Raw genomic sequence first — 43,315 nt, forward strand, 5'->3', positions numbered from 1 at the left:
GCGAGGGCCGAACGTCAGGGCATAGACCTTTTGGTTACTTTTGGCTGGGCCGGCATTCCGGGCGTTTGCCAAAAGTGACCCGCCGTAAGGGCGGAACCCTAGGCGGCCGTTACCGCAGCAACGGATATTCACCCACTCACCCCCCCACCCCGTCAAGCCAAATCAAACACCTCTACCAAGCGCCCAGCAATCAACCCCAGCGCCTCTTCAGCCTCATCAACAATCGCCCCCATCCGCATAAAGTCATGGGTCATGCCCGAGTACACCTGCAAATCCACAACAACCCCCGCCGCCTGCAAATGCCGGGCATAAGCCACCCCCTCATCGTGCAACGGATCACACTCGGCCAACACCATCAACACCGGCGCGACATCGGCCGGAACTTCGCCGAGCAACGGCGAGAAACGCGGATCAAGACGATCGCTGGCATCACGCTGATAGTGCGCGTAGAACCACTGCAGCGAAGCCTTCTCCAGCAGATAACCTTCGGCAAAACGCTCGATCGAAGGCGTAGTGCGACTGGCATCGGTAACCGGATAAATCAGCACCTGCAAACGCGGCTGCACAGCAGCATCCGTCAGTTGCGCAGCCAGCACCGTGGCCAGGCTGCCACCGACGCTGTCACCGGCAATCGCCAGGCGCGCGGCATTGATGCCCAAGTCAGCAGCACTCGCCACCAGCCAGTCCCAGGCATCGCGGGCGTCGTCGGCCGCTGTCGGGAAACGATGTTCCGGCGCCAGTCGATACGCCACCGACAGCACCACACAATCGGCCAGCGAAGCCAACGCGCGGCACAGCGAATCATGCGAGTCGAGGCTGCCGACCACATAGCCGCCGCCATGGAAATACAACAATGCCGGACGTCCGGCGCCCGCCTGCAACGGATGATTGCTGTAGATCCGTGCGTTCAACAGTGCACCATCACGCACCGGCAATTGCAGCTCATCCACCACGACCAGTTCTTCACCGCCGGCGTCCATCAGCAACGATGACTGATCGAATTGTTCACGGGCCTCGCTCGGGCTCAACTCGTGCATGCCGACGCGTTTGCCACTGGCCCGGCCGTTGCCGACCAATTGCAGAAATGCGGCGATATCAGGATTCAATGACATTCAAATCTCCAAAGCGATCGGGCGCCATCAGCGCCCGATCGGTTTTACTTGGGTTTCACAGCAGGTTTCAGGACATGACTACTGATTCAACGATCTGGCCGAGCATTTCTTCAGCCTCGGACAGGAAAGTTTCATCGCGCGGGATTTGGAAGTGCCCGCAATCCAGCCATTCACCGCCCATGCCCGGCTGGTCGAGTTGCGCCGCCAGCTCCAGTGCCTCGGCTTCGCGCCCCAAGGTCCACCAGCACGTCGGGTTGACGGTCAGCGGCGCACAGCGCTCAAGCTTGAGCGACAACTGCTTGAGCCGGCGCGCCACGCTGAACACCTGCGCCAGTTCTTCGGCACCCAGCGCCACATAAGTCGACGCCCCGCGCTCGGCGCTCATGGCACGCTGGAACAGCGCGCGCAGGTTGTGCGGCGTTTCCTCACCGTCGATAGACAAGTCCGAAGCGGCGTCCGGCAGCGTCACCTGCAGGAAATCGCGCAGGTCGGCTTGCCAGTCATCGACAGCCCCGGCGTCGACCGCCGCCGACGGCACGAAGCTGTCGACCAGCCCGACAAACTTGACCTGTTGCCCGGCCTGCTCCAGTTGCGCGGCGATCAACATCGCCAGCGTTCCGCCCAGCGACCAGCCCAGCAGGTGATACGGCCCCTGCGGCTGTTTCTGACGAATCTGCGCCAGGTAATCACTGGCCATCTCCTGCAGCGAGGTGTCGTTGAACGCCGGATCCAGCAGCATCCGCGACTGAATCGCCAACACCTGGCGTTGACCGCTCAGGCGCCGCGCCAGCGGCTCGTAGTCGAACACCGTGCCGAAACCGGCGTGCAGGCAGAACAGCGGCGCCACGCCCTTGACCTCGGCGTTCATCGCCAGCAACCCGGAGGCTTTTTCCGCCGTGCCCTGAACACTCGCTACCAGTTCGCCGATGCTCGGTTTCTGCATCAGATCGCGCAGTTTCAGGCTCAGGCCCTGAGCCTTGAGCACACGGCTGCGGGCCACCACTTGCAGGCTGAGGATCGAGTCGCCACCCAGTTCGAAGAAGTTATCGGTGAGCCCGACCCGTTCGATTTTCAGCACCTCCTGCCAGATCTTCGCCAGGGCTTTTTCCAGCTCGGTGCGCGGCTCGACGTAGGCCAGGCGCTGTTCGGCGTCCGGATTCGGCAGGGCCTTGCGGTCGAGTTTGCCGTTCGGCGTCAGCGGCATGCGCTCAAGCACCATCAGGTGTGCCGGCACCATGTAATCCGGCAGGCTGGCCTTGAGTTGCTCGCGCAGACGCTCGCCCAAACCGTCGGCCGGCGTCTCGGCAGCGGCCAGTACGTAGCCGAGCAGTTGCTTGCCGCTGACACCCTCGCGGGCCACTACGGCAGCGTCACGCACGCCCGGCTGCTGCTTGAGGCGCGCTTCGATTTCACCCAGCTCGATGCGGAAACCACGGATTTTCACCTGATGGTCGATCCGCCCGAGATAGTCGACAGTGCCGTCGGCACGCTGGCGCACCAGGTCGCCAGTGCGGTAGAGGCGACTGCCATCGGCACTGAACGGGTTGGCAACGAAACGTTCGGCGGTGCCACCGGCACGCCCCAGATAACCGCGCGCCAACGCACCACCCAAGTACAGCTCACCAGCGATGCCGGCCGGCAGCGGGTTGAGGTCGCTGTCGAGCACATAACCGCTACGCTCGCCGACCACGCTGCCGATCGGCGCATAGGCCGCGCCGCATTGATCGTCGACCGCGGCCTTCCAGATCAACGGCGTGACCACCGTTTCGGTCGGGCCATAGCCGTTGATGATGTACTGCGGTTGCAGTGCGCGTTTGGCCAGTTCGAAACTCGCCACCGGCACCGCATCCCCGCCGAAGCAGTAGATTCGTACCGGCGGCGGATTGCCGTGCTGCTCAGCGTGTTCAGCCAGTTGTTGCAGATACACCGGCGGGAACGCGGCCACAGTCACGCCATGCTGATGCAGCGCGTCGTAGGTCTGTTCGGCCGTCCACAGGCTGTCATCGCGAATCAGCAAACGCGCGCCGTGCGTCAGGGTGGTCAGCCAGCGCTCATGCGCGCCGTCGAACGCGAACGACATGAAGTGCAGCTCGCAATCGGTCTCACTCATTTCATAACGCTGACCGATCGCCTGGCAGTGCATCGCCAGCGGCCCGTGCGCCACGCCGACACCTTTCGGCTGACCGGTGGAGCCGGAGGTGTAGATCACGTAGGCCAGGTTGCCCGGCTGCACCGCCACCTGCGGTGCCGACTGCGGCTGAGTGCGCAGGTCCAGTTGATCGAGTTCCAGCACATGCAGGTTGGCCTGGGTCGGCAGCACCTGACGCAGACTCGAATCGCTGAGCAGCAAGGCGATGCCCGAATCGTGCATCAGATAACTCAAGCGCTCGCGCGGATAGGTCGCGTCCAGCGGCACATAGGCGCCACCAGCCTTGAGCACCGCCAACAGCGCGACGATCATGTTTTCGCTGCGTGGCAGCGCCACACCGACCCGCACTTCCGGACCGACACCTTCGGCGATCAGCGCATGCGCCAGACGATTGGCCCGCGCTTCGATCTGGCCATAACTGAAGGCTTGCTCATTGAAGATCACTGCGGTTTGTTCGGCACGCTGCGCGGCCCACCCGGCAATGCGCTGGTGCACCAGCGTAGTCTGCGCTTGCGCGACAACGTCCGGTGCGGGCGCGACTTGCCCGGTCGGCAGACCGATGCGTCCCAGCGCCTGCCCGGCGTCCTGAACCAGGGCCGTGAGCAGGCCTTCCATGTTGCTGCGGATGCCTTCCACGGTCGCCAGATCAAAATGTTCGCGCAGGAACATGTACTCGATCACCAGCCCCTCTTCGAGCGTGACCATCAAGTCCATCGGAAAGTTGGTCAGGCCGGCGTTGCTGATCTCGCCAAACTTCAGCGAATCATCGCGCCACTCGCGCAGCGCCTGATCGATCGGGTGGTTTTCGAACACGATGATGCTGTCGAACAGCGACTGCCCGGCACGCCCGCCCCAACGCTGGACGTCGGTCAGCGGGGTGTATTCGCGCTCGCGCAGTTCCAGGTTGAAATCCTGCAACTCGCGCAACCAGGCGCCCACGGCCTGCTCGGCCGGCACGTCCTTGATCACCGGCAAGGTGTTGATGAACAGACCGAGGATCGATTCCGAGGCCGGCAGACTCGCCGGACGCCCCGCCACCGTGGCGCCGAACGCCACGCAACGCTGGCCGCTGTACCGGCTGAGCAGCACCAGCCATGCGCCCTGCACCAAGGTGTTGAGGGTGATCTGCTGCGACTGGGCAAAGGCTTTCAACTGCTCGGTGCGGGTTGCGCCCAAACGGCTGTACAGCGCCTGGTGACCGCGACCGCTGCCGGTGCGCGTCACCGCGTCCGCCAGATAGGTCGGCTCGTCGAGCCGGCTCAGGTGCTGACGCCAAAAACCTTCGCTGGCATTCGCGTCCTGCTGCTGCAGCCAGTTGATGTAACCACGGTACGGCACCGCTTCGGCCAGTGGTCGTCCGGAATACTGGCTCAGCACTTCACCGATCAACTGCGAACTGCTCCAGCCGTCGATCAGAATGTGATGGTAAGTCCAGATCAGCTGATAGCTGTGCTCGCTGACTTGCACCAGCGTCAGTCGTTGCAGCGGTGGCTGGTCAAGGTCAAAGCCCTTGGCCCGCTCGGCATCCGCCAGGCCTTGCAAGGCTTCGGCCGAATGATCCTGCTCACGCCAGTCGAGCAGACTGAACGGCAACTGCGGATCGGCGAGCACGAATTGCAGCGGCTCGGCCATGTCCTGCCAGAGGAAACCGGTGCGCAGAATGTCGTGGCGACGGCTGACGGTTTCCCACGCGGCTTGCAGGCGCAGTGGCTCAAGGCCCTGCACCGGAACGCTCAACTGGTTGACGTACAGGTCCGATTCCGGCGAATTCAGGCCGAGGAACAGCATGCCCTGCTGCATCGGCGACAAGCGATAGAGCCCGTCGAGTTGCCCCGCCGGCATTGGCAGTTGCGCCACTTGCGCCTCGCTCAAGCCGTGCAGCGGCAGGTCGATCAGCGCCGGCTCAGGCGCCACACGCCCTTCGGCAGCCTGCACGCACAGGGCCAGTTGCTGAATGGTCGGTTGCTGGAACAGGTCTTTCGGGCTCAGCTCCAGTCCTTGCTGACGGGCGCGACTGACCACCTGAATCGAGATGATCGAATCGCCGCCCAAGGCAAAGAAACTGTCGTTAGTGCTGACCTGCTCAAGGCCCAGCACCTCTTTCCAGATCTCCACCAACGCCTGCTCGGTGGCATTCGCCGGTTCGACATGCAACTGCGCGGCGCTGAGCTCCAGTGCTGGCAGGCGCTTGCGATCGATCTTGCCGTTGGGAGTCAGCGGCAGCTGCGCCAGCCACAGGCGATGGCTCGGCACCATGTAATCCGGCAGGGTTGCGCTCAGCCAGTTGCCGAGGGTTTGCTGCAGTGCAGCCTGTTGCTCGGCGCTGGCGTCGATGATCGCCGGATCACTCGGCACCAGATAGGCAATCAGTTGCTGACTGCCAGAGACTTCGCTGGCCACGACCACCGCTTCACGCACGGCGGCATGCGCCAGCAGACGCGTCTCGATTTCGCCCAGCTCGATACGCAAGCCGCGAATTTTCACCTGATGGTCGATCCGGCCCATGTACTCCAGCTCGCCCTCCTCGCGCTGACGAATCAGGTCGCCGGTGCGGTACATGCGCTCGCCGTTGCCGACAAAAGGATTCGGCACGAAGCGCTCGGCGGTCATCGCCGCACGCCCCAGATAACCGCGCGTGATGCCGGCGCCGGACAGGTACAGCTCGGCCGAAACGCCTTGCGGCACCGCGTGCAGATCGGCATCCAGCAGATGGCTGGCGCTGTGCTCGAGCGCGCGCCCGATCCGTGCCTGACCGCCAGCACTGCGGCGGGTCCAGGTCGAGTAGGTGGTGTCTTCCGACGGGCCATACAGGTCGTAAACATGCTCGACCGTCGACTGCTGATACAGCGCCTCAACCAGCGCTTGTTTCAGCGGTTCACCCGCCAGATTGATGATGCGCACGCTTGGCGGAATCTGCCCGGCACGTTGCAGCGCGGCGATCGCCGATGGCACGGTGTTGATCAGGCGCACCTGATCACGGGCCGGCAGTTGCGCCAGCTCCAAGGCATTACGCGCGATGATCAGCGAACCACCGTTGGCCAGCGTGACAAACAGCTCCCACACCGACAGGTCGAAGCACACCGAGGTCGAGGCCAGTACGCCTTGAATGTCGTCGCGGCTGTAGACCTTGGCCGACCAGTCGATCAGCGCCATGACGTTGCGATGGGCAATCGCCACGCCTTTCGGTTTGCCGGTGGAACCGGAGGTGTAAATCACGTAGGCGAGGTTGTCCGGTTGCACCGCAGTCTGTGGCGCAACAGTCGAATAACCGCTCAACGAAACCTGATCCATCAGCAGCACTTGCGTATCGCCCGGCACGCTCAGGGTCAAGGCAACCGCCTGTTCGGTCAGCAACACCCGCGCCCGGCTGTCCTCCAGCATGTAGGCAACGCGATCCGCCGGGTAATCCGGGTCCAGCGGCACATAGGCGCCACCGGCCTTGAGCACCGCCAGCAAGGCAATCAGCAACTGCTCGGAACGCGGCATGGCCACGCCCACGCGCACTTCCGGGCCGACACCCAGCTCAAGCAGCTTGTGCGCCAGACGATTGGCCTGCGCGTCCAGTTCGGCGTAGGTCAACTTCGTATTGGCGAAGGTCACCGCCAAGGCATCCGGGTTAGCTGCCACTTGGCGGGCGATGGATTGATGGATGCACAGATCGGTGGAGAAGTCGGTATTCACCTGCGGGCTGTGCTCGATCAGGTTCAGTTCACTGAGCGAACGTTCCCCCGACTCGCTCATTTGCCCGAGCAAGCGCTGCAGATACCCGGCCAGTTGCATCACGCTGTGCGCGGCAAAGCTTTCGCACTGGTAGCTGAAGTGCATCGACAACTCGTCGCTCAGGTGCACCAACAGCGTCAGCGGGTAGTTGGTCTGTTCATGATTGTGGATTTCACCGAAGCGCAGTTCTTGCGGTGCGCCCTGCGCCAGCGCCTCGGACACCGGGTAGTTCTCGAACACCAGAATGTTGTCGAACAGTGCCTCACCGTTGCGCTCGGCCCAGCGCTGAATGTCGAACAGCGGGGTGTGCTCATGCTCTCGCAAGGCCAGGTTCTGCGCCTGCACGCTCTGCAACCATTCGCCAACGCTCGATGGCGACTGCGGACTAGCGATGACCGGCAAGGTGTTGATGAACAGACCGATCTGCTGCTCGACGCCTTTGAGCTCGGCCGGACGCCCCGCCACCGTGGCGCCGAACGCCACACACGGCTGGCCGGTCAGGCGCTGCAACAGCAGCAGCCATGCCGCCTGAATCAGCGTGTTGAGGGTGACTTTCTGCTGGCGCGCAAACTCGCCCAGACGCCGCGTCTGCTCAGCATCGAGTACGCAGAAATGTTCACCGTGGCCGTCGCGCGGTGCATCGCCGCGCTGCGCCTGCAACGCTTGCGCCAGCAAGGTCGGCGCTTGCAGGTCAGCCAGTTGTGCGGTCCAGTAACGCTCGCTGGCCTGCACGTCCTGGCGCTGCAGCCATTCGATGTAATCGCGATAACGTCCGGCCAGTGGCGGCTGGGCAACCCCGCTGTAGCGCTGCAGGACTTCGCCAAGCAACTGCGAGTTGCTCCAGCCGTCCATCAGGATGTGGTGGTTGGTGTAGATCAAGTGGCAGCGCTGCTCGTCCAGACGCACCACGACCATGCGCAATAGCGGCCCCTGGCTCAGGTCGAAACCTTGCGCCTGTTCGGCAGCCGCCAGTGCATTCAGATCGCTGTGGCAATCGTCACGATCACGCCAGTCGAGGACGCGGAACGGCATGTCCAGTTGCTTGTGCACCACCTGCACTGGACGCGCCAGTTCACCCTGCCAGACAAAGCTGCTGCGCAGGATGTCGTGGTTGTCCACCGCCGCTTGCCAGGCCTGCTGGAAGCGTTGCGGATCGAGGCCTTCGACATCGAGCCGGACCTGGTTGATGTAATCGCCGGTGGCCTGCTCGTAGAGGCTGTGGAACAACATGCCCTGCTGCATCGCCGACAGCGGATACACATCGGCGACCTGGCGTGGCGCCAGCGGAAACTGATCGAGCTGCGCCTGCGTCAGGCCGGCCAACGGGAAGTCCGACGGGGTCAGGTCTTCGATGCCCGGGGTCAGGCAATGGCCGATCAACGCTGCGAGTTCTGCAGCGTAATCTTCGGCCAGGGCTTCGATCACCGCGCCGTCGAAACGCTCGCGGCTGAACGTCCAGCCCACCCGCAGCTCGCCGCCATACACTTGACCGTTGAGAGTCAGCCAGTTGCCCAGCGGCGCCTCCGGGCTCTGATCGAGGCCGGCGTTATCCGGCGACGGCACGAACAGCGCAGCCTCGTCGCCAGCGAAACTACCGTCGAACTGCCCAAGGTAGTTGAAGGTGATGCGCGGGCTCGGCAAGGCCTGCAAGCTCTGCTGCGCGCGGGCATCACCGAGGTAACGCAAAGCGCCGAAACCGATGCCCTTGTTGGGGATCGAGCGCAGTTGTTCCTTGATCTGCTTGATCGACTCGCCAAGCGTCTCTACCGGCGTCAGGCGCACCGGGAACAGGCTGGTGAACCAGCCCACCGTGCGGGTCAGATCGACACCGTCGAACAGTTCTTCGCGACCATGGCCTTCGAGCTGGATCAGCGTCGACGCCTGCCCGCTCCAGCGACCGATGACCCGCGCCAGTGCCGTCAGCAACAGATCGTTCACCTGGGTGCGGTACGCCGCCGGGGCCTCTTGCAGCAGTTGGCGGGTCAGCTCGGTGCCGAGCCGGGTTTGTACGGTCTGGGCCAGACGATTGTCCTGACTGGCGTCAACGCGTTTGCACGGCAGATCGGTACTTACATCGCTCAGGCAGGCCTGCCAATAATCCAGTTCGGCCTGCAACGCCGGGCTGTTAGCGTAACGCTGCAAATGCTCGCTCCAGTCCTTGAAGGCGCTGGTCCGGGACGGCAGGCTCAACGGCTGATCATTCAGCAATTGCTGATAAGCGTTCTGCAGGTCTTCCAGCAGAATCCGCCACGACACGCCGTCCACCGCCAGGTGATGAATCACCAACTGCAAACGCTGCGTGCCATCGGCCAGATTTGCCAGCACCGCACGCAGCAACGGCCCGTGTTGCAGATCGAGGCTGCGCTGGGCGCGGTTACCCAAGGCTTCAAGGGCGGCGGCATCCGCGACCTGTTCCTGCCAAAGCAGGTTCTGCGGCAGCGCTTCGACCGCGCGATGCTCGGCCTGCCACACGCCATCGCGCTGGGTGAAGCTCAGGCGCAAGGCATCGTGATGAGCGACCAGTGCGCGCAACACCTGCTCGACCTTTTCAGCGTCCAGCGCCTGCCGCGGTTGCAGCAGTACCGACTGGTTCCAGTGATGACGCTGCGGAATCTCGTCGGCGAAGAACTGCTGCTGGATCGGCAGCAGCAACGCCGCACCGCTCGCAGCTTGCTGATCAATCGTCGATTCGTCGCCGCCCCACTGCGCGACCAGCGCCAGACGCTGCACGGTCTGGTGCTGGAACAAGTCTTTGGGATTGAGGCGGATGCCGGCCTGACGGGCGCGACTGACCACCTGAATCGAGATGATCGAGTCACCGCCCAATTCGAAGAAGTTGTCGTGGATGCCGACCTGCGGCAGCTTCAGCACGTCTTGCCAGATCGCGGCCAGCCCCTGCTCCATCGCGCTTTGCGGCGCCTGATAGGTCTGCTGCGCCTGGCTGGCGTCCGGTGACGGCAAGGCATTGCGATTGAGTTTGCCGTTGGCGGTCAACGGCAATTGCGCCAGCAGCAACAGGTGCGCCGGGACCATGTGATCCGGCAGACTGGCCTTGAGTTCGGCGCGCACGCTGTCGCGCCACAGCGCCTGTTCGGCCGGGCTTGCGTCGAGCAGCGCGGCGTCGCCTGGCACCAGATACGCCACCAGTTGCTGACCGCTGAGGCCCGGCTGCGCCAGCACCACGGCCTGGCGCACGGCAGCCTGTTCCAGCAGTTGCGCTTCGATCTCGCCGAGTTCGATACGGAAACCGCGAATTTTCACCTGATGGTCGATCCGGCCGATGTATTCGATCACGCCGTCGGCGCGATAGCGCGCCAGGTCACCGGTACGGTACAGACGCCCGCCATCAGCGGCGAACGGGTCGGGAATGAAGCGCAGGCTGGTCAGATCCGCACGGTTCAGGTAACCGCGAGCCAGGCCGGCACGACCGACGTACAGCTCACCGATGCAGCCTTTGGCGACCGGATTCAGATCACCGTCGAGCAAGTACCAGGACAGATCGGGAATCGGTTCGCCGATCGGACTGCTGGCGTCACGCTGCAAGTCGGCCAGCGAAATCGGCCGGTAGGTCACGTGCACGGTGGTTTCGGTGATGCCGTACATGTTGATCAGCTGCGGTGCCTGATCGCCGAAACGCTCGAACCACGGACGCAGGCTCTTGACCTCCAGCGCCTCGCCGCCGAACACCACGTAACGCAGCGCCAGTGCTTGCGTCGCGTGTTCGGGGGCACAGGCCACTTGCATCAATTGCTTGAACGCCGACGGCGTCTGGTTCAGAACGGTGACGCCTTCACGGCAGAGCAAGGCGAAGAAATCTTCCGGCGAACGGCTGACCTCGTAAGGCACCACCAGCAGTTTGCCGCCGTACAGCAGCGCCCCGAAAATCTCCCACACCGAGAAATCGAACGCGTAGGAATGGAACAGGCTCCAGACATCCGCGGCGCCGAAATCGAACCACGCATCGGTGGCCTCAAACAGGCGCAGCACGTTGCGATGGGCCAGCAACGTGCCCTTCGGCTGCCCGGTAGAACCGGAGGTGTAGATCACGTAAGCCAGGTTGTCCGGGCTCATGCGCACCTGCGGATTACTGTCGCTGTAGCCTTCCAGACCGTCACGTTCCTGATCAAGCATCAGGCTGCGCAACGAATCCGGCACCGGCAAACGCCCCAGCAGATGACTCTGGGTCAGCAGCAAGGCGATGCCGCTGTCGCCGATCATGTAGCTCAGGCGTTCTTCCGGGTACGTCGGGTCCAGCGGCACATAGGCGCCGCCGGCCTTGAGAATCGCCAGTAGGCCGACCAGCATGTCGAGGCTGCGCTCCACCGCCAGACCGACGCGCACGTCCGGGCCGACACCGCTGGCAATCAGCTTGTGGGCCAACTGGTTGGCGCGGCTGTTGAGTTCGCCGTAGCTCAGGGACTGCCCGGCACAGCTCACGGCAATCGCTTGCGGGGCGCGGGCGGCTTGTTGTTCGATCAATTGATGCAAGCACTGCTCGCTCGGGAAATCGCGGATGGCCGGGTTCCACTGCTGCAAGGTCGCCGCGCGTTCGGCGGCGTCATGCAGCGGCAGTTCGGCGATGCGCTGAGCGCTGTCGGCGACGATGCCTTGCAGCAGATGGGTCCAGTGTTGCGCCAGGCGTTCGATGGTTTCGACATCGAACAGGTCGGTGGCATAGGTCAGCTCGGCCCAGACGTTATCGCTCGATTCAAAAGTGTTCAGGGTCAGATCGAACTGCGCTGTATTGGACGCCCAAGGCAAGCCTTCAATCGCCAGTTTTGGCAGACGCGTGGCGCCCTGCGCCTGACGCACCTGGCTCTGGTGGTTGTGCATCACCTGGAACAGCGGGCTGTGGCTGAGGCTGCGCTCCGGTTGCAGCGCGTCGACCAGTTGCTCGAACGGCAGATCCTGATGCGCCTGCGCACCCAGCACCGTATTTTTCACTTGCTGCAGCAGGCTGCGGAACGTCTGCTGACTGTCGAACTCGGCCTTGAGTACCTGGGTGTTGACGAAGAAACCGATCAGGCCTTCGGTCTCGACCCGGTTGCGGTTGGCCACCGGCACCCCGACGCGGATATCGACCTGACCGCTGTAGCGATGCATCAGGGTCTGGAACGACGCCAGCAACAGCGCAAACAGCGTGACATTCTCACGCTGCGCCAGTTGCTTGAGCGCGGTGGCCAGTTCGAGGCTCAGCGGGATATCGCGACGGGCGCCACGATAGCTCTGCTCGGCTGGACGTGGACGGTCAGTCGGCAACTCCAGCAGCGGTTGATCACCATCGCCGAGTTGTGCGGCCCAGTAGCTCAATTGACGCTCGCGTTCACCGGCGTCCATCCACTGTTTCTGCCACACGGCGTAGTCGGCGTATTGCACCGGCAGCGCCGGCAATTGCACGTTCTGGCCCTGGCTGTAGGCGGCATACAACGCCACCAGCTCATCGACCATGACATTCATCGACCAGCCATCGGCGACGATGTGATGCAGGGTGATGACCAGCGCGTGGTCATCGGCGGCCAGACGCAGCAGTTTGACCCGCAGCAACGGGCCTTGCTGCAGATTGAACAGGTGCAGGGTTTCGGCGGCGACCAGCGCTTGCAGCGCCGCCTCGTCGAGATCCGCCGCCACGTCCTGCACCTGCAGATCGAGCGTGCCGTGAGCCTGGATCACTTGCAGGGTCTGCCCCTGCTGCTCGACGAAGCAGGTGCGCAGCGATTCGTGGCGCTCGATCAGCGCGTCGAAGCTGCGCTGCAACGCCGGCAGATCCAGCTCACCGCGCAGACGCAACGCCGCCGGCACGTGATAAGCGGTGCTGGTCGGTTCCAGCTGCCAGAGGAACCATTGACGTTCCTGGGCATAGGACAGCGCTAGCGGTTGCTGGCGTGGCAAGGCAACAATCGGCGGCTCCCGATGCGCCTGATCGACGCCCAGCGCGGCGACAAAGTCTTCCAGCGTGCTGTGTTCGAACAACGTGCGCAGCGGCACGCGAACGTTCAGAGCCTGACGTACCCGCGAGACCACTTGCGTGACCAGCAACGAGTGGCCGCCCAGTTCGAAGAAGTTATCGCTCAGGCCTAAGCGATCAAGCTTGAGCACCGCTTGCCAGATCTCGGCGACGCTGTGTTGAGTGGCGGTTTGCGGGGCGATGTAAGTCGATTGCAGTTGGCTGGCGTCGGGCGCCGGCAAGGCTTTGCGGTCGACTTTGCCGTTCGGCGTCAGCGGCAGTTGCGCGAGGAACAACAGGTGCGCCGGCACCATGTATTCCGGCAGCTCGGCCTTGAGGCTGGCTTTCAATGCGGCGCGCAGTTCGCCTTCATCAAAAGCGTCGGCGGTCGGCACCACATAGCTGACCAGTTGCGGTCCGGTCGGGCCGTCCTGAGCGACTACCACGGTTTCGCGCACGCTATCGAGGGCGAGCAAACGCGCTTCGATCTCACCGAGTTCAATCCGGAAACCACGGATTTTCACCTGATGGTCGATCCGCCCGATGTACTCGATCACGCCTTCGGCGCGGTAACGGGTCAGGTCGCCGGTGCGGTACAGACGCGCGCCGGTTTTCGAAAAGGGATCGGGGACAAAACGTTCGGCGGTCAGGCTCGGGCGCTGGAAGTAACCACGAGCGAGGCCGTCGCCGCCGATCAGCAGCTCACCCGGGGCGCCGAGCGGATTGAGCTCAAGGTCGCTACCGAGGATGTACAACGCGGTGTTGTCGATCGGCGTGCCGAGGAATGGACGGCTGCTGTCCGCACTCAAGGCGTGCTGCGCCGACCAGATAGTGGTTTCGGTCGGGCCGTAGAGGTTCCACACGCTCGGCGTCAGTGCGAGCATGCGTTGCGCCAGTTCCTGCGACAGCGCTTCACCGCCACAGAGGAACGTGCGGCCTGCCAGGATCGGCGCCTGTTCATTGTCCAGCAGCATGCGCCAGGTCGAGGGCGTGGCTTGCAGCGCCGTCACGCCATGACGCTCGATCAGTTCGAGCACCGCTTGCGGGTCTTGATGCACATCCTTGCCGGTCAGCACCACACAGGCACCGGCCAGCAATGGGCCGTAGATTTCCAAGCCGAAAATATCAAACGAAAAGGTGGTCAGCGACAGCATCCGATCCGTGGCCACGATGCCCGGCTGCTTGATCATGCTCGCGACAAAATTGCTCAGCGCCGCGTGGCGCACCATCACGCCTTTGGGTTTGCCGGTGGAACCGGAGGTGTAGATCGTGTAGGCCAGATGCTCGCCATTGACTGCCACTTCCGGCGCGGTCTGTGGATAAGCCGCCAGCCAGTCGTTTGGCTGATCCAGCAACAGGCTTTGCACGCCCGGCGGGATCGGCAGTTGCGTCTGCAAATGGCTTTGGGTCAGCAGCAATTGCAGGCCGCTGTCCTCGATCATGTAGGCCAGGCGATCCTGCGGGTACGCCGGGTCCAGCGGCACATAAGCACCGCCGGCCTTGAGGATCGCCAGCAGGCCGACGATCATTTCCACACTGCGTTCGACGGCGATGCCAACCAGCTGATCCGGGCCGACACCGGCCTCGATCAGCTTGTGCGCCAGTTGACTGGAGCGGGCATCCAGCTCGCCATAGCTCAGCACGTCTTCGCCGATAATCAGGGCCGTGGCCTGCGGTGTTTGCTGCACACGCCGGGAGAAATCCTCCTGCACGCATTCGGCTTGCGCAGTGCGGTCGGCGCTGCGCAACCAGTCCTGCAACAGCACGCCGTGTTCGGCGCTTTCCAGCAACGGCAATTCGCCGACGCGCTGGCTCGGCGCGGCGACGATACCGCGCAGCAGGTTCTGCCAGTGACGCGCCAGACGCTCGACGGTTTCAGCTTTGAACAGATCAGTGGCGTAGGTCAGCTCGGCGTCAAAGCCGTCGCTGGACTCGTAGGTATTCAGCGTCAGATCGAACTGCGCGGTGCGCCCTTCCCACTGCACATCCTCGACACTCAGCTGCGGCAACTGCGCCGCGCTGCGGCCCTGATCACGGCTGGTCTGGTGGTTGAACATCACCTGGAACACCGGGCTGTGGCTCAGGCTGCGCTCCGGTTGCAGGGCTTCGATCAGTTGCTCGAACGGCAGGTCCTGATGCGCCTGCGCATCCATCGCCGCCTGCTTGACCTGAGCCAGCAACTGGTTGAACGGCAGTTGCCCGCTGACCTCGGCATTCAGCACCTGCGTGTTGACGAAGAAGCCGATCAGGCCTTCAGTCTCGACCCGATTACGGTTGGCGGTCGGCACTCCGACGCGAATCTGCGCCTGACCGCTGTAGCGATGCAGCAACGCCTGGAACGACGCCAGCAACAGCATGAACAGGCTCGCACCTTCGCGCTGCGCCAGCTGTTTGAGGGCGTCACCGAGGTCAGCCGGCAGGTTCAGCTCCAGCCGCGCACCGCGCAGGCTTTGCACGGCCGGACGCGGGAAATCGATCGGCAGCTCCAGCACCGGCTGCTCGCCGCCCAGGGTCTTGACCCAGTAGGCTAACTGGCGCTCACGCTCGCCCGCTTCCAGCCAGTGGCGCTGCCAGATCGCGTAGTCGGCGTATTGCACTTCCAGTTCCGGCAGGCTCAGCGGCTGCCCGGCGGTGTCGGCGGCGTAATGCTGGATCAGCTCGTTGACCAGGACTTTGATCGACCAGCCATCGGCGATGATGTGGTGCTGGATCAGCACCAGCACATGGTCGTCTTCCGCCACTTCGAGCAGCGCCACCCGCAGCAGCGGGCCCTGCTGCAAATTGAACGGGCGTGCGGTTTCGCTCTCGACGAAGGCCTTGATCGCGGCGTCTTCCCCGGCGGCGTCGAGGCCCTCCGGCAATGGCGTCAGGCTGATGCTCAGCGGCAACTGCGGATGAATCACCTGGCAAAAGCTTTCACCCTGTTCGGCGAAAGTGGTGCGCAAGCTTTCGTGGCGCGCCGCCACCGCGTTGAAGCTGCGCTCCAGCGCCGCCACATCCAGCCGACCCTTGAGGCGCAAGGCGCTAGGGATGTGATACGCGGTGCTGTGCGGGTCCATTTGCCAGAGGAACAGTTGACGTTCCTGAGCGTACGACAGAGGAATCGCCGCAAACCCGGAACGTGTTTCCGGGATCGGCAGGTTGGCCGGAGAGACGCCCTCTTCGAGCATCTTTTCCAGGTACAGCTTACGTTTGTCCAGCGGCAGAGTGATAAAGCGCTTGGCTACCCTCAAAGCAACACTCTTGTCCATCAGACTTCCTCCATATCGTCAAGCAGGGCTTCCAGCTTGCTCAGTTTCTGTTCGTTGATTGCCCCGCCTCCTGTATCGAGTCGAGCGACAAAATCGCTCAGGACGGGGTGCTGGAATAACAGTTGCGGGGTCAGCGTCAGGCCCAGTTCAAGAGCCATGCGCGACACCACGTTGACCGCCAGCAGCGAGTGCCCGCCGAGTTCGAAGAAGTGATCGTTCAAGCCGATGCGTTGCACTTCGAGCACTTGCTGCCAGATCGCCGCGACCTGCTGCTCAAGCTCACTGTGCGGCGCGACATACGCGGCCTGCATCTGGCTGGCATCGACCGCCGGCAGGGCCTTGCGGTCGAGTTTGCCGTTGGGGGTCAGTGGCAACTGCTCAAGGAACAGCAGGTGCGCGGGAATCATGTAGTCAGGTAACGAAGACTTGAGGCCAGTCTTTAGTCCCTCGCGCAGTTGCCGCTGCGCGTCCCCGTCGTGCATCTCCAGTTGCGGAGCGACCACATACGCCACCAGTTGCGCGCCGGTGTCGCTTTCGACGGCCAGCACCGCCGCTTCGCTGACTGCCGGTTGCGCGAGCAATCGCGCCTCGATCTCCCCCAGTTCGATGCGGAATCCACGAATTTTCACCTGATGGTCGATGCGGCCCATGTACTCCAGCTCGCCCTCCTCGCGCTGACGAATCAGGTCGCCGGTGCGGTACATGCGCTCGCCATTGCCGACGAAAGGATTCGGCACAAAGCGCTCGGCGGTCATCGCCGCACGCCCCAGATAACCGCGCGTGATGCCGGCGCCGGACAGGTACAGCTCGGCCGAAACGCCCTGCGGCACTGCGTGCAGATCAGCATCCAGCAGATGGCTGGCGCTGTGCTCGAGCGCGCGACCAATCCGCGCCTGGCCACCAGCACTGCGGCGGGTCCAGGTCGAATAGGTGGTGTCTTCCGATGGGCCATACAGGTCGTAAACGTGCTCGACCGTCGGCTGCTGATACAGCGCCTCCACCAGCGCTTGTTTCAGCGGTTCACCCGCCAGGTTGATGATGCGCACGCTCGGCGGAATCTGCCCGGCACGCTGCAGCGCAGCAATTGCCGACGGCACAGTGTTGATCAGGCGCACCTGATCGCGGGCCGGCAGTTGCGCCAGCTCCAAGGCATTACGCGCGATGATCAGCGAGCCGCCGTTGGCCAACGTGACGAACAGCTCCCACACCGACAGGTCGAAGCACACCGACGTCGAGGCCAGTACGCCTTGAATGTCGTCGCGGCTGTAGACCTTGGCCGACCAGTCGATCAGCGCCATGACGTTGCGATGGGCAATCGCCACGCCTTTCGGTTTGCCGGTGGAACCGGAGGTGTAGATCACGTAGGCGAGGTTGTCCGGCTGCACCGCAGTCTGTGGTGCAACAGCCGAATAACCGCCCAACGAAACCTGATCCATCAGCAGCACTTGCGTATCGCCCGGCACGCTCAGGGTCGAGGCAACCGCCTGTTCGGTCAGCAACACCCGCGCCCGGCTGTCCTCCAGCATGTAAGCCACGCGATCGGCCGGGTAATCCGGGTCCAGCGGCACATAGGCGCCACCAGCCTTGAGCACCGCGAACAAGGCAATCAGCAACTGCTCGGAACGCGGCATGGCCACGCCCACCCGCACTTCCGGACCAACACCCAGCTCAAGCAGCTTGTGCGCCAGACGATTGGCCTGCGCGTCCAGCTCGGCGTAGGTCAATTGCGTATGGGCGAAGGTCACCGCCAAGGCATCCGGAGTCGCCGCCACTTGATAGGCGATGGCTTGATGGATGCACTGCTCGGTAACGAAATCGCTGTTCACCGGCAGGTTATGTTCGATCAGGTTCAGCGCGCTGAGCGTACGTTCGCCGCCATCAGCCATCTGGCTCAGCAGACGCTGCAGATGCGCGCCCAACTGCGCCACGCTGGCCGCCGCGAAGCTGTCGCGTTGATAACTGAAATGCACGGACAGTTGCGCGCCCATGTTCACCAGCAGGGTCAGCGGATAGTTGGTCTGCTCCTGATTGGCCACCGCGCCGAAGCGCAGACCTTGCGGCGCACCGCGTTCCAGTGCTTCGCCGATCGGGTAGTTCTCGAACACCATCAGGCTGTCGAACAGTGCGTCACCGCCCTGCCCGGCCCAGCGCTGAATATCCGCCAACGGCGTGTGTTCGAACTCGCGTGAGGCGAGGTTCTGCGCCTGCACCGCTTGCAGCCAGGCGATCACGCTCTGCTGCGCGGGCGGTGCGGCGATCACCGGCAGCGTGTTGATGAACAGGCCGATCTGCGCTTCGGCACCCGGTAGCTCCGCCGGACGCCCGGCGACGGTGGCGCCGAACGCCACGCAGTCCTTGCCGGTGTAGCGCTGCAACAGCAGCAGCCACGCGGCTTGCACCACGGTGTTGACGGTGACTTTCGCGGCCCGGGCAAACTCGCCCAGGCGCTGGCTCAGCTCAGCGTCCAGCACCTGGTAATGATCGCCATAACCCACGCTCGGCAAACCGGCGTGCGGCCGCGCGATGGCATTGGCCAGGCGCGTCGGTTCCTGCAGATTGCCCAGCGTCGCCAGCCAGTAGGCTTGCGCCGCCGCGCCATCCTGACATTGCAGCCAAGCGATGTAATCGCGGTAGCGACCCGCGCCACGGGCGACCGTTTCGCCGCTGTAGTGCTGCAACACTTCGCCGAGCAACTGCGCGCTGCTCCAGCCGTCCATCAGGATGTGATGGTTGGTGTAGATCAGGTGATAACGCTCGGCTGCAGTGCGCACCAGCACCAGGCGCATCAGCGGTGCACAGCTCAGGTCCAGACCCAGTGCGCGCTCCTCATCGGCGAGGGTTTGCAGCGCTGCCTCCAGATCAGTCCTGCCGTGCCAGTCGAGCACGCTGAACGGCACCTCGACCTGACGTTGCACCACTTGCACCGGTTGCGGCAGATCGCCTTGCCAGAAGAAGCCGCTGCGCAGGATGTCGTGGGCATCTACCGCCGCCTGCCACGCCGCGCGGAAGCGTTGCGGATCGACGCCGTCGACGTCCAGGCGCATCTGGTTGATGTAGTCGCCGTTGCCGTGTTCGAGCAAGGTGTGGAACAGCATGCCCTGCTGCATCGGCGACAGCGGATAAATGTCGTCGATGCCTTGCGGCTCCAGCACCAGCGCATCCAGTTGCGCTTGCGACAGTTGCGCCAGCGGGAAGTCCGACGGCGTCACGCCACGGTTGGCACTGTCGCAGCAGTGGCCGATCAGCGTGGTCAGTTCCTGCACATAGTCGTCGGCCAGACGCTGGATGGTGGCGGTGTCGAACATCGCGCCGCTGTAGGTCCAGCTCAGGTCCAGCTCACCGCCGAACACCTTGCTGTTGAGCGCCAGCGGATTGCCCAGCGGCCCTTGCAGATTGACCTCTGCGCCGCCGGACTCGCTGGTCGGCACGAACAGGGCATCGCTGGCAGCGTCGAAGCTGCCGTCGAACTGGCCGAGGTAGTTGAAGGTCAGGCGCGGCGCCGGCAAGGCTTGCAGGGTGGCACGCACCGGCTCGTCACCAAGGTGCGCGAGTGCGCCGAAGCCGATGCCCTTGTGGGGGATCGCCCGCAGCTGTTCCTTGATCTGCTTGAGCGACGCGCCGAGTTCCGCAGCCGGTGCCAGGCGTGCCGGGAATACGCTGGTGAACCAGCCCACGGTGCGGGTCAGATCGATGTGTTCGAACAGGTCTTCGCGACCATGGCCCTCAAGCAATACCAACGCATTGTCGTCACCGGTCCAGCGCACCAGCACCCGCGCCAGCGCGGTCAGCAACAGGTCGTTGACCTGGGTGCGATAGGCCGCCGGAGCTTCCTGCAGCAGCTGGCGGGTCAGGGTCTGATCGAGTTTGCTGCGCAGGGTCAGTGCCTGATCGTGTTGCTGACCACCCTGCGGCCGGTCGTAAGGCAAGGCCGCCGAAGCGCCCTGCAATTGCTGCTGCCAGAAGCCCAGCTCGGCCTGCAACGCAGGGGTTTGGGCGTAGTCCTGCAACGCTGCCGCCCAAGCTTTGACTGCGCTGGTTTTCGCCGGCAATTGCACAGGCTTACCTGCGAGGAGCTGGCGATAAGCGTTTTGCAGGTCTTCAAACAGAATCCGCCACGACACGCCATCGACCACCAGGTGATGGACGATCAGCAGCAGGCGCTGACTGCCATCAGCCAGGTTCGCCAGCACCGCGCGGATCAGCGAACCGCCGCTCAGTTGCAGACTGCGCTGGGCCTTGTCGCCCAGTGCCTCAAGGGCGGCGAGATCAGCGACCTCGACTTGCCAGAGAATGGTTTCCCCCGCTTGCGTGGCGACGTCGCGGTAGTGCGCCGACCAACCCGCGGCCTGCTCGACAAAGTCCAGACGCAAACTGTCGTGCTGAACGATCAACGCATCCAGCGCTTGCTCCAGTGCCTGAGCATCCAACGCCTGCGTCGGCTTGAGCATCACCGACTGGTTCCAGTGGTGACGGTCGGGAATCGCCTCGGCAAAGAATGCCTGATGAATCGGCAACAGCGCGGTTTCACCGGTTTGCGCATGCTGATCGATAGGCTGCACCGCCTCGCCGGTCTGCGCGACTGTAGCGAGGGCCTGAATGGTCTGGTGCTGGAACAGGTCTTTGGGGCTGAAGCGAATCCCGGCCTGCCGCGCCCGGCTGACCACTTGAATCGAGATGATCGAATCGCCGCCCAGTTCGAAGAAGTTGTCGCTGACACCGACTTGCTCAAGCTTGAGCACGTCTTGCCAGATCGCCGCCAGTTGTTGCTCCAGCGCCGTCTGTGGGGCGACATAGGTCTGTTGCAGTTGGCTGACGTCCGGTTTTGGCAGGTTCTTGCGATCGAGCTTGCCATTCGGCGTCAGCGGCATGCGCTCAAGACGCAGGACATACGCCGGCACCATGTGCGCCGGCAGGCTGGCCTTGAGCTGCGCGCGCAGGTCGTCGGTGAACTCGGCACTCGCTGAATCGCCGACCACGTAAGCCACCAGACGCTTGCCACTGCCGGCACTGCCTTCCTGCGCCACGACCACCGCTTCACGCACGCCGTCGAGAGCTTGCAGCGCCGCTTCGACTTCGCCCAGTTCGATACGGAACCCACGAATCTTCACCTGATTGTCGATGCGATCCAGATAGTCGAACGTGCCGTCGACGCGCTGGCGCACCAGGTCACCGGTGCGATACAGCAAGCCGCCATTTGCGCTGAACGGGTCGGCGACAAAACGCTCAGCAGTCAGCCCCGGACGGTTCAGATAACCCCGCGCCAACCCGGTACCACCGAGGTACAGCTCACCGGCCATGCCTTGTGGCAGCAGGTTCAGATCGGCGTCGAGCACGTAGGCGCTGCGGTCGCCGATCCGGCTGCCGATCGGCGCGTAAGCGGCACCGCATGGCTCTTCACGGGCAGCCTTCCAGATCAATGGCGTGACCACGGTTTCGGTCGGGCCGTAGCCGTTGATGATGTAGTCCGGATCGAGCGCGCGTTTGACCCGTTCGAAACTGGCGCTCGGCACCGCATCGCCGCCGAAGCAATAGATCCGCACCTTCGGCGCGTTGCCGACACGCTCGGCGTGTTCGGCCAGTTGTTGTAGGTACACCGGCGGGAACGCGACCACGCTCACGCGGTGTTCGATCATCGCGTTGTAGGTCTGCTCCGGCGTCCACAGCGTGTCGTCGCGAATCAGCAGCGAAGCCCCGTGGGTCAGGCTGGTCAGCCAGCGTTCGTGGGCGCCGTCGAAGGCGAACGACATGAAGTGGAATTCGCAGTCGCTGTCGCGCATTTCGTAGCGCTGACCGATGGCCTGGCAATGCATCGCCAGTGGGCCGTGGGCAACGCTGACGCCTTTCGGATTGCCGGTGGAACCGGAGGTGTAGATCACGTACGCGAGGTTATGCGGATCGACTGGCACCTGTGGCGCCGTGATCGGCAACTGGCGCAGGTCGAGACGATCCAGTTCCAGCAATGGCACCGACTCGTCGACCGGCAATTGCGCTGATACCGACGAATCGCTGATCAGCAGCGCCAGCCCTGAATCCTCGATCAGATAGGCCAGGCGTTCACGCGGGTAACTGGTGTCCAGCGGCACATAGGCACCGCCGGCCTTGAGCACCGCCAGCAGCGCGACGATCACCGCCTCGCTGCGCGGCAGGGCCACGCCGACCCGAGTCTCGGCGCCGACACCACGGGCGATCAGCGCGTGAGCCAGTTGATTGGCACGCTGCTCGATCTCGCCATAACTGAAATGCTGACCGTTGAAGATCACCGCGGTGCGCTGCGGACGCTCGGCCGCCAGCGCAGCAATGCGCTGATGCACCGCGATGTCCAGCGGGTATGGCTGCGGCTGGTTTTCGGCTTGCTGGCGGGCATGCTCGTCAGCACTGGCCAGAGCGATTTCGCCGAGGTTGCGCTCGGCCGACACGGCAAACTGCTCAAGCAATTGCAGCAGATGGGCACTGATGCCTTCGATAACCTCACTGGCAAACTGGCTGCGGTCGAAGCTGTAGTGCAGCGCCAGTTGCTGACCGAGGGTGACCGCCACGCTCAGGGCGTAGTGGGTCTGCTCAAGGTTGCCGACATCACCGAATGTCAGGCCTTGCCCGGCCTGGCTCAGCGCCTGGGCGACCGGGTAGTTTTCGAACACCAGAATGTTGTCGAACAGCGCTTCCCCGCCCTGCCCGGCCCAGCGCTGGATGTCCGCCAGCGGCGTGTGTTCGAAGTCGCGCAGGCTGAGGTTTTGCGCCTGCACCGCTTGCAGCCATTGGCCAACGCTTTGGTCCGGGCGCGGCGCGCCGATCACCGGCAGCGTGTTGATGAACAGGCCGACCTGTTGCTCGATGCCCGGCAAATCCGCCGGACGCCCGGCCACGGTCGCACCGAACGCCACCGCTTCGTGGCCGGTGTAGCGCTGCAGCAACAGCAGCCACGCGGCTTGCACGAGGGTGTTGACGGTGACTTTCTGCTGGCGGGCAAACACTTCCAGCGCCTGGGTGCGCGGCACGTCCAGCGTCAGGTAATGGTCGCCGTGGCCGCTGGCGCGCTCGCCGCCGGTCGCGGCACGGGCCAGTCGGGTCGGCTCTTGCAGCGCGGCCAACTGAGCGCTCCAGAAGTCCTGACTCAGTTGCGCGTCCTGACGTTGCAGCCAGGCGATGTAGTCGCGATAACGTCCGCCACCATGGGCCGGGGTGCGACCGCTGTAGCGCTGCAAGACTTCGCCGAGCAACTGCGAGTTGCTCCAGCCGTCCATCAGGATGTGGTGATGGGTGTAGATCAGGTGCCATTGCTCGGCAGCGGTCTGCACCAGCACCAGACGCAGCAACGGTGCATGGCTCAGATCAAATCCTTGCTGACGCTCGGCATCGGCCAGCTCCGCGAGGGCTGCCGGCTGATCGTCGCGCTCGCGCCAGTCGAGAACGCTGAACGGTAACTGCACCTGTTTGTGGACGATCTGCAGCGGTTGCGCCAGTTCGCCCTGCCAGACGAAACCGCTGCGCAGAATGTCCTGCGCAGCGACGGTGGCCTGCCACGCGGCGCGGAAACGCTCAGGGTCAAGACCTTGCACATCCACGCGCAACTGGTTGATGTATTCCCCCGCCGCTTGCTCGTAGAGGGTGTGGAACAGCAAACCCTGCTGCATCGGCGACAGTGGGTAGACATCATCGAGCTGACCGGCCGGCACCGGCAGCGCATCCAGTTGCGCCTGAGTCACCCGAGCCAGCGGGAAGTCCGAAGGCGTCGCTTGCGCAATGGGTAGCGTGCAGCAGTGTTCGATCAGCGCCTGCAATTCGCTGGCGTATTGATCGACCAGTTGCTGCACCGTGACGCTGTCGAACATCTCGCGGCTGAAGCCCCAGCTCATCGACAATTCGCCGCCATACACCTGACCTTCCACGGTCAGCCAGTTGCCCAGAGGCGCCGACGGATCCTGCGCCACGCCGCTGGTTTCAACCGACGGCACGAACAGCGCCGTCTCGTCGAACTGGCGATCGAACTGGCCGAGGTAGTTGAAGGTGATACGCGGCTGCGGCAGCGCGGCCAGTTCGGCGCGTACCGCCGGCGCGGCCAGATGCCGTAGCACGCCGTAACCCAGACCTTTGTCCGGCACCACGCGCAGTTGCTCCTTGATCGCCTTGATCGAGCCGTCGAGATCAGCGCTGGCGGTCAGGTTGACCGCGAACAGACTGGTGAACCAACCCACGGTGCGGGTCAGGTCGAAGTCATCAAACAGGTCTTCGCGGCCGTGGCCTTCCAGTTCGATCAGCGTGCCCGGCTGCTGGCTCCAGCGGCTGATGGTGCGCGCCAGTGCGGTGAGCAAGAGGTCGTTGACCTGCGTGCGATACGCGGCGGGCGCTTGTTGCAACAACTGGCGGGTGCGCTCGGCGTCGAGGCGCCATTCGATTTTCTCGCCATGCAAATTTTGCAGGCTGCCATCCGGGCGGTCGCACGGCAGATCTTCGGCGCCCTGATGCTGGGCTTTCCAATAACCCAATTGCTCATCGAAGCGCGACGCTTCCTGCGCAAGACGCGCCGTCCAGCTCTGGAACGCGCTGGTCTTCGCCGGCAACTGAATGCCGCCACCCGCCGCCAGTTGCTCGTAAGCCTGTTGCAGATCTTCCAGCAGCACCCGCCAGGAAACGCCATCGACCGCCAGGTGATGAATGATCAGTGCCAGTCGTTGCGAGCCGTCGGCCATCGTCACCAGCAACGCGCGCAGCAGCGGGCCGTTTTGCAGGTCGAGGCTGCGCTGAGCTTCGTTGCATAGCGCCTGCAACTGTTCGGCAGATTCGGCATCGCGTTGCCACAGCTCAGCGCCCGTCAGCAGCGGGCCGTGGCTTTGCTGCCAGCCTTCGCTGCCTTCGACAAAACGCAGGCGCAAGGCGTCGTGGTGATTGATCAGGTGGGTCAGCGCCGCATCGAGCCATTGTGCGTTCAATGCCTCACGCGGGGTCAGCAGCAACGATTGGTTCCAGTGCTCGCGCACCGGCATCGCGCGGCTGAAGAAATCCTGCTGGATCGGCCCGAGCACGGCGTCGCCGGTCACCGGCCCCTGATCCACCGAAGACAGATGATCGTGGCTCGCGACCAGCGCCAGACTGCGCACGGTCTGGTACTGGAACAGGTCACGCGGGCTGATACGGATCCCGGCCTGTCGCGCACGGCTGACCACTTGAATCGAGATGATCGAATCGCCGCCCAGCTCGAAGAAGTTGTCTTCGAGGCCGACGCGGTCGAGGCCGAGCACAGCTTCCCAGATCGCCGCGAGGGCTTTTTGCATGGCGTCCTGTGGCGCCACGAATGCCTGTTGCGGCGCGGCATCCGGTTGCGGCAAGGCCTTGCGGTCGAGTTTGCCGTTGGCGGTGACCGGTAATTTATCGAGGGTGATCAGGTAGGTCGGCACCATGAATTCCGGCAGGCTGCCGAGCAGCCACGCCTTGACCTCCTGCTGCCACTGTTCGTCGGCCTGCGCCTGCTCCAGCACCAGATACGCCACCAGATGCTTGCCGCCCTGCACCAGCACCACCGCCTCACGCACCAGCGAGTGCTGCATCAGGCGGGTTTCGATTTCGCCCAGTTCGATGCGCAGGCCGCGCAACTTCACCTGATGGTCGAGACGCCCGAGGTATTCGATCACGCCGTCGGCACGCTGCCGCACACGGTCTCCGGTGCGGTACAGGCGCGCGCCGTCATGAAACGGGCACGGCACAAAACGTTCGACCGTCAGCGCCGGACGCTGGTGATAACTGCGCGCCAGCCCGGCGCCGCCCAGATACAGTTCACCGGCGACACCGCTCGGCACCGGCAGCAATTCGGCATCGAGCACATGGGTGCGCAGGTTGGCGATCGGCCGACCGATCGGCACGCTGTCCGCGCCTTCATCGACACAGGTCCAGTGAGTGACGTCGATGGCCGCTTCGGTCGGGCCATACAAGTTATAGAGGCTGGCGTTCGGCAGTTTGGCGAAGACTTGCAGTTGCGCATCCAGCGGCAACGCTTCACCGCTGCAGACAATCCGCTTGAGACCGCTGCAGCTTTCCACGCCGGTCTCGTGGATGAACGCCTGCAACATCGACGGCACAAAGTGCAGCGTGCTGATGCCGTGGCGGTTGATGCTATCGATCAGTTGCAGCGGATCACGGTGCGCGCCCGGCGCGGCCACCACCAGCCGTGCGCCGGTCAGCAGCGGCCAGAAGAACTCCCACACCGACACGTCGAAACTGAACGGGGTTTTCTGCAGCACCGAATCACTGGCGTCCAGCGCATAGGCTTCCTGCATCCAGCACAAACGGTTGACCAGCGCCGCGTGGCTGTTGCCGGCGCCCTTCGGTTTACCGGTGGAACCCGAGGTGTAAATCACGTACGCCAGGTTCAGCGGATCGACGCTGACGTTGGGACGGCTGTCGCTGTAACGGTCGAGCAGCCCCGGCTGATCCAGGGTGATGACGTTTACGCCATCAGTCGGCAGCGCTGCCAGCAGCGCCTGTTGCGTCAGCAGCAAAGTGATGCCGCTGTCCTCGATCATGTAGGCCAGGCGCTCCTGCGGGTACTCCGGATCCAGCGGCACGTAGGCGCCGCCGGCCTTGAGAATCGCCAGCAGCGCGACGACCATTTCCACCGAACGCAGGGCACAGACGCCGACCAGGCTGTCCGCCTGCACACCCTGTTCGCGCAACAGATGCGCCAGACGATTAGCTCGGGCATCCAGTTCGGCATAACTCAGGGTCTGTTCGCCGAATACCAGTGCCGGTGCCTGCGGCGTGCGCGCGACCTGTGCTTCGATCAACTGGTGAATCGGCGTGTCGCTCGGGTATCGCGCGTGGACGTTGTTCCAGTCGTGCACCAACGTGCGCTGCTCGTCAGCCTCCAGCAGCGGCAACTCACCGATGCGCTGCGACGGATCAGCGACCATCGCCGTCAGCAGGCGCAGCCAGTGCCGCGCCATGCGTTCGATGGTCGGTGCATCGAACAGGTCGCTGGCGTAGGTCAGCGCGGCGTGCAGCTTGCCGCCCTTCTCCCAGGTGTCCAGCGTCAGGTCGAACTGAGTGGTGCGGCTCTGCCAGTCGAGGCTGTCGAGTTGCAGGCCGGATGCGGTGCTGATGGTGGCGATATCGGCCACGTGCGGCTGATGGTTATACATCACCTGGAACAGCGGCGTGTGGCTGAGGCTGCGTTCCAGCTTCAGCGCTTCGACCAGTTGCTCGAACGGCAGATCCTGATGCGCCTGGGCACCCAGCGCGGTTTCCTTGACCGCCCGCAACAGTTCGTCGACCCGGGTCTGACCGTGCAGTTGCGTGCGCAGCACCTGGGTATTGACGAAGAAGCCGATCAGGCCTTCGATCTCGCCGCGATTGCGGTTGGCGATCGGCACACCGACGCGCAGGTCGGTCTGCCCGGTGTAACGGTGCAACAGCGCATTGAAGGCGCCGAGCAGGAACATGAATAAAGTGACCTGATGCTGTTGCGCGGTGCTGCGCAGTTGCTCGGCGAGTTGGCCGTCGACCGCGAATTCGTAACGGGTACCGCGATAACTCGGCATCGCCGGGCGCGAATGATCCAGTGGCAACTCCAGCACCGGGTGCTCGTCGCCCAATTGTGCCTGCCAATAGTCGAGCTGGCGCGCCTGCTCACCGGCTTCCAGCCAGCGGCGTTGCCACAGCGCATAGTCGCTGTACTGGATCGGCAGTGGCGGCAATTGCGGCGTCTGACCGGCGTCGAACGCGTCGTAGCAACGGATGAATTCGTCGATCAACACGTTCATCGACCAGCCATCGGAGACGATGTGGTGCAGGGTCAGCAGCAGCACGTGTTCCTGCTCGGCAAGCTTGAGCAAGTTCACCCGCAGCAAGGGGCCGACCGCCAGATCAAATGGCAACACCGACTGCTGTTCGGCGGCACGGATCACCGCCTGCTCGCGCTCACTGGCCGGCAGTGCGCTGAAGTCTTCCCGGGTAATCAGCAGCGGCGCGGTGGCCGGCACTTGCAGGAGACTGTCATCGGCCTGGCGCTGGAACACCGTGCGCAGGGTTTCGTGGCGCTCCACCAGACTGGCGAAAGCTTGCTCCAGCGCCGACTGGTTCAGTCGACCATTGAGTCGCACCGCACCGGGCAGGTTGTAGGCGCCGCTCTGCGGGTCGAGTTGCCACAGGAACCACATGCGTCGCTGCGCGTAAGACAGCGCCTGACGATCCTCGGCTGCGATGCCGGCGGGTATCGGGAACCGCGCGAAATCCACGCCCTCCTTGTGCAGGGCCGCGAGGAACATCTGGCGCTTTTCCAGGGGCAACCCGATAAACCGGCGAGCAAGTTTCAAGGAGTCTTCAGCATTCATTTCTCAGCATCCGGATCAGTAGGCAGGAAGCACAAAGGCACGTCGTCCCTATAAAACGAATGCAGACCGGAAAAATTAGCGGATGAGAACAACTGTCAGACAGACAAAACCCTGTGGGAGCGAGCCTGCTCGCGATAGCGACCTGTCAGTCAATGTTGCAGTGACTGATCTATCGCTATCGCGAGCAGGCTCGCTCCCACAGGGTCTCGGATGAATCCGCAGAATCGGTTTACACGACGGCCATCAGGCTGTGCCGACGATGATGGCCCTCCAGCTGATCCTTGATCACCTTGAGCACTTTGGCCTCATGCTCATGAATGAAGAAGTGCCCGCCGGCGAGCATGTCCACCGAAAAGCTGCCACGGGTTTCCTTGCTCCAGCCGATCAGTTGTTCGGTGGTCGCGCGATCCGCCTTGCCGCCCAGCACGTGCACCGGGCAGTTGAGCAACGGCCGCGACAACGGCTCGAATTTGCCGCAGAGCAGAAAGTCGGCGCGCAGGATCGGCAGGGTCAGGCTCATCAGCTCGGCATTGGCCAGCACTTCTTCGCTCGTGCCGTTGAGTGTGCGCAATTGATCGATCAGCTCGGCGTTGGTTTTCGGCTCGGCAAAACCGCGATCGTAATCGGCGCGCATCGTCGGCGCCGCCGTGCCCGAGGCAAACAGCGCCACCGGTTCCGGACAGCCCAATGCGCGCAGCGCGTGAGCGATTTCGCAGGCCAGCAGCGCGCCCAGGCTATGGCCGAACAACGCATACGGCGCCTTGAGATTCGGCCGCAATTCCTTGGCCAGTTGCATCGCCAGCGCCCGCATATCCGTGTGCAGCGGCTCGTCGAAACGTGCACCGCGCCCCGGCAGTTCCACCGGTTGCAGTTGCAGCCATTGCGGCAGTTTTGGCCGCCATCGGCTGTAGACCATGGCGCTGGCGCCGGAGTACGGCAGGCACAGCAGGGTCAGCTTGTTCACCCGGCTTTCCTCGAAAAATTTGTCTGTAGAGAGAAACGGATTACGCCCCCGGCAAATTAGTCGCGCGCCGGTAAATTGCGCCAACAGGCGCTCGTTAACTGTTCAGGCCAAAACCAATAATGAGGATTCACCGTGGACCTGCAGAGCATCCTGGGCAAGTTGTTCGCCAACGCCGGTGCCGTCGGCATCGAAGGCGTTTTCCAATTCGTGTTTGGCCCGCAGCAGGCCTACTGGTCGGAGGTCAAGGCCAGCAGCCGCACCGCGCCCGGACGCCATCCCAGCCCCGACGTGACCATTGAAGTCGCAGAGAGCGATTTTCTCGGGATCATGGGCGGCCGAGTCAATGTCGAAGAACTGTTCGCCAGCGGGCGCCTGAAAATCGGCGGCAACATGGGCTTGGCGACGCTGCTGCCGCAGATCATCGAGCATGCGATGCACGGTGGCGCAGTGGCGCAAAAGGTCGACATGAACAAGCGCTACCCGACCCCGCCACGCTTCAGCGAACAACTCACCGCCGGGCTGCCGGTGCAGACCCACATCGAGCGCCATGCGCGCGATGATTTGTCGGTCAGCGAATTCAAAAGCAAGTATTTGCCCAACGGCATCCCGGTGGTGATCAGCAATGCTCTGCAGGACTGGCCGCTGTTCAAGCTCAGTCGCGAGGAATCACTGGTGCATTTCGCCGAACTGCAGGGCATCACCCGCCACGGCGATTACGTGAAGAAAACCTTTTCCACCGAACGTGATTTCCGCTCGACGTCGATGGCCGAGTTCATTGCCTCGCTGGACCAACCGGCAGTCAAACGGGCTGACGGCGAACCGCCAGCCTACATGGGCAACAACATCCTGCCGGCGCAATTGCTGCAGCAGATCAAGTACCCGCCCTACTTCGATGCCTCGCTGTTCATCCCGCCACGCATCTGGATCGGCCCCAAAGGCACGCTGACGCCGCTGCACCGCGACGACACCGACAACCTGTTCGCGCAGGTCTGGGGCCAGAAGCAGTTTACTCTCGCCGCCCCGCATCACCGCGAGGCGCTGGGCACCTGGTCGACAGCGCCAAAGGGTGGCCTGGATGGCTGCGACTTCAACCCCGACGCGCCGGACTACGAGCGCTTTCCCGCAGCACGCGATGTGACGTTCCTGCGCGTGACGCTGGAGGCCGGGGATCTGCTGTTTTTACCGGAGGGCTGGTTCCATCAGGTGGAATCGGTGTCGACGTCGCTGTCAGTGAATTTCTGGGTGAATTCGGGACGGGGTTGGTAACCCATCCGCTGTCTGTGTGGATAACTCTGTGGCGAGGGGATTTATCCCCGATCGACTGCGCAGCAGTCGCAAACTCACCCGGCACGCTTCTTCTGAAGGAAAGAGCTGGCTGGATTTGGGGCTGCTTCGCGGCCCATCGGGGATAAATCCCCTCACCACAACAGCTCATCAATGCCGGGTTATTTCAGGTGCCGATAACTCTGAAACGCCGACGCCAACACCACCGCCCCCGCCACAATCGCCAGCCAGAATCCGCTGCGTGCACCGAAAGCATCCACCAGAGCGCCCGAGCCGGCGGCGCCGATCGCCACGCCGATGCTCAAACCCGTCACCAGCCAGGTCAGGCCTTCGGTCAGTTTGGCCGGCGGCACGATGCGCTCGATCAACGCCATCGCCACAATCAGCGTCGGCGAGAAGAACAATCCCGCGACAAACACCGCCAGCGACAAACCGAAAATATTGCTCGCCAGCAACAGCGGCAGCGTGGTCACCGCCGTCGCCACGCCGCCGTACAGAAACAGGCGCGGCAACGGCAGTTTCGAACGCATCGCGCCAAACGCGATACCGGCCAGACACGAGCCGATGGCGTACACCGACAACACGATGCTCGCCGCCGCCGGCTGGCCCTGCTGCTGGGCGAAGGCGACGCTGACCACATCGACCACACCCACGATAATGCCCATGGCAAGCATCAACGCCAGTAGCCATTGCACGTCGGTCGAGCGAATGATCGAACCCTGATGCTGTGATTCCTGCGGGTGCACCGCCGGCTCGGTGCTGCGCTGAGCAACAAACGCGGTCACACCAATCGCCAGTGCCAGCAGCGCCGCCAGCGGCCCAGCCTCGGGAAACGCCACCACGCACAAACCCACCGACAGCGGCGGGCCGACGATGAAACAGACTTCATCGAGCACCGATTCCAGCGCATAGGCAGTCTGCAATTGCGGCTGGCCGCGATAGATCTCGGTCCAGCGCGCACGCACCATCGCCGACATGCTCGGCATGCACCCGGCCAGCGCGGCGAAAATGAACAGCGTCCAGGTCGGCGCCTGCAAGCGGGTACACAGCAGCAACATCAACAGCGCCCCGCCACCGATCAATGCCGACAACGGCAGCACTTTGCCCTGGCCGAAACGATCCACCAGACGTGAGACCTGCGGCGCACAAAACGCCGTGGCCAGGGCAAACGTCGCCGCCACCGCACCGGCCAGCGCGTACCCGCCCTTGAGCTGCGAGAGCATGGTGATCACGCCAATGCCGGTCATGGAAATCGGCATGCGCGCGATCATCCCGGCCAGTACAAAAGCCCGGGCGCCGGGGGCGGTGAATAATTCGCGGTAGGGGTTTGCCATGGGTACAGCCTCATCAGGGGCCGCCAAGTTGCCATAAAGGTTGATGAGCGTGGAAGCGCACAATTGTTGGTGGAATGTGAAGGCCTTGAAGATCAAAAGATCGCAGCCTTCGGCAGCTCCTACAGGTGCTTACATTCCCTGTAGGAGCTGCGGCACGCTGCGATCTTTTGATCTTTGCTCTGAACTCTCCCGGTCTGCAACCAGTCAGCTAAATAAGCCCTCAATCAAGGCACGACTTCGCATGCAAATATCCCTCGCCCGCCAAGTGGCACTGGTCACCGGCGCCAGCTCCGGCATCGGCCACGCTGCCGCCAAAGCGCTGGCCGCTGCCGGCGCAGCCGTCGTCATCAACTACAACCGTCAGGCGGAACCTGCCGAAGCGCTGGCGCAGCAAATCATCGCCAACGGCGGTCAGGCACTGGCCATCGGCGCCGATATTTCAAAGGAAGAGCAAGTCGAACGGCTGTTCGCCGAGACCCTCGACGCCTTTGGTGCGCTGGACATTCTGCTGGCCAACTCCGGCCTGCAAAAGGATGCGCCGGCGGTCGACATGACCCTGGAAGACTGGAACACGGTGATCGGCGTCAACCTCACCGGCCAGTTCCTCTGCGCTCGCGCCGCGCTGCGGATTTTCAATCGCCAGGGTGTGCGTGAAGGCGTGTCCCGCGCGGCCGGCAAGATCATTCACATGAGTTCGGTGCATCAACGCATTCCGTGGGCCGGGCACGTCAACTATGCGGCGTCCAAGGGCGGCGTCGATCAGTTGATGCAGACCCTCGCCCAGGAAGTCAGCCATCAGCGCATCCGTATCAACGGCATTGCGCCGGGGGCGATTCGCACGGCGATCAATCAGGACGCCACCGAAGGCGCCACCGGCGAAAAGCTGCTGGAGCTGATCCCTTACGGTCGCATCGGCGATGTCGAGGACATCGCCAACGCGGTGGTGTTTCTCGCTTCCGACGCCGCCGACTACATCGTCGGCACCACCCTGTTCATCGACGGCGGCATGAGTCTTTATCCGGAGTTTCGTGGCAATGGCTGAGCATCATCCTGAACGACAAAGCCCGATCGACGCCCACGGCATCATCGGCGACCTGCGCAGTGCCGCACTGGTCAACGACAGGGGCAGCGTGGATTTTTTCTGCTGGCCGGAATTCGACAGCCCGTCGATCTTCTGTTCGCTGCTCGACACGCCGGAGGCGGGGATTTTCCAGCTCGCCCCGGACTTGCCCGATGCCCGGCGCGAGCAGATCTACCTGCCGGACACCAACGTTCTGCAAACGCGCTGGCTCAGCGAACAGGCCGTGGTGGAAATCACCGATCTGCTGCCGATCGGCGACAGCGTTGATGACCTGCCGCTGCTGATGCGCCGGGTGCGGGTGGTCAGCGGTGAAGCGACGTTTCACATGCGCTGCGCAGTGCGCCATGACTATGCGCGTGCCAACACCCGGGCGCAGATGGATGACCAATCGGTGATTTTCAGCGCCGAGGGCCAGCCATCACTGCGGCTGGTGACGGATCAGGCGCTGCACATCGATGGCGAATCGGCCGTTGCCGCGTTCAGTTTGAAGCAGGATCAGCACGCCGAATTTGTCCTCGGTGGCGCCGACGATCCGCGCTTCAAGGATGACGGCGCGAAAATGTGCCTGGAGCGCACGCTGAAGTTCTGGCGCGACTGGATCGGCCAGTCCAACTACCGCGGGCGCTGGCGGGAGATGGTCAATCGTTCGGCCCTCGCGCTGAAGCTGCTGACCTCGCGCAAGCACGGCGCAATCCTCGCCGCCGCCACCTTCGGCCTGCCGGAAACTCCCGGCGGCGAGCGCAACTGGGATTATCGCTACACCTGGATCCGCGACGCCTCGTTCACCGTCTACGCATTCATGCGCCTGGGCTTTGTCGATGAGGCCAACGCCTACATGGGCTGGCTGCGTGGGCGGGTCAGCGATTGCCAGGGGCATTCGACCAAACTCAACATCCTCTATGCGATCGACGGCTGCCAGGAACTGCCGGAGACCGAACTCACGCACCTCTCCGGCCATGGCGGCGCGCAACCGGTACGCATCGGCAATGGCGCGTACGACCAGATTCAACTCGATATCTTTGGCGAACTGATGGACGCGGTGTATCTGGTCAACAAGTACGGCGACGCGATTTCCCACCAAGGCTGGAAACACGTGCGCGAAGTGGTCGACCAGGTGTGTGAGACCTGGCAGACCACCGATGTAGGCATTTGGGAAATGCGCGGTGAGCAACATCACTTCCTGCACTCGCGATTGATGTGCTGGGTGGCACTGGATCGGGCGATTCGCCTGGCCTCGAAACGCTCGCTGCCTGCACCGTTCGTCCAGTGGGATCAGACCCGGCAGGCGATCTACGCCGACATCTGGGACAACTTCTGGGATGAGGAGCGCGGGCATTTCGTCCAGTACAAGGGCGGCACCGCGCTCGACGGTTCGATGCTGTTGATGCCGCTGGTGCGCTTCGTCAGTGCCAAGGATCCGCGCTGGCTGTCGACCCTTGAAGCGATCGAAAAGCATCTGGTGCGCGACGGCATGGTTTATCGCTATCGCAACGACGACGCCAACATCGACGGTCTGACCGGCACCGAAGGCGCGTTTGCCGCCTGCTCGTTCTGGTACGTCGAATGCCTGGCCCGGGCCGGTCAGGTGGAAAAGGCGCATCTGGAGTTCGAGCAATTGCTGCGTTATGCGAACCCGCTGGGCCTGTACGCCGAAGAGTTCGACAGCAAAGGCCGCCATCTGGGCAACACCCCGCAAGCGCTGACGCATCTGGCGCTGATCAGTGCGGCGAGTTTTCTTGATCGGCGGTTGAGCGGGGAGAAGAGTGTTTGGCAGCCGTAATTTCGCCAGTGTCTGTAGGAAATATGCCGCATCAGCGCGCTTCGCCGGGCTAACCCCTACACAGAAGTAAACAGAATCAGATCTCCTGTGGTGAGGGGATTCATCCCCGATCGGCTGCGCAGCAGTCCTGATTTTTCCGGTGCATTTCGTCAACAGCACCGCGTTGCTTGGCTTTGCGCCTGCTGCGCAGCCGATCGGGGATGAATCCCCTCACCACAGTTTGGGTAGTTTGTTCCTGCTTCTTCTAAACAACACCCAGGCAAATCCCTCCCCCGCAACCTGCACTTACACCCTGAAATACCCTGTTGCCAGCTGTTACATCCCCCCCTACCATCCACCGCAACGGGCACAGCGGAGCTGTCCAATAAAACCCGAATTCAAGGAACCAGAATGACCCAGCACGTCCACCGCCCCATCGCCACGCCCCTGCGCACCGGCCTGACCCGCACCCAACTCTGGGAAGCCGCCGACAAAGGCCTGATCAAGTGCTGGGAAATCGGCCGCCAGCGCGCCACCCGCTTCCCCGACCTTGCGCAACAATGCCTCGCCGGCGAACTGCCGGTGCTCGGCTGGAAAGGTGGCGTGAGCCGCAGCCTGAAGAAAAACGAGAAATACGGCTCGCTGAAATACCTGGCGCAGTGGCAGGGGTTGCGTGGCGAGGATCTGGATATTGATCTGGGTGAGGAACGTTCGCTGACCTGCTCGCGGACGAAGATGCGGGTGACGTTTACCCCGGATCGGACGAAGTATTTCAATCAGGTGGCGGAAGCCGAGGCTTAAGGAGAAGCAACCCCGGCAAGTGACGCTTCACCTGTGGCGAGGGAGCTTGCTCCCGCCGGGTTGCGAAGCGACCCCATACTTCAATGGACCTGCTGCGCAGGCCTGCGGGAGCAAGCTCCCTCGCCACAAAGGAATGGTCTAGTGTTGCCTGACGCCCAATTGCTGTGGAGTCTGCCGTGTCTGACATTCAATGCGTATTGACACCGAACTTGGCCGTAGCCTTTGAACAGCACGGCCCGTCCAGCGGCGACGCGGTCATATTGCTGCATGGCTTCCCCTACTCGCCTCGGGCGTACGACGAAATCGCCCCGGTCCTCGCCGCCCACGGTTATCGGGTGATCGTCCCGTACCTGCGCGGTTACGGGCCGACTCGCTTCAACCACCCCGAAACACTGCGCTCCGGCCAGCAAGCAGCCCTCGCCCAGGACTTGCTGGAGTTGATGGATGCATTGGGTATCGAACACGCCACGCTTTGCGGTTACGACTGGGGCGGTCGGGCAGCGTGCATCGTTGCGGCGTTGTTTCCCGAGCGGGTGCGCGGGCTGGTGACGGGGGATGGCTATAACGTGCAGGACATCGCCAATTCGACCCGACCACTGGATCCCGAGACCGAGCACCGTTATTGGTACCAGTACTATTTCCACACGCCACGCGGCGTCGCGGGCCTGACGCAAAACCGGCAGGCGTTCTGTGAACTGCTCTGGAAATTGTGGTCACCAACCTGGGCACGCAACGCCGAACGTTATCCGCTGAGCGCACCGGCCTTCGACAACCCGGACTTCGTTGACGTGGTGATTCATTCCTACCGTCATCGCTTCATGTACGCCGCAGGCGATCCGGCGCTGCAATGGATGGAAGACGCGTTGATCAAACAACCGCCGATCAGCGCGCCGACTATTTCCCTGTGCGGTGCCGACGATGGGGTCGGTCCTGCGCCGGAAGAAGATGAAGATGTACACCACTTCACCGGTCTGTACGAAAGGCGCGTGCTGCCCGGTGTCGGCCACAACATTCCCGAAGAAGCACCGCAGCAAACGCTCAAGGCACTACTGGATCTGCTCCGGCACTGACCGAAAACCGCTCCCGGTACGCCTGCGGCGTCACCCCGATCGCGCGCAGAAAACTGCGGCGCAACGTTTCTTCACTGCCAAACCCGCAGTTGGCCGCAACCCGTTTCACCGGCAGCCCGGTGTCACTCAGCAAACGGCGGGCGGTTTCGACGCGGATCAGTTCGATGGCGCGGGCCGGGGTCTGGCCGGTGTCGGCGCGGTAATGGCGGACGAAGCTGCGTTCGCTCATGCCGGCCTGTTCGGCCAGGGTCGGGACGCCGAGGTCGCAGGTGAGGTTTTCGGCGATCCAGGCGTGCAGTTCATCAAAGCGATTTCCCTGATTCTGCAGGGCCAGGGTCACGCTGAATTGCGATTGCCCGCCGGGCCGTTTGAGGAACACCACCAGATGCCGGGCGACGTCGAGGGCGATGTCGCGGCCCAGATCTTCCTCGACCATCGCCAACGCCAGATCGATGCCGGCGGTAACGCCGGCCGAGGTCCAGACCGGGCCGTCGTTGATGAAGATCGGATTGGCTTCGACCTGCAGCTTCGGATGCTGCTGCGCCAGTTGTTCGCAGCGGGTCCAGTGGGTGACCACGCGACGTCCGTCGAGCCAGCCGCTCGCCGCCAACAGGAAAGCGCCGGTGCAGACCGAGGCCACCCGTCGACATTTCGCCGCATGTTCGCGCACCCAGTCCACCAGTGCCAAATCCTCCGCCGCCGGGTAAATGCCCCAGCCACCGGCGATAATCAAGGTATCGCTGGCCTGCTGCGGCAACGGTTCGGCCAGCACCGCCAGCCCTGCCGACGACATCACCGCCCCGCCCTCACTGGCGATCACCGACGGCGCATACGGCACCGGCAAGCCGCGCTGGCGGGCGATGTCGTTGGCCGAGGCGAACACTTGCAGCGGGCCGGTGACGTCGAGGATCTGCATGTTGGCGAACGCGAGTACGTGAATGGCTTTGGGCATTTGGCGTAATTCGTGGGGTTAATGGCGTATACGCCAGAACCTACGCGCCTACAGTGAAGCCGTCCACCCCTCAACTGGAGAAAAACCCCATGACGTTGCAGATCGGTTTTCTGTTGTTTCCGCAGGTGCAGCAACTCGACCTGACCGGGCCCTATGACGTGCTGGCCTCGCTGCCGGACGTGCAGGTGCATCTGATCTGGAAGGATCTGGTGCCGGTCACCGCCAGCACCGGCCTGCTGTTGAAACCGACCACCACCTTCGAGGATTGCCCGAATCTGGATGTGATCTGCGTTCCCGGCGGCGCCGGGGTCGGGCCGCTGATGGAAGATGAGCAGACGCTGGGGTTCATCAAACGCCAGGCGGCGCAGGCCAAATATGTGACATCGGTGTGCACCGGTTCGCTGGTGCTGGGCGCGGCAGGTCTGCTTAAAGGCAAACGCGCGACCACCCACTGGGCCTATCACGAACTGCTGCCGAAACTCGGCGCGATTGCGGTGCAGGACCGAGTGGTGCGCGACGGCAATCTGTTTACCGGTGGCGGGATTACCGCAGGCATCGACTTTGCCCTGGTGCTGGCCGCCGAACTGGTGGGAGCCGAGGCGGCGCAGTTGATTCAGTTGCAACTGGAATATGCGCCGGCGCCGCCGTTCAATTCGGGCAGCCCTGATACGGCACCGAGCGCGATCGTCGATGAGGCTCGCCTGCGTGCAGCACCGTCGCTGAAACTGCGCAAGGAAATCACCGAGCGCGCGGCGGCGAAGCTCGATCTGCGCTGATTCCTCAGCCACACACAGATCTACTGTGGGAGCGGGCTTGCTCGCGAATGCGGTGTATCCGTCGAGATTTTTATCGCCTGACACACCGCATTCGCGAGCAAGCCCGCTCCCACAATGTGTTTTGTGGATAGCCTCAGGTTGGGAGCCTGTCCCCGCATCCCGCCACAGCTTTACTTGTCCCGACGCCCTCACCCGTGTAGAAAGCCCTTCCACAAAATTCTGCACAAGGACTTTCGATGAAGGCGTTGCCATGGCTCTATCTGGCACTTCTCAGCCTCGGTTATGGATTGGCGTTAAGCTTTGGCCAACTCGGCTGGCTCGCGCTGATCTCCGTGGGACTATTGCTGTTGACCTGTTTCGCCGTGCGCCAACAGCAGGTGCCGGTGGCGCGCCTGTTGGGGCATGCCGTGTTCATCTTCCTCGCCCTGTCGCTGGCGCTGCACTGGTTGCCGGGATTCGCCAACGGCCGGGCCATTGCCCCACTGCGTTTCACCGACGACGCCGTGCCGTTTGCGATGTACCTGAATCTGGACAAACCCTTGATCGGCTTCTGGCTGTTGCTCGCCTGCCCGTGGATTGTCGCGGCACGCTCGCTGCGTCCGACGGTGTACGCCAGCGTCCTCGCCCTGACCTTGAGCGCCGTCCTGGCGCTGGGCGGCGCACTGTTGTTCGGCATGATTGCCTGGGCGCCGAAGTGGCCCGATCAGGCGTGGCTGTGGCTGCTGAACAATCTGCTGTTGGTGACGCTGGTCGAGGAAGCGCTGTTTCGCGGCTATATACAGGGCGGTTTGAGCCGCCTGTTCAAGCACCTGCCGCACGGCGACAACCTCGCTCTGCTGCTGGCGTCGCTGATCTTTGCCCTGGCGCATGTGGGTGCCGGCTGGCACTGGGTGTTGCTGGCGGGTCTGGCGGGTGTCGGCTATGGTCTGGCCTACCGTTTCGGTGGCCTTGCGGCGGCGATCGCCACGCACTTCGGGCTGAACCTGCTGCATTTTGCGCTGTTCACCTATCCGATGCTGGTCGCTTGAAGCAAGAGCGGTTTTGCGACGCCGTACTTATATCTGAAAAAAAACTTCAATAATTTCCTGACAGCGCCGACAACCTTTCAAAGCCTTGCGGATTGAAAAACCATGCGTAATAACCAGCCCATTACACAACGCGAACGGACTTTCCCGGCTCAGCAGCGGTTGATTTCCACAACCGACGCTAAAGGCGTGATCACCTACTGCAACGACGCTTTCGTCGAAATCAGCGGGTTTTCGCGTGAAGAGCTGATCCGTGCGCCGCACAACCTGGTTCGTCACCCCGACGTCCCGGCTGCGGTGTTTTCGCACATGTGGGGCACACTGAAACAAGGCTTGCCATGGATGGGCATTGTCAAGAATCGCTGCAAATCCGGTGACCACTACTGGGTGAACGCCTACGTGACACCGGTGTTCGACGGCAATCAGGTGGTCGGTTACGAGTCGGTGCGGATCAAACCCACCGCCGAACAGATCCGCCGTGCCGAAGCGCTCTACCAACGCATCAACCAGGGCAAGTCGGCAATCCCTTCCAGCGACAAATGGCTGCCGGTGCTGCAGGACTGGCTGCCATTCATTCTGGTCAGCCAACTGAGCTTCGTGATCGGCGCGACCCTTAACTCGCACTGGGGCTTTGCCCTCGCTGCCGGCTTGTCGGTGCCGCTGGGCCTGATGGGCCTGCAATGGCAGCAACGCGGGCTCAAGCGCCTGCTGCGTCTGGCCGAGCAGACCACCTCCGACCCGCTGATCGCGCAGATGTACACCGACAGCCGTGGCGCGCAAGCGCGTCTGGAAATGTCGATCCTCAGCCAGGAAGCGCGCCTGAAAACCTGCCTGACCCGTCTGCAGGACACCGCCGAGCACCTGACCGATCAAGCGAAACAGTCCGACGCCCTGGCGCACAACAGCTCCAGCGGTCTGGAACGTCAGCGCGTGGAAACCGAACAGGTCGCCACCGCCGTCAACCAGATGGCTGCGACCACGCAAGAAGTGGCGAGCCACGTGCAGCGCACCGCTGACGCCACTCAGGAAGCCAATCGCCTGACCGGTCGTGGCCGTGACATCGCCGGGGAAACCCGCGAAGCCATCCAGCGCCTGTCGGTGGTGGTCGGCGAAACCGGCCTGACCGTCACCCAACTGGCCAAGGACAGCGACGAAATCGGCGGCGTGGTCGACGTGATCAAAGGCATCGCCGACCAGACCAACCTGCTCGCCCTCAACGCCGCCATCGAAGCCGCCCGTGCTGGCGAGATGGGCCGTGGTTTTGCCGTGGTTGCTGACGAAGTCCGCCAACTGGCGCAACGCACCAGCGAATCCACCGGCCAGATCCATGCCCTGATCGCCAAGCTGCAGCAGACTGCGAGCAGCGCCGTGCAAACCATGGAAGCCGGCCATCGCCAGGCGGAAGAAGGTGTGGCGCGGGTACTGGAAGCGGATCAGGCACTGGTCGGCATCAGCGAAGCCGTGGCCAACATCACCGACATGACCACGCAGATCGCCGCGGCCACCGAAGAGCAAAGTGCTGTTGCTGAAGAGATCAGCCGCAACATCAGCAACATTTCGGAGTTGGCAGACCAGACCTCGGAACAGGCGCATAACTCGGCATTGCTGAGTGAAGAGCTGACCAAGACAGCGAATACTCAGTATTCGTTGGTGGAGCGGTTTAACCGCTAAAAGCAAAAGATCGCAGCTTTCGGCAGCTCCTACACCGATCACCTGTAGGAGCTGCCGCAGGCTGCGATCTTTTGACCTGGAAGCCCGGGCAGCGAAAGCGTCCGGGCTTTTTATTGCCAGTCTGAAAATGATGGTGCTTGGCAGACCGCATTCGCGAGCAGGCTCACTCCCACAGGGAAATGCATTCCAAATGTGGGAGCGAGCCTGCTCGCGAAGAGGCCTTCTCTACCAACGACGATCTCACTCAAGCAACGCAGACACTGCCTACAACTGCGCCAGAATGCGCCGACTGGTGCTTGGTGCAGCCAAGTTCTATCGTTTGCCGGTCGCTACTCAATCACGCAGATCGGCCAGCATGAATCCATACCCCACGCGAAAACCCCACAAACCGAAAGTTCGTGATGAACTGACATTCCTGGATGTTCGGCACGCCGCGCGTGATGGGCAGAAAGTATTCGATAAATATGTGATCTCTGGCAGGCTATCCACCACAAAGTAAATCAAAAGTTCGCAGCCTGCGGCAGCTCACCGATCACCCGTAGGAGCTGCCGAAGGCTGCGATCTTTTGACCTGGAAGCCCGGACAGCGAAAGCGTCCGGGCTTTTTATTGCCAGTCTGAAAGTGATGGTGCTTGGCAGACCGCATTCGCGAGCAAGCTCGCTCCCACATTTAGTCCTGTGTACGCAGAACCAATGTGGGAGCGAGCTTGCTCGCGAAGAGGCCATAACGGCCAGCGGAATTATTGAGGCAACCGCAGTTTGTCCAGCAATCGATTAACCAACAGCTCGTTCAACATGATCAGCTGTTGCAGCGCCAGCAGCGGATTGCCCTCCGGGCCACCGATTGAGTTGGCGATATTGCCAGCCATGACTTTGGCCAACGACAACGATTCGCAAGCCTCGGCGATCGAGAGGAGGTGCAGCGAAGCAAACCGTAGGCGCTGCCCCCCCGGATCGATCCCGGAGCGAAGGAACCCCGAGCTCCAGCGAGCGGGCCGAACGTTGGAACAAGCGTTTTTTTGCTTACTTTTGAGGTATTTGTCAAAAAAGTGAGTCGTCGTAAGGGCGAAACCTTAAGTGGCCGTTACCGCGGCAATGGATATTCACGCAGTCTCGGCAACGTTATTAGCTGACCAGCACATATAAGTCTGGTTGCCTAGCTGTCAGATCTGACAGTAGACGCACACCTGTTCAAGCGCATATCAAGAAAAACCGTAATTGCAGTCGGTTGTAACACCTCCTCTCAATCTAAAAGGCAGGTTTAACAATGACCACGCACGTTATGTTTCTCCCGAAAAAACTGCTCGTCAGTGATGACAGGTTTCAATGGAGATTGGGCGGTAAACGGAAAACAGCGAAATTCAGATCTTTCTATCAGGACGAGTTCTTGGGCGAGCGGTATTGGTCCATCAGTGGTGGAACAGGAAATTTCGACGATGAAAGCTATTTTTCGTTCTCCATGACTCTGCCCTACCAATCCGATGAGTCACTCACAGGCGTCTACAACTTCGACGACGGGCTGACATTTGTTCACAGCCATTGGATCCCTGCGCCGCCGGGATTTATCGGAATGGCTTCGGTGGACGCCGACTCGGCGATCCTCAGCGTTAAATATGATGCTGAAACGGATATCGCTACGGGATCATTCGAGGCCGTGTTCAAAAGTCATCGCTATCGCCTGAATCCCAAGGGGACTTTCACCATGACGAGACTGAGACCGTCGGATGCTGGCTAACTCTGACAGGGGTGCTCGCAGCAACTCCGGAAGAGTACCCCTTCAATGTAATTTGAAAGAATGACTTCTTGTAGGAGCTGCCGCAGGCTGCGATCTTTGATCGTGAAAAACTGGTTAGCGAAAGCCTCCGGGGTTTTATTGCCTGTTTGAAATGGATGGCGCGCGGAAGACAGCTTTCGCGAGCAGGCTCGCTCCCACAGTAGGGCCGGGTACTTCAGTAAGGAATTGGTCGGCTGTCAGGCCGCCTTCACGAGCAAGCCCGCTCCCACAGGAATTGCGTGCAGTCAGTAAGAGAATAGTCGGCTGTCAGGCCGCCTTCGCGAGCAAGCCCGCTCCCACAGGGATTGCGTGCAGTCAGTAAGAGAATA

Annotated in this window: 16 protein-coding genes; 9 read left to right on the top strand and 7 right to left on the bottom strand. The window is 62.7% G+C overall.

What is annotated here, in order from left to right:
* Window positions 1-152 precede the first annotated feature (152 nt).
* The 4 genes from H043_RS0125315 to H043_RS0125330 all read right to left on the bottom strand — a co-directional run bounded on the left by H043_RS0125315 (window position 153) and on the right by H043_RS0125330 (window position 29,460).
* The gene (locus tag H043_RS0125315) at window positions 153-1,112 is read right to left on the bottom strand and encodes an alpha/beta hydrolase (protein WP_027614199.1); all 960 of its coding nucleotides are present in this window, start codon (window positions 1,110-1,112) and stop codon (window positions 153-155) included.
* Window positions 1,113-1,179: 67 nt separating this feature from the next.
* Window positions 1,180-16,176: a non-ribosomal peptide synthase/polyketide synthase gene (locus H043_RS0125320; protein ID WP_027614200.1), complete on the bottom strand. Its 14,997-nt coding sequence runs from the start codon at window positions 16,174-16,176 to the stop codon at window positions 1,180-1,182.
* Complete coding sequence (locus tag H043_RS0125325) at window positions 16,176-28,496, bottom strand: non-ribosomal peptide synthetase (protein WP_027614201.1); 12,321 nt, start codon at window positions 28,494-28,496, stop codon at window positions 16,176-16,178. Before H043_RS0125325 ends, H043_RS0125320 begins: the two co-directional genes overlap by 1 nt.
* A 229-nt stretch (window positions 28,497-28,725) precedes the next feature.
* Window positions 28,726-29,460, bottom strand: a complete 735-nt coding sequence (locus tag H043_RS0125330) for a thioesterase II family protein (RefSeq protein WP_027614202.1) — start codon at window positions 29,458-29,460, stop codon at window positions 28,726-28,728.
* 132 nt (window positions 29,461-29,592) lie between these two features.
* On the opposite strand from H043_RS0125330, the gene H043_RS0125335 reads away from it, so the two are divergent.
* Window positions 29,593-30,726: a cupin-like domain-containing protein gene (locus H043_RS0125335; protein ID WP_027614203.1), complete on the top strand. Its 1,134-nt coding sequence runs from the start codon at window positions 29,593-29,595 to the stop codon at window positions 30,724-30,726.
* A gap of 179 nt (window positions 30,727-30,905) precedes the next feature.
* Here H043_RS0125335 and H043_RS0125340 read toward each other — a convergent pair whose 3' ends face one another.
* Window positions 30,906-32,078 (bottom strand): MFS transporter, encoded by a 1,173-nt coding sequence (locus H043_RS0125340; RefSeq protein ID WP_027614204.1) that lies wholly within the window; start codon window positions 32,076-32,078, stop codon window positions 30,906-30,908.
* Window positions 32,079-32,319: 241 nt separating this feature from the next.
* On the opposite strand from H043_RS0125340, the gene H043_RS0125345 reads away from it, so the two are divergent.
* The 4 genes from H043_RS0125345 to H043_RS0125360 all read left to right on the top strand — a co-directional run bounded on the left by H043_RS0125345 (window position 32,320) and on the right by H043_RS0125360 (window position 36,789).
* Entirely contained in the window at window positions 32,320-33,120 is an 801-nt protein-coding gene (locus H043_RS0125345) for a glucose 1-dehydrogenase (protein ID WP_027614205.1), read from the top strand.
* Complete coding sequence (locus H043_RS0125350; protein ID WP_027614206.1) at window positions 33,113-34,939, top strand: glycoside hydrolase family 15 protein; 1,827 nt, start codon at window positions 33,113-33,115, stop codon at window positions 34,937-34,939. The genes H043_RS0125345 and H043_RS0125350 overlap by 8 nt, the downstream gene beginning before the upstream one ends.
* A gap of 390 nt (window positions 34,940-35,329) precedes the next feature.
* Window positions 35,330-35,719, top strand: a complete 390-nt coding sequence (locus tag H043_RS0125355; protein ID WP_027614207.1) for a hypothetical protein — start codon at window positions 35,330-35,332, stop codon at window positions 35,717-35,719.
* Between the two features lie 176 nt (window positions 35,720-35,895).
* Entirely contained in the window at window positions 35,896-36,789 is an 894-nt protein-coding gene (locus H043_RS0125360; RefSeq protein ID WP_027614208.1) for an alpha/beta fold hydrolase, read from the top strand.
* Here the strand turns inward: H043_RS0125360 and H043_RS0125365 are convergent.
* On the bottom strand, window positions 36,758-37,741 hold the full coding sequence (locus H043_RS0125365; RefSeq protein ID WP_027614209.1) for a GlxA family transcriptional regulator: 984 nt from the start codon (window positions 37,739-37,741) through the stop codon (window positions 36,758-36,760). The genes H043_RS0125360 and H043_RS0125365 overlap by 32 nt on opposite strands.
* Window positions 37,742-37,830: 89 nt before the next feature.
* Here H043_RS0125365 and inhA point away from each other — a divergent pair, with 89 nt between their 5' ends.
* From inhA to H043_RS0125380, 3 genes are all read left to right on the top strand, one after another.
* Window positions 37,831-38,517 carry an isonitrile hydratase gene (inhA, locus tag H043_RS0125370; RefSeq protein WP_027614210.1) on the top strand — a complete coding sequence of 229 codons (687 nt, stop codon included), beginning with the start codon at window positions 37,831-37,833 and terminating at the stop codon, window positions 38,515-38,517.
* A 236-nt stretch (window positions 38,518-38,753) separates the two neighbouring features.
* On the top strand, window positions 38,754-39,545 hold the full coding sequence (locus tag H043_RS0125375; protein ID WP_027614211.1) for a CPBP family intramembrane glutamic endopeptidase: 792 nt from the start codon (window positions 38,754-38,756) through the stop codon (window positions 39,543-39,545).
* 102 nt (window positions 39,546-39,647) lie between these two features.
* Window positions 39,648-41,213, top strand: coding sequence for a PAS domain-containing methyl-accepting chemotaxis protein (locus H043_RS0125380; RefSeq protein WP_003223402.1), 1,566 nt, complete (start codon window positions 39,648-39,650; stop codon window positions 41,211-41,213).
* Window positions 41,214-41,952: 739 nt separating this feature from the next.
* Here the strand turns inward: H043_RS0125380 and H043_RS30850 are convergent.
* Window positions 41,953-42,081, bottom strand: coding sequence for a hypothetical protein (locus H043_RS30850; RefSeq protein WP_256214487.1), 129 nt, complete (start codon window positions 42,079-42,081; stop codon window positions 41,953-41,955).
* Window positions 42,082-42,479: 398 nt separating this feature from the next.
* On the opposite strand from H043_RS30850, the gene H043_RS0125390 reads away from it, so the two are divergent.
* On the top strand, window positions 42,480-42,947 hold the full coding sequence (locus tag H043_RS0125390; RefSeq protein WP_027614212.1) for a hypothetical protein: 468 nt from the start codon (window positions 42,480-42,482) through the stop codon (window positions 42,945-42,947).
* The last annotated feature ends 368 nt before the right edge of the window (window positions 42,948-43,315 follow it).

The sequence above is a fragment of the Pseudomonas sp. URIL14HWK12:I6 genome (genome assembly GCF_000514195.1).
In the GTDB taxonomy this organism is placed as follows: Bacteria; Pseudomonadota; Gammaproteobacteria; order Pseudomonadales; family Pseudomonadaceae; genus Aquipseudomonas; species Aquipseudomonas putida_A.

Excerpts from the sequence above, each read along its gene's own strand:
- H043_RS0125315 (WP_027614199.1), bottom strand. The coding sequence starts at position 1,112 with ATGTCATTGAATCCTGATATCGCCGCATTTCTGCAATTGGTCGGCAAC.
- H043_RS0125320 (WP_027614200.1), bottom strand. The coding sequence starts at position 16,176 with ATGGACAAGAGTGTTGCTTTGAGGGTAGCCAAGCGCTTTATCACTCTG.
- H043_RS0125325 (WP_027614201.1), bottom strand. The coding sequence starts at position 28,496 with ATGAATGCTGAAGACTCCTTGAAACTTGCTCGCCGGTTTATCGGGTTG.
- H043_RS0125340 (WP_027614204.1), bottom strand. The coding sequence starts at position 32,078 with ATGGCAAACCCCTACCGCGAATTATTCACCGCCCCCGGCGCCCGGGCT.
- H043_RS0125345 (WP_027614205.1), top strand. The coding sequence starts at position 32,320 with ATGCAAATATCCCTCGCCCGCCAAGTGGCACTGGTCACCGGCGCCAGC.
- H043_RS0125350 (WP_027614206.1), top strand. The coding sequence starts at position 33,113 with ATGGCTGAGCATCATCCTGAACGACAAAGCCCGATCGACGCCCACGGC.
- H043_RS0125355 (WP_027614207.1), top strand. The coding sequence starts at position 35,330 with ATGACCCAGCACGTCCACCGCCCCATCGCCACGCCCCTGCGCACCGGC.
- H043_RS0125365 (WP_027614209.1), bottom strand. The coding sequence starts at position 37,741 with ATGCCCAAAGCCATTCACGTACTCGCGTTCGCCAACATGCAGATCCTC.
- inhA (WP_027614210.1), top strand. The coding sequence starts at position 37,831 with ATGACGTTGCAGATCGGTTTTCTGTTGTTTCCGCAGGTGCAGCAACTC.
- H043_RS0125375 (WP_027614211.1), top strand. The coding sequence starts at position 38,754 with ATGAAGGCGTTGCCATGGCTCTATCTGGCACTTCTCAGCCTCGGTTAT.
- H043_RS0125380 (WP_003223402.1), top strand. The coding sequence starts at position 39,648 with ATGCGTAATAACCAGCCCATTACACAACGCGAACGGACTTTCCCGGCT.
- H043_RS30850 (WP_256214487.1), bottom strand. The coding sequence starts at position 42,081 with ATGGCTGGCAATATCGCCAACTCAATCGGTGGCCCGGAGGGCAATCCG.
- H043_RS0125390 (WP_027614212.1), top strand. The coding sequence starts at position 42,480 with ATGACCACGCACGTTATGTTTCTCCCGAAAAAACTGCTCGTCAGTGAT.